The sequence below is a fragment of the Ruegeria sp. AP7 genome, from assembly GCF_056539905.1.
On record NZ_JBQFVT010000006.1, the window covers coordinates 164670 to 222340 of the forward strand.

The window sequence follows — 57671 nt, forward strand, 5'->3', positions numbered from 1 at the left end:
ATGACTATCGGGCAGCCACCGGCGCTTACGGAGACCCGGCTTAGGAGCCTCTCGAATGTGCGGAGCGTCGATGCGGGTCGCGTTCATGAAAGATCGGGCAAATACAGTCAGCATGGCTTGCCTCCTATGTGGCGTTGTTTCTGTTGAATAGATTGACCTTTGATGCCGAAAATGCGACTCAATAACCTTTCCAACATGTAAGTATGGATTACATATGGATTGGCTCAAACTTCCTCCACTAGCCGCGTTGCGCGCCTTTGCTGCCTTTGCTGAGAAGCGCAATGTTGTCGAAGCCGGCGCCGCGCTGAACGTCAGTCATGCCGCCATTAGCCAGCAGTTGCGCGTGCTGGAAAAGTATCTTGGCGCAGCCCTGTTGGATCGCAGCGGCAAAGCCTTGACGCTGACAGCGGACGGAGAGCATCTGGCCCGCGCCTTGCAACTTGGCTTTGGTGCGATCGAGGCTGCGGTCGGCGATCTGGCCAGATCCGGCCTGGATCGCCCAGTTCATGTATCACTGACATCCTCTTTCGCGGCCTCATGGCTTATGCCACGCCTTCCGGTGTTTCGCGAATCCCACCCCGAGGTGAATCTGATCCTCGACCCGTCCGCCGAAGTGGTTGATTTGCGCCCAGGCGGAGTGGACATTGCGATCCGCTACGGCCCCGGAGGTTGGTCGGGGGTTCATTCAGAAATGCTGTTGCAATCGCCGGTGGTGATTGTCGCCGCGCCGAAACTTCTGGGAGGCAAGACGTCATTGACCCCGTCAGAGCTGGCCCAGCTGCCGTGGTTGGAAGAGGTCGGCACCACCGAGGCAACGTCTTGGCTTGCCGAGCACGGCGTCGGTCCAGAACGCGGTGCAGGTCGAACTCAGCTGCCTGGCAATCTGGTTCTGGAAGGATTGCGCGCCGGACAGGGGGTCACGGTCACTGTGCGACATTTCGTCGAGCAAGACATCAAAGCTGGGCGCATTGTGGAACTCTACGCTGAGCCCGATGCGCGCGGATACCATATTGTGACGGCAAATTCGGCACTTAGGCCTGCTGTCAGAACTTTTGCTGGCTGGCTTAGACGTCAGGCACGTGAAACGTGATAAAAGGTATCTGTACGATGCGCGTTTTGACCCATGTCAAAGTCCCTATGCTTGTGATCTGGAAGAACGCACACTCAGAAGAGCCAGTCCCGGAGCCAGCCTGTGAGCGATTCCAACCCGACCCCTAGCCTTTACGCCGCCAGAGAACCAATTTTCCCAAGACGGGTATCCGGTCCATTCCGGAACCTTAAGTGGATCATTATGGCGGTGACACTGGGCATCTACTATGTAACGCCGTGGATCAGATGGGATCGAGGGCCAAGCCTTCCTGATCAGGCTGTTTTACTGGATCTGGCGAACCGACGTTTTTATTTCTTCTGGATCGAAATCTGGCCGCACGAATTCTATTTCGTTGCGGGGCTTTTGATCATGGCAGGATTGGGGTTGTTTCTTTTTACCTCAGCGCTGGGCCGGGTTTGGTGCGGATATGCTTGCCCTCAGACTGTGTGGACCGACCTCTATATTCTTGTTGAACGTTGGATCGAAGGCGACCGCAATGCGCGTCTGCGCCTGCATCGCCAAAAGAAGCTGGATTTCCGCAAAGCGCGCCTGCGACTGACCAAATGGGTAGTTTGGTTCTTTATCGGGCTGGCAACCGGTGGCGCGTGGGTGTTCTATTTTGCGGATGCGCCAACGCTGGCGCGTGATCTGGTCACCGGCAATGCGCATCCCGTCGCTTACACGACAATGCTGATCCTGACAGGTACAACCTTCTTCTTTGGAGGCTTCGCGCGCGAACAAATCTGTATCTATGCCTGCCCATGGCCACGCATTCAGGCCGCGATGATGGACGAGGATACCCTGGTCGTCGGCTACCGTGAATGGCGGGGTGAACCGCGTGGCAAGGGCAAACGCACTGCTGACAGCGAGCTGGGCGATTGCATCGATTGTATGGCTTGCGTCAATGTCTGTCCGGTAGGGATCGATATCCGCGACGGTCAGCAGCTGGAATGCATCACCTGCGCGCTTTGCATCGATGCCTGCGACGATATGATGGCCAAGATCGGCAAGCCTCGTGGCCTGATCGATTACATGGCGCTGAGTGACGAAACGCGTGAACGCGAAGGTCATCCGCCCAAGAATGTTTGGAAACACATCCTGCGTCCGCGCACGATCCTTTATACTTCTTTGTGGTCGCTGGTCGGTTTCGCCTTGCTCTTTGCCCTGTTCATCCGGTCGGACATCGACTTGACTGTGGCTCCGGTACGGAACCCGACTTTCGTAACCCTTTCCGATGGTACGATCCGCAATACCTATGACGTACGCCTGCGTAACAAGCATGGCGAGGAACGGGCTTTTAAATTGTCGCTTGCCGGTGATCCGTCGCTGCAGATCGAAATTGAGGGCGTCGAAGGTGACACTGTAAATGTCACGGCAGATACGGCACAATTAGCGCGCGTTTATATTACAGCAGCGAAAGACACCGGGCCCGCAGCGGTTGACAGCACATCGGTTCGCATCTGGGTCGAAGATCTGGAAAGTGGTGAGCGCGCATACAAAGACACCACGTTCAATGGGCGAGGAAACTGACAATGGCAGAGCGTCAATTCACTGGCAAACACGCACTGGCGGTATTTGTCGCGGCCTTTGGCGTGATCATCGCGGTAAACCTCGTCCTCGCCTATAGCGCGGTAAAGACGTTCCCGGGTTTGGAAGTCAAGAACTCCTACGTTGCCAGCCAGGAGTTCAACGAACGCTTGCAGGAACAGCAGGCGCTGGGCTGGGATATCAAGGCTGAGTTGACCGGTGGTTTGCTGGTATTGCGCATCACCGATCAGACTGGTTCACCAGTTGAGGTGGCAGAATTGCAAGCCGTCGTCGGGCGCGCCACCCACGTCAAAGATGACTTCTCACCTGACTTCACCTTTGACGGCATCACCTATGCCGCCCCAGCTGCGCTGGGTAAAGGTAACTGGAACATTCGCCTTGTGGCCAAAGCGAAAGATGGTGCCGAGTTTGCGCAACGCGTGCCGCTTTATGTGAAGGGTTAGAGCGATGACAGCGCAAGTCACCCCAGCTCGGGCAGCTTGTCCCGGTTGTGTCGCGACCGCGGCGGAACCGGCCCGGCCAGTCCCCGAGGACGTGCAAATCGCGCTGTCGCTGCCGGGTATCCATTGCTCGGCCTGTATCTCCACTGTCGAGCGCGAGTTGAATGCTCATCCCGGTGTGGAGGGTGCGAGGGTCAATCTGACGCTGAAACGCGCGATGATTAAAGCGAAACCCGATACACGTGCGGTTGATCTGATACCAGTGCTGGAACGTGCCGGTTTTGAAGCACACGAACTGGATCCGGGTGCACTGTCGGCTACGCAATCGGATAAAGCCTGGCGCGATCTTCTGATGCGGCTCGCGGTTGCGGGTTTTGCCTCGATGAATGTGATGCTGTTGTCGGTTTCGGTCTGGTCTGGTGCCACCGATGCGACGCGCGACATGTTCCACTGGATATCGGCAGCGATTGCCTTGCCTGCGATTGCATTTTCGGCCCAACCATTCTTTGCCAACGCCTGGAGCGCGCTGCGCGTGCGCCGGTTGAATATGGATGTGCCCATTGTTTTGGCGATCCTGCTGGCGCTGGTCACCTCACTTTGGGAAACCGCGCTCAGCGGTGAACATGCCTATTTTGATGCGGCCTTGACGCTGACATTCTTCCTGCTGGCGGGCCGGTATCTTGATTATCGCACGCGCGCCGCTGCGCGATCGGCTGCCGAAGAGCTTACAGCGCTGGAAGTCCCCCGCGCCATTCGTCTGGTGGATGGTTCAGAACAGGAGGTAGCCGTCGCTAACCTGCGCGTGGGTGATCTGATCTTGGTTCGTCCCGGCGGGCGTATGCCGGTGGATGGCGAAATTACCTCTGGCCGGTCCGAGCTGGACCGATCGCTGCTGACCGGGGAAACCCTTCCTGTCTTTGCCGAAGCTGGGCTGCGTATCAGCGCAGGCGAGGTCAACCTGACAGGCCCCTTGACCATCCGTGCGACCGCGGTCGGCGAGGATACTTCGCTGCACCGTATGGCTGATCTGGTTGCCATCGCAGAGTCGGGCCGGTCACGCTATACCTCGCTGGCAGACAAGGCGGCCAAGCTTTATGCGCCAGGGGTGCACATCCTTTCGGCGCTCAGCTTTTTAGGATGGTATATCTATTCCGGCGATATTCGCACCGCGCTGAACATCGCAGCGGCGGTTTTGATCATCACGTGCCCCTGCGCATTGGGGCTGGCGGTGCCAGCAGTAACCACAGCGGCCTCGGGCCGGTTATTTCGCAACGGTATGCTGATCAAACACGCCACCGCCCTTGAACGCCTTGCCGAGGTGGACACGGTGGTGTTCGACAAGACCGGTACGCTCACTTCAGGGGCGCCCGAGCTGACCAATCTCGGCGATCATTCCCGCGCTGATCTGGAAGTCGCGCTGGCATTGGCTGAGGCCTCTTCCCATCCGCTGTCGATTGCTCTTGCAAAGGCGGCGCGTGGGGCCGGGATAAAGCCTGCGACATTGCGTGATGTGGTTGAGGTGCCGGGCTATGGCACCGAAGGCATGTATCATGAACAGCGCGTCCGGCTGGGTCGCGCAGCCTGGGTCGGAGGCAAAGATTGTGAGCAGACCGCAGCTTGGCTCGCGATAGGTTCGCAAACCCCTTCGCGCTTTACATTTACGGACAGCCTGCGCGCGGGTGCCGCCGAAGCCATCACCGCGTTTCGGAAGGCGGGAAAAGACGTCATCCTGATATCCGGCGACACGCACCCCGCAGTTCAGGCCTTGGCTGACAAGCTTGGCATCCAGAACTGGATTGCCCAAGCCTTGCCTCAGGACAAAGCCACCAAGGTGCAGGAACTGAGTGATCAGGGTCGACATGTTCTGATGGTCGGCGACGGTTTGAATGATACGGGCGCACTGGCGGCAGCGCATGTATCGATCTCTCCTGCCTGCGCCTTGGATGCCGCGCGGGTGGCGTCGGATATCGTGCTTCTGGGCAACGATCTGTCCCCGATTGCCGAGGCCTGCGAAACTGCCGTCAAGTCGACGCGCCGGATTCGCGAGAACTTCCGCATTGCCACTGTCTATAACGTGATCGCTGTCCCGCTGGCCGTCGCCGGATTGGCAACCCCTCTGATCGCGGCCTTGGCGATGTCGACCTCGTCGATTACGGTGTCACTGAACGCCTTGCGTCTGAGGTAACCCCGATGGAAGTGCTTGCTTATCTGATCCCGATTTCGCTGCTTTTGGGCGCAGTTGGTCTTATCGCCTTTGTCTACACCGTGCGCTCGAACCAGTATGAAGATCCCGAAGGTGATGCGCGTCGCATCCTCAGCGACGAATGGGATGACAAGCCCAAGCCCTGACGCGGTGCCAACAGCCCTTGAAATTACCGCAATGCCCGGCTATGTCCGGCCCATCCGCAAGCAGAGAGATTGTAGCCTCATGGCAACCACAAACCCGATCCAGTTCATTCAGCAGGTCCGAGCCGAAGTTGCAAAGGTCGTCTGGCCGACCCGTCGAGAGGTGCTGTTGACCACGGTCATGGTGTTCATCATGGCAGCGCTGACTGCTGTGTTTTTCGCACTGGTCGATCTGGGCATTCGTGGTGGTCTGCAACTGGTCCTGGGCGCGTTCAGCTAAGCCCGTTCGGGGCGGTTGGAAACGCCATTGCCCCTTGCACAGCGCGCCGTGTCAGAGTAGGTGACACGGAACTATTCGGAATGGGCGTGCGGCGATTCGAGCTGCGCGCCGCTTTTTATTCCGGGTGACGTGATAGAATTTCAATGACGGTGCTTCGCCTGGTTCGAACGCGCCAAAGGCAAACAAGGACGACAGGTTCATGGCGAAACGGTGGTACTCGGTCAGCGTTCTTTCGAATTTCGAAAAGAAGATCGCAGAGCAGATCCGCACGTCGGTGGCTGAACAGGGCCTTGAGGACGATATCGACGAAGTTCTGGTGCCCACCGAAGAGGTGATCGAAGTGCGCCGGGGCAAGAAGGTTACCACCGAACGCCGGTTCATGCCCGGCTACGTGTTGGTGCATATGGAAATGTCGGATCAGGGCTATCATCTGGTCAACTCGATTAACCGTGTCACCGGATTCCTGGGCCCGCAGGGCCGCCCGATGCCGATGCGCGATGCCGAGGTGAACCAGATCCTCAACCGCGTTCAGGAAGGCGAAGAAGCGCCCAAGCTGATGATCACCTTTGAGGTTGGCGAGAAGGTTAAGGTCAACGACGGCCCGTTCGAGGATTTCGACGGCATGGTCGAAGGTGTGGACGACGAAGCCCAAAAGCTGAAAGTCTCGGTCTCGATCTTTGGCCGCGAAACCCCGGTCGAGCTGGACTTCACACAGGTTACCAAGCAGAGCTGATTGGTTTCTTTGAACCACTGGATGGGGTGCCTTATCGGCACCCTTTTTTGCGTTTACAGGCCACTCACCTGCCAAACGGTTTGATCTTCGCCAAACCCCTTAAGTGACACGGTCCCGACCGGTTCGCAGAGTTTCGGCAAAAACGCTGCGGCGGTTTCGGATAGGACGTGATCACAATTCAGTTCTGTCGCCGCCGACACAAGTCTGGCTGTTAAATTGACATCGGGGCCGATGGCCGTGAAGTCCAGCCGATCACCGCCACCTATATTGCCATAGTGGAAACGACCGTGATGGATTGCAGTCCGTACGCCAAGCTTGTGCTGGAAGTCGGCATTGGTCAGCGACGCCAAACCCTCGCGGACTGCTGTAATGGCGGCTGTGATCTGTGTGCTCGGGGTAAGGTCCGAGTTGGTTGGGAAGATGGCAAAAAAGCCGTCGCCCATGAATTTCAGAATCTCTCCTCCGTGATCCATTACCGAAGGAACAAGGCAGTCAAAGCTGTCATTCAGCAGCCTAACCAGTGCATCGCCCGATACAGAATTTGAAAGATGTGTGAATCCCTTGAGGTCAGCAAACAGAATAACGGCATCGATTGTGCTGCCATCACCGCGATGCACCTTGCCATCGAGTATCTGCGCGCCGCTGTTACGGCCAACATAGGTCGACAGCAGGTAAGTCGCGTCGAGCCGCAGCATATATGTCTCGGTCAGGCGCGCGAGCGGACCGCGAACCCGGTTCAGGACTGCCAGATCTCGCTCTGAAAACCCTCCGGGTGTAGCACTTGACCAAGTGCAGACATGGGTATCGCCATTGAGGTAGATCAGCGGCTGCGCCAGGTAGTCCGTGAATCCCTGCTCGCGCAGTTCGCTGACGATAATGTAGTCCTGGGGGCAGTTTGGATCTTCCAGATGGCGACGGATGGATTGCTGGCGCTCGATCACGTGCGGCAAGGGGTTATCGGTATAAATAGCCGTAGTAAACAGTTGTGACGGCGCATCGACTCTGTCGACACCAGCGCCCGCTTTCCACAGGAAACGCCGGCCCATCAGATTGGGGTGCAGCGTCCAAATGAACAAACCGAACCGATCAATGGCCACATCAGCGTCCAGCAAACGCGTGCAGATACCCTCAATAATCTCGACCGCATTTCCAGCTGGTCGGGCTCCGTCAACCATCCACTCGATCAGTGCATCAACTTTGTTCTGTTGCTGGTTCGCTTCGGATGCTGGGGGCGACATAAGCCTCTCGCGATAGAATGCTGGGTCAGGTTCGTTCCGCGTTAGATAAAATTGTGGCGGTCTTAGTCCGAGATCGCAAGTAACACGCGAAAATTGCGCTGTGACTTACGGAATCGACTATCAGGGACTGGTGCGTGATCGAACGGGTCTCAAAATCGATCTTTGACCAAATAACCCAAACATATTGGGGTCTCCTTAGGCTGCCGCGCCTGTTCGGGCTCTGCCTGAGAAAATCAAAAGCGGTGCCCGAGGGCGCCGCCTGTATCTGCTATCGGTTCAGCCATTCGTTCAGACTGGCAAAAAAGGCATCCTGCTCTTCTATGAATGGGTAATGGGCAGATTCTTCGAAAACCACGACAGTGGCGTTGGGCATCAATGCGCCAATTCTTTCGGCCCCAGGACCGGGAGGCGTAATGCCATCATGCTGACCAGCCATCGCAAGAGTAGGCACAGCGACATCAGGCAGTTTATCCAGCATGTTGAATGTGCCCAGAAGAGGGCCAGCGGCATTCCAAGCCTGATATTCATAGACGGTTCGATCATCCACATCCGCGCCAGTATCTTCAGGGTATTGCTTGAAGTAGAGCTTCACGACTTCGCCCCAAGTTGACCGCCAATCGTCGTTGTCGGCCATGGGCTGGCTGAACAACTTCCCAAAAGCCGCCATTTGCTCGTCTGGCCCGGATATCGTTGGCGCATAGTCAAACGCGGGGACCGTATCGATCAATACAAGCCCCTCCAGCCGATCCGCATTTTGAGTGGCAAAGTCCTGGGCGATAAAGCCGCCGTAGGAATGGCCGATCAGCGTGAATTTATCATGCCCCAGGTGATCCATCAGCCCCGCGGCATCTGATACCAGGCGGTCAAAGGTCATTTCAGAATAATCGTCGGGCCTGCCCGAGCGACCATTGCCAAAATGGTCATAGTAAATAACCGTATGCGTATCGGACAAGGTATCGAAATAGGGTCTCAGGTAATCATGGCTCAGACCGAGGCCGCCGTGCATCATCAGAATTGGCGGCCCGTCTCCGACGGTTTCATAATAGATATCAGACCCATTGATCTCGGCGGTTTCTCCGTGCGCGGTGCCGACCGAGGCTGCCAGTACGGCAATTGCCATTGCTCTGCCTGTCGTATTCATCATTGATTTCCCCTTTTCGGGCTGTTGTCGGCTCAGCACTTTGGATGGACAATCGATAGCACAATATTCCACAAAAGACGCTTGGCTATTTAAAAAGCGGGTGAATGTATCAAAACTCCGCCCCAAGGTACTCCGCGTTAAGCGTAGTTGCGGTCACAATAATTGTGGAGAGGCTCTCATCCCAGATTGAAAGGCGCGCGATCACGAGTTGGGCCATGCTACGCGACCGGAATAAACGCCGCAACGCAGCTAGCGACGCGGCGCTTTTTGAGCCCTTCAGGGCCAGATATCGTATTGCATATCGTCTTATTGCGACTGGATCATAGCCGCGCGCAAAAGTTGTGGACGGTCGGTCTGGGACGGCAGGAAGACAGCCTGCGAACCGGCATCCAGTGCCGAAAGGCTCGCATCATACCACTGCATCGCAAGATCGCGACGCTCCTGCACGCCAAAGCCCTCGCGCAAGTGATGGCCCACCAACTCTCCATAGGCGGGTTCACCCATCGCAACCAGCATGAGCGCAGAGCCAACGGCAGTATCCATGTTGTCCTGACGGTAGCCCATCGCCAGACAGACCTTGCTCGTCGCAGCGAGATCTGCGGGGCTCAATCCAGAATCCAGCGCCATTTTGCGAACTTGCGTTTCAGCTTCTGTTTTTGAGCTGATAGACAGAGCGTCAACTTGAGGTGCCAGCATCTCACCATACGAGGCACATTGGGCAGATACCTGATCGGGTGTCAGGCCCTGGATATCCTGCATCAGATCCTCACCGCGCGCCATCGCATAGCTGCGGGCAAGGCAAAATTGCTCGCTGAGTGCAAAATCAGGATCAGACATGTTCGACAGAGTCGTATAGCCGCCATTGGTCGAGGTTTGCAGCATCACTCCGCTGCAGCGATTTGCCAGCGACGGCCCCCCGGTGCCGCCCGAAAACAGGCTCGGCAGGCTCGCAGACGTTGTTTCAGTGGTGTTCGCTGCGGGTTCGGTATCTTGGGGCTTGATAACCGGAATAGCTTGAGCCGGAGACTGAGGTGCCGCAGCCAGAGAAGATCCTGATTGAATCTGTCGGCGGTACTCCATCAACAGCGGTTGACCCGAGAGCTGCGTGGCTGCCTGTCCACCGCTTGTCGCCCAGTAATAAGCCTGCTGCAGGAAGTCATATTGATAAGGCTGAAAGTCATGCCCATTTACGGGATAACCCATTGAGGCCTGATAACGTTCGATGGCGGAGCGCGTGCCACGCCCGACCTGACCGTCAACACGACCGGCATTGTAGCCAAAGTAATTCAGTGCCGTTTGGGTTTGCGCCCCTTGAGTGGTGGATGGGATGCCCTGCCGGTAGGTTCGGGTCGCTGTCGATGACTGTGTCTTCTTTTTTTGCTGATCTTTACCAATAAGATATCCAGCGACCCCTCCGACGACAGCACCGCCGATGAAATCCCCAGCGTCAGCGCGCGCATTCTGAGGGGCTATTGCTGCAATAGATATAGCGATACCCAACGATAGAATAAAACGAACGATCATAATTAACCTCCACTCAAAAATCACTAATTTCGCTGAGTATATCACAGCTAAGCACGCGCGGGTGAAACCGGCGACAATTGGCTGATTGTGCGCGGAGTATCTGGAATTTCTGTCGAGCTATGGGATAGTTAGCTGTTCACGCGACGTTGGTGGCGAGGCCGCTCATCCATGGAACTCACTCTCGATGCTGCGAAGCGCGATTCGATATGGCCCAATTGGTCGTCGGCCACTTGCCAACGTCTTCGTTCCACTGTAAACGCCGCCACTATCGTCTTCGGGCGAGATTCTCTCGTGGGAGGTTACTGAGATCGCGATCTTGGACCGGACCACGCAACATAATCTGGTTGGGACGCGTCCTGCCTAAGTTGAAAGGAAAACCAAATGGCCAAGAAGCTTGCTGGTACAATGAAACTGCAGGTTCCTGCAGGTCAGGCGAACCCGTCGCCGCCAGTTGGTCCGGCGCTGGGTCAGCGCGGCATCAACATCATGGAATTCTGCAAGGCGTTCAACGCCAAGACCGCAGACATGGAGCCCGGCGCTCCGTGCCCGACCGTGATCACATACTATCAGGACAAGTCCTTCACAATGGACATCAAGACGCCGCCCGCGTCTTATTACCTGAAAAAAGCGGCTGGTCTGAAGCCGGTTGGCAAGCGTAACCGCCCCCGCGGTGCGGAAAACCCAGGTCGCGAGACCGTGGCAACCGTGACCACCAAGCAGGTTCGCGAAATCGCCGAAGCCAAAATGAAAGATCTGAACGCCAACGACGTGGAAGGCGCAATGCAGATCATCCTGGGCTCGGCCCGCTCTATGGGCATAGAGGTGAAGTAAGATGGCAAAACTCGGTAAACGTACCCGCGCTGCGCGCGAAGCTGTCGCTGGCAAGGAAAACCTGTCGGTTGAAGAAGCTGTTTCCCTGGTCAAAGGCAACGCAACTTCGAAATTCGATGAGACCATCGAGATCGCTCTGAATCTGGGCGTTGACACCCGTCACGCAGACCAGATGGTTCGCGGCGTTGTCGGCCTGCCGAACGGCACAGGCAAAGCGATGCGCGTTGCTGTATTTGCACGTGGCCCCAAGGCTGACGAAGCAAAAGAAGCAGGCGCAGATATAGTCGGCGCAGAGGACCTGATGGAAACCATTCAAGGCGGCACCATCGAATTCGATCGCTGCATCGCGACCCCCGACATGATGCCGATCGTTGGCCGTCTGGGTAAAGTACTGGGCCCCCGCAACCTGATGCCGAACCCCAAAGTTGGCACCGTGACCATGGATGTGAAAGCGGCCGTGGAAGCAGCCAAAGGTGGTGAAGTTCAGTTCAAGGCTGAAAAAGGCGGAGTTGTGCACGCCGGTGTTGGCAAAGCGTCGTTCGATGAAGCCAAGCTGGTCGAAAACGTTCGTGCCTTCATCTCGGCTGTGGCCAAAGCCAAGCCGTCGGGCGCTAAAGGTACATACATGAAGAAAATCGCACTGAGCTCGACGATGGGCCCGGGTGTAACTTTGGACGTGGCGGCTGCTGCGGGCGAATAAGTTCTTCGAAATACTCTCAGAAAACCCGGCCAACAGGTGTTGGTCGGGTTTTTTTGTTCCGCGCTGCCGCTGCATTGATGTCACAAATAATGCCGACAAGTTGGGAGATGGTTTCGCTATTAGACATTTGCGCTAGAAATGGTCCAAATTTCGGTTCTATCAAGAGCGTTCCATGCGTCCGAGCAAATCTCCAAAAGAATTGCGGCAGTTAAAGCGTCAAATCGTCCAGTATCGGAGGGACATAGGTAACCAACTATTTAAGGAACGTGGTGGATACGTCATGGGCGGCTGCCTTCGCGATTTCCGGTTGCTTGAAGAAAGCAGTTGGGGGCAAGCAGATTTGTTCACGAAATTACTGGGGATCTACGAACAACAAAATCAACCTATTTTCGTGGAAAGCACAAAGCCGATACTCGTCGATCTTGGGGCGGCAGATGGCTATTGGGGCGTTGGTTTGGTGCAAGCGGGCCATTTCGAGCGAAGCCTATGTTTCGAACAAAGACGCAAAGCTCGACAGATCATCCGAAAGACCCTGCACGCGAATGGTGTTCGCGACAGGGTCGAGATTGCTGCCACCGCTACGGACACTTCAATTCGCGAGCTGGTGTCTAGTAGGTATCAGCCTCAGGATTTGTTTTTCTTGATTGATATCGAAGGCGGTGAGTTCGAACTTTTAACCTTCGAATTTCTTAGTGAATTCAAGTCTTCAGAGTTTCTGATAGAGTTGCACTCCAGCGGCGTTTGGTTGGGCAACGAAAAAGAAGAAAGGCTAATTCGCGCCGCACAGGTCTTATTTGATGTCGAATTGGTTGACGATACAAAACGCGATCTTTTGCAGCTTCGGAATGAGTTGCAAATGCCAGACGATTTGACTTGGGTGCTTGCATCCGAGGGACGTAGATACCCAATGCGTTGGCTGCACTTAAAGCCAAAGAGAGAACCAAAGAATGCCGCGTTGCCCAAGAAGCGAAGCGAGCAAAAGAAGGACCAAAAATTTGGGACACTCTGGATAGGGGGAGAGCCGGGAAAGCTGGAACGTGCTTGCCTCAATTCCATGAAGGACTTTGGTTATAATCCTATTGTCTTTTCTTACGAGCCGATCCGAAACCTGCCAGATGGGGTGGAGTATTTTGATGCGAGAGAAATATATGAGCCAGGCAGGGTCATTCGACATGTAAGGCACAAAAGCCCGGCGATACACGCAGACATATTCAGGTATTATTTGGTTAGTAAGACCGGCATGATCTGGCTTGATACCGATATGTACATGGTCGCTTCGGCCGAGAGGCTCATGGCTTCGGCTGAATCTCGTGCAGGTTTTTGTGTTGGCTGTGTTTTGCCGGATCTTCCACGGCATCAAACGTATCATTCACTCGTGAATAATGCGGTTTTTGGGCTTCCGGCGCATAGTAAATCGCTTGCCCTGTTGGGAGAGGTGTTTGAGGAGGATCAGTTGGCCTCTGAGGCCTGGAAGGATTCGCCAGCACTTTTGGGATTGAACGCGGCGGTTGAGGCGCAACGCGATAAACCTTTTGGGCGCTTGCGTTGGGGGTCAACTGGCCCAAGAGCTTTGACGACTGCATTGAATATGTCTGGCGAACGCAAATACGCTCATGACAGCACCGCATTTTACCATATTTCCAGTCGAGAAATACCTGCGTTGTTTCAAGCGGGAACCCGGCTTTCAGATTTTGTGACACCCACCACATTTGGGTTTCATTTGTGGGGTCGAGATTTCCGCTCTGCTTTGGCCGAGCTTGATCCAAATGTTCAACAGTGCGCCGCCCGCGACATACTGGAGCCAGCTGTTTGACGGAACGATTAGCGACCATCCACGCTATTCTAAGAAATGGCGATCTGTCTTTGGCGCTAATTGCGGGATGTTTGTTATGTTCAGATCTTTCGATGTGGAGGTGGGTAGAACCTGATAGTGGTTTTGATTTTGCACCACGATCACAAAAACCATGACAGACACCGGGCAATTGCCTAGAAATGCTAATTAAGTTTACGATTGAAGCCCGGTGACCCCTGTGGAGCAATTGGCATTTACCTATGAGATGGCCGTGGTGTCGGGGCTTTTGGCGTTCACGGTTTTCTTGTTTGTGTCTGAAATCGTCCGGATTGATCTTTCCGCTATTCTCGTTTTGGTCATTGTCGGTCTGCTGAGCTATGCGCCCGGCCTTGAGAATCTGGCGGATGTACCGCATCTGTTTGACGGATTTGCGTCGAATGCGGTCATTTCGATCATTGCAGTGATGATCGTTGGTGCGGGGCTGGACAAGACAGGGCTGATGAACAAAGTCGCCTCGGTCATCCTGAAATATGGTGGCAAGTCGGAAGGACGGGTTTTACCCATCATTTCGGGCACGGTCGGTGTCATTTCGTCATTCATGCAGAATGTCGGTGCTGCGGCTTTGTTCCTTCCTGTGGTTAGCCGGATCTCATCTCGATCAGGGATCCCGCTGTCGCGATTGCTAATGCCGATGGGGTTTTGCGCCATATTGGGTGGCACGATGACCATGGTGGGCTCTTCTCCGCTGATCCTACTGAATGATTTGATTCAAACTGCGAATGAAGGTTTGCCTGAAGCACAGCGTATGGAGCCTTTTGGGTTGTTCTCGGTCACGCCCATAGGTGCGGTGCTGATTTTGACGGGTATCGCGTATTTCCTGTTGCTTGGGCGATGGGTTTTGCCGGGTGATTCAGGTTCTGAAAGCACCGGTACCGGGCGCGGGACGCAGGAATATCTTCAGCGGGTTTATGGGCTGAAAGCCGACGTGTTTGAGGTTGTTGTACCGGCCGACAGCCCTCTGGTTGGGCAAATTCTGGCCGACATCAACTTTGAAAATCACCTCTATATCATCTCGACCTTTTATCGCGGCAAGACCTCGATGGTTCAGGTGCTGACAGCCGAGATCGCCGCGCCATGCCGATTGGCGATTGTGGGGCGGCGTTGGGTTGTCGAAGAATTTGCTGAAAAGTACGGGCTGACCGTTCTGCCGGATCTGGATGTGTTTGTCGAAGAGTTTGCACCCACAAATGCCGGGGTCGCAGAGGTGGTCGTGACGCCCGAGAGCAAGCTGATCGGCAAATGCCCGAGGGAGTTGCTGTTTCGAAAAACTTACGGAATGTCTCTGCTCGCCATCCATCGGGGGGAAGAAACGCTAAGCCATGTCGAAACAGAGACACACGAATCCACGCAAATCGGTCTTGAGAAGTTCAAGGCCGGTGACATGTTGGTTGCCCATACCCGTTGGGACAACCTGATGCGGATCAAGCGTGACCCGGATTTTGTTGTGGTCACGTCTGATTTCCCGCAAGACGAATTACGCCCGCAAAAGGTTGGCTGGGCGCTTTTGTTTTTCGTGATTTCTTTGTCGCTAATTCTATTCACAGATGTGCGGTTGTCGCTTTGCCTGCTGACGGGTGCTGCGGGTATGATGCTGACCCGCGTGTTGAGCGTGGACGAGGCCTACCGCGCGGTCGGGTGGAACACGGTCTTTCTCTTGGCCTGCCTGATCCCATTGGGGCAAGCGGTGCAGAATACGGGAACTGCGGCATGGATTGCGCAACAGATCATGATCATCCTGGACGGATGGCCAATCTGGGCGCTTCAGGCTGGAGTTGCCATTCTGGCGACAGCGTTTTCGCTGGTGATGTCGAATGTCGGGGCCACCGTTCTGCTGGTGCCCCTTGCGGTTTCAATCGCGGTTGCCGCCGGTGGCAACCCCGCTGTCTTTGCGTTAACCGTCGCGATTTCGACCTCGAACAGTTTCATTATCCCGACCCACCAGGTCAACGCGCTGATCATGGGGCCCGCAGGGTACAAGGTTATGGATTTCGTGCGTTCCGGCGGCGTCATGACTATCATATTTCTGATCGTCTCGCTGTTGATGCTGAACGTGATCTTCTAACCCTGATGACTATCCAGACAGGTTGATTGTTTGGCCCTGTTCGGATGCTTGCTGCGCCGCAAGACCGATGCGTACGGCCCAAATCCCATCACCCAGAGAGACCTCGGGTTTGGCGCGCTCACCCCGGATCAACTCCAGAAAACCTTTGTGCTGATAATAAGTCGAGCCATTGTGGTCGCCAGCCGCCAATAACTCGGGATCAACCGGGATCTCTCTCTGGATTGGACCTTTCGGTGCGCGGGGGCTGATGATCAGCTGTGGTACCGGAGCGTCGCCCAGATGTTCGGGCCAGAACCGGCCCGGGCCGGGCACAAGCGCTTCGATCTTGGCTTTGGGTCCAATGGCCGAGATTTCTTCCTGATACCGCGACCCCTCGGCGAACATGCAAAGCTCGAGCATCGCGCGCGCGCCTGAGGCGAAATCGACAATGACGTAACCGTGGTCCAGAATATCCGGCGTATTGCCGTTATAGTCCTCATCCAAATGATTGACAGCTTGGCCGCCGCTCGCCGAAACCCGAACTGGGTCGGATTGCAGGATCAGGCGCATGAGGTCGAAGAAGTGGCAACACTTCTCAACGAACGTACCGCCGGTGTTGCGGTTGAACCGGTTCCAGTTGTCGACCTTTTCAAGAAACGGGAAACGGTGTTCGCGGATCGAGAGCATTTTGATCCCACCACTGGCGGTTGCTGCTTCATCGATCAGCGCCGCAATAGGGGGCATATAGCGATATTCCATCGCAACCCAGATCGGGTGAGGGTAAATGCGTTCCAGTTCCTCAAGCCGGGCAAGATCGGCGGGGTCGGTGAATAACGGTTTCTCGATCAACAGGGGCAGGGGGCGGGTTTCCGCAATCTCGGCCAGTTGATCGACATGCAGGTGGTTGGGGCTGGCGATGACCAGACAGTCTAGGTCACTGACCGCCAGAAGGTCCTGAATGGAAGACAACATCTTCGCATCGGGCGCAATCGCCTGCGCCTTTTGCGCCATCTCCGGGTCAGGTTCGAAGATTGCGGCGACGCGTGTGCCCTCAAGCAGAGCAATGTTGTGCAGGTGTTCCTGCCCCATCATGCCGCATCCGATCAGCCCGTAGTTGGTGGTCCGGGTCATGCGCAGTTCCTTTTACTTCAGGCGTTGAACGTATTTGGCCCGATCCGGATCGAACCATGTTTTTGAAAACTCGACAGGTTCGGCTTTCTCAGACCAGCTGAACCGTTCGATGTAACCGACCGTGTGTCCGGCAGATTTGGTGAAGCCTTCAGGCGTCCAGTCGGGCAATGAACCGATGGAAACGCGATCCTCAGCCCGTGTAATCCAGAAGCCAAGCTGTTGCTGGTAATAGCGATAAAGTGAGTCGGACAGCAGGTTCTGGTCGATGGTCCCAGCCGATTCGTCCAGCCAGATTTCCTCGACCGCGATGATTGTGTCATTCAAATAGCGCATCCGGCGCACCCGCGAACCGTGATCAGACAGGCCGAATTCCGGCAGGTCTGCGGGCTTTTGCAGATGATCAACCGATAGGATATCAGCGCGCGGCAACCCGCCGCCTTCGGGTAATTCCAGCCGGAACATCGCATAGACGCTGTTCTGCGTTCCAGTCTCGCGGATGTAGTTGCCCGAACCCTGAATACGCTCCAACATGCCTTTTTTCTCAAGCTCGGCGAGGGATTTTCGCAAGGTCCCGACCGAGACATTCAGGTTCGAAGCCATGTCTCGTTCGGGCGGAAGACGTTCACCATCAATCAGGCGACCCGCCGCGATATCGCGGATCAGCAGCTCTGAGATCTGGACATAGATCGGCAGGGCATTTGGGTTGCGGCTGTTGGAGGACATTGAGGGCGCTTCACTCGGTCGCAGGAAAAATTGATACACTATTGATCTACATCAATGCGCTTGCTACGCAAGAGGAAAGTCAAAGATGTACGGAGCGTGAATCAAATGACCATCGTCCCCATCACATCCCCCGACCTGGATGCGGCCGAGGTTTCGTGGTTTGCAGCGCTCTGCTCGGATGACTACCAGTTTCTGGGTGTGCCCGATGGTGATCTGCGATCCAGTTGGGAGCATTGCTCGGGCATCGTTAAAGAGGCCGAGGCGCAAGGATTTCGCAACATCCTTTGCCCATCGTCATATCAGGTCGGACAGGACACCCTGAGCTTTGTCGCTGGGTGCGCGCCGATTACCGAAAAAATCAACCTACTGGCCGCCGTGCGCTGTGGTGAGATGCAGCCCATCATGCTGGCCCGCACCATCGCGACGCTGGACCACATGCTTAAGGGGCGGTTGACGGTCAATATCATCTCGTCCGATTTTCCCGGTGAAAAAGCCGATAGCGCTTTCCGATATCAACGCTCGCGCGAAGTGGTGGAAATCCTGAAACAGGCCTGGACGCAGGATGAGATTAACCATGCGGGCGAGGTCTACAATTTTTCGAGCCTGACTACGGACCCGGCCCGGCCTTACCAGGCTGGTGGCCCGCTTCTGTATTTTGGCGGCTACTCCCCGTCTGCTTTGGACCTGTGCGGCGAACATTGCGATGTCTATCTGATGTGGCCGGAAACCAAGGATCAGTTGGCAGAGCGAATGAAAGCCGTTCACGCGGTTGCCGAGAATTACAATCGTACTCTGGATTACGGTCTGCGCGTCCACATGATTGTTCGCGATACCGAGGCTGAGGCACAGGAATACGCCGACTACATCGTTTCGAAACTGGATGACGAATACGGTCGCGCGATCCGCGAGAGGGCGTTGGACGCGACATCGTTGGGTGTGGCGCATCAATCCAAGAACCGTGATCTGGCGGATCAATATGGCTATGTCGAACCCGGCCTGTGGACCGGCGTCGGTCGCGCGCGTTCGGGCTGTGGTGCTGCGCTGGTCGGTTCGACCGATCAAGTTATGTCTAAGATTGAAGAGTATCAGAAGATGGGCATCCGCGCCTTCATCTTCTCGGGCTATCCGCACATGGACGAGGCCAAGCATTTTGGCGCCCGCGTGATGCCCAACCTGAAAACCTGCTCGCTTCCCGAAGCCTACGGACGCGTGCCGGCAACCACCCCGGCGACCCCGCTGGGCAACGGAGTTCGTCGCTAATGCAACGTGTGAAACTATCTGACACGCTGGAAATGAGCCGCCTTGTCTATGGCATGTGGCGCTTGGGTGATGACAGTGACACCTCGACAGCGCATGTCGAGGCCAAGATACAGGCTTGTCTGGATCAAGGGATCACCACCTTCGACCAGGCAGATATCTACGGTGGATACGCAGCCGAAGCTGTTCTGGGCAACGCCTTGCGCGCCAATCCCAACCTGCGCCAGAAGATGGAGATCGTCACCAAATGTGACATCGTCGCGCCAATGGGTCGCTATGCGGATGCCAAGGTCAAATACTACGACACGTCGCGCGCGCATATTTTGAAATCGGTGGATACGTCTCTGTCGGAAATGGCGATTGACCACATCGACCTGCTATTGATCCACCGCCCTGATCCAATGATGGACCACAATGAAACCGGTGCAGTGCTGGACGAGGTGGTTGCCAGTGGCAAGGTCGGGGCTGTAGGCGTGTCAAACTTCCGCCCTTGGGATTGGTCTCTGCTGCAGTCGGCAATGAAAACCCAGTTGGTCACAAATCAGATTGAAATCTCGCTTGGGGAGATCAGCCCGTTTACCAATGGCGATCTGGCGTTCCATCAACAGCATGGACATCCGCTGATGGCGTGGTCCCCGCTTGGCGGGGGCCTTTTGATGGCCGGGAACCCTCCGGTCGGTGTTGTAGCGGATGAGATCGCCGCAGAATTCGGTGTGGACCGAGCCGCAGTGGCCGTTGCCTTCCTGCTCGCGCATCCAGCAAACATCCTGCCGGTTCTAGGCACCAACAATTTGGGCCGCATTAAGCGCGTCTCGGATGCTTTGAAGGTCAAGCTGGATCGTGAAAGCTGGTACCGCCTGTATGAGGCGGCGCTGGGACATGAGGTGCCCTGATGAATGCAATCTCGCGCGATATGAACCATACATTCGTCCCGCATAAAGACGACACGCGAACCCTGCGTGATGCCTTTGGCCGTTTTGCCACGGGTGTTACCGTCGTGACCTGCGACAGCGAAGATGGCCCGATCTGTATTACTGCCAACAGCTTTTCGTCCCTGTCGCTGGACCCAGCCTTGGTGATGTGGGCCGGAGACCGCAACTCGCGCCGGTTCCGCTATTTCCAAGAGGCACGTCATTTCAGCGTGCATGTTCTGTCTGCCGAACAGGCCGAGCTATGCTTTGGGTGTTCGAAAGACGCCCACGCGCTGCGTGATATCGAGCATGACCGGTGTGAAAACGGCACCCCGTTGTTGCCGGGCAGTCTTGCCCGGTTCGAGTGTGAGCAGCACGCTTATCACGATGCGGGCGATCATGTGATCGTGGTGGGCAAAGTTCTGAAGGTCAGCATGGCGGATGGAGACGCGCTGACTTTCTTTGCCGGAAAACTCGGCCAATTTGCGCAGAGCTAAGCGCGATATGACGATTGCGGGGCAAACCCGCAGCTGAACAAGGGAGGATCCGCATGGGCGGACTGGCATCGGCGCTAGCGCCGATTGCATTCGTGAACGAAACCGTGCTGCGATTGGGCCGCGCGGTTGGTGTCGTTGCGATTGCAGTCATGGTAATCGCAATCCTGATCCAAGTGTTCTTTCGATACGTTCTGGGCAACGCCCTGCCGTGGCCGGATGAGGCTGCGCGGTTTTGCATGCTCTGGATGACGGGCCTGATGGCCCCCACCGCTTTCCGCCGCGGAGGGTTCGTTGCCATCGACATGCTTGCGCGTCTCCTGCCGCGTGCGCTTGGCCTTTCGCTCAATCTGTTCCTGCTGCTGATATCGCTGGTCGTGCTTTTGGTTGCTGTCAATATTGGCTGGTCCGAGGTCACAGGTTTTGGCGGCAAGTTTGCCACCGCGGCCCTGTATCTGCCCACGTCTTTTGGATTCGATGAATGGTACCGCATCCCGCGCAGTTGGATGATGGCTTCGCTGCTGGTGGGGATCATCCTGCTGATCTCGGTGAATATCGAACTGATCTTGCGATCCATAGTGACCATGCTGGGCGGAGCGCATCTTCTGCCCGAAATTCCCGAAGCTGCGGTGGGGGCTGAATAGATGCTGATTTGGTTCCTGCCTACATTCCTTGTCTTCCTGCTGATCGGCCTGCCGGTCTTTTTCGCGCTGCTGGCTGCACCCGGTATCTTGCTGTGGCTGAGTGGCCAAACCAACGACATCACGCTGCTCTATCGCAATGTCTATAACGGCATGGACAGCTTCCCGCTGATGGCCATTCCGTTTTTCATGCTTGCCGGAGAGCTGATGAATCGCGGCGGTATCACCATCCGCCTCGTCGAGTTCAGCCAGGCCCTGATGGGCCATCTGCGGGGCGGCCTTGCGCATGTGAATGTGCTTAGCTCGATCCTGTTCGCGGGTCTGTCCGGCTCTGCCGTCGCCGACACATCGGCGCTTGGATCTATGCTGATCCCGGCGATGGAGAAGCAGGGCTATACCCGCAAATTCGCCGCAGCGATCACGGCGGCCAGTTCAGTGATCGGGCCGATCATCCCACCCTCGGGCATCATGATCATCTATGCCTATGTCATGGGCGAAAGCGTGGCGGCCCTGTTCCTAGCAGGTATCGTGCCCGGTGTGATGGTCGGCGTTGGCCTGATGCTTATGATCAAGGTCATGGCCGATCGTTATGACTTCCCTGTCGCGAGTCGTAAATACACTTGGCCCGAACGCCGTCAGGCCAGCCTTAAGGCCTTCTTTCCGCTGATGACACCAGTGATCATTCTGGGTGGTATTCTAGGCGGTATTTTCACCCCCACCGAGGCCGCCGCGGTGGCCGTGGGATACGCTTTCATCATCGGTTTCTTTGTTTTGCGCACCCTTACTTTGAAGGAAGTTCCCGAAATACTTAGCAACGCGGGAATGACCTCGGCGGTCGTCTTGCTGTTGGTGGGCGCGGCAATGGCGTTTAAGACGGTGGTCAGCCTCAGCCATGCGCCGGAACAGTTGGCTTCGCTAATCCTCAGCCTATCGGAAAACCCGCTGATCCTGCTGTTCCTGATCAACCTGCTTTTGTTCATCGTGGGTATGTTTCTGGACGCAGGCCCGGCGATCATCATCCTTGGCCCGATCCTTGGTCCGATCTTCACCAGTCTTGGTGTCGACCCGATCCATTTCGCCATCATCATGAGCGTCAACCTGACCGTTGGTCTGGCCACACCGCCAATGGGCCTGGTTCTGTTCGTAGCCGCCGCAGTGTCGCGGGAGCGGGTAGAAACCATCGCCAAAGCCATCCTGCCGTTTCTGGCAGTCGAAATCATTGTGATCTTCCTGATCACATACATTCCCGCACTATCCATGACGATCCCGAGGATAACGGGATTTGCAAACTAACTGAGACCCATAGGGAGGAAACGCATGCTCAGAAGATTTATCAAAACCGCAGCGGTGGCCACATCGTTGGTGGCTGCATCCGCGATAGCCGCGACAGCCGCCGACTACACGCTACGCGCCACAGCAAACTCGAATGAAAACGACGAAGACTATGACGGTCTGGTCGTTTTCAAGAACTATGTCGAGGCGGCCTCGAACGGTGCGATCGAAGTGGAGCTCTTCATTGGCACGCAGCTCTGCTCAAACGGCGCAGAGTGCCTTCAGGGCGTAGCTGACGGCACAATCGACATCTATATCTCAACGTCAGGCGGGGCTTCGGGAATCTTCCCATATGTGCAGGTTCTGGACCTGCCATACTTGATGGCTGATGACCGCATTGCCGAACACGTGTTGTCAGGCGATTTCACCCGCAAAATGCGCGACATGGCGCTAGAAGATTCTGGTGGCGCGATCCGCTTGATGACCATCGGCAACACCGGTGGCTGGCGCAACTTCGCCAATACGCAGCGTCGTGTGGCCGAGCCTGGCGATATGGAAGGTCTGAAAATCCGCACAGTCGTGGCCGACCTGCCTCAAGAACTGGTTAAGGCTCTTGGTGCCTCGCCGACCCCAATCCCGTGGCCGGAACTGTTCACCAGCTTCCAGACCGGTGTGGTTGAAGGATCCAAAAACGGCATCACCGACATCATGGGCATGAAATTCCCCGATGCGGGTCTGCAATACGTCACGCTTGATGGTCACGCTTACATGGGTGCGCTGTGGTGGATGAACAACGCCAAATTCCAGGAAATGCCCGAAGACATGCGCCGCGTTGTCGTGGATGGTTTTTATGCGCTGCAGCAGGCCACCTTTGCCTCGCCCAAGCGCAAATCGATCCAAGCATACGAAGATTTTGTTGCTGGCGGAGGTGATCTCTACGTACCTACACCCGAGCAGAAAGCCGCGTTCAAAGAGGCTGCAACCCCTGTCTATGCGTGGTTCCAGTCAAACGTGGCACGCGGGGACGAAGTGTTCACTGCGCTGACCGAGGCCGTTGCTGCGGCCGAGGCGAACGTAAACGCCTCGCGTGATGCGGATCTGAACTAAATTGTTGGGTCGGGCCTTTGGGCCCGGCCCCTACCGAAACGGGTACATCCACCCTTTGTAGTCGTTGACCAGAACATGCGCCCTTTCAATTTGCTCCGGCGACATTTTCTTGATCACTTCCTCAAGGCTGATCGCGGCATCGGGATCGCCGCCAATGGCGCTGAGTGTGTACCACATATATGCCCGTACCAGATCAGGCGCAGGCATGCCCAGTCCCAGTTCATAATACCAGCCGATGCCGGATTGTGCCCCCGGATGCCCCTTCATCGAGGCGCGCAGATACCATTCGAACGCGCGTTCATAGTCTTGCTCGACCCCAAGACCCAGCCCGTACATCACACCGATCAACTCTTCGGCTTCGGCATTGCCGGATCGCGCCGCTGGCAACAGTTCTTCGCGCGCGGCCTTAAACTCCCCGGCTTCCATCAAATCACGCGCCTGTTCCAACTCGGCCAGCGCCGGAGTCGCAAGCAGATAAAGGGCAAATACAAACTGACGCATGGGGTTGCTTTCCTCTTGGCCGGGGCCGCGGCGGCTCAGGATTTGCCGCGCCCGCTGACGGATTCTGATTTCATTCCCTTTGATATGGAACAGGCCGCTATCGGTCATCAACTGTTTTACGATCCTATCCTGTCGGGTAACCAAAACATTGCTTGCGCTCATTGCCATCACCCGGATTTTGGCACCTCGGACGGGCTGTCTCTGGGCATCGGCGAAGGCGGGCAAGGGCTAGGCCCGGACCGCACGCCCGGCATCGGGGCGGATAAGATCCGCAAGCGAATTCCGCGGAACTCGCCGGGCTTGTGGAATCTGGGGGCCAAGGAGATCCATACGGTCTTTCACGACGGCCGCCTGAGTATCTCGGACGTTTACGGCAACGGCTTCAATTCACCTGCACAGGAGTGGCTGCCGGAAGGATTGAATTCCCTATTGGCCGCACAAGCATTGTTCCCGCTGACCTCGCAGTTCGAGATGGCTGGCAATGTCGCCGAAAATCAGGTGACGGGCGCGGTGCATGACCGCATCGACAAAGGTTGGCCGATCCTCGCGAAGCGCGTCCGCACCGACCCTCTCTATGGCCCAGCCATGGTCAGTGCGTTTGATGAAATCGACACGACCGAAGACATCACGATTACCCAGATCGCCAACGCGCTGGCCGCGTTTATGGCGCTGGAGTGGCGCAGCACAGACAGTCCGTTTGATCAATTTCTGGCCGGCGATCGGTTGGCCCTGACGCCACAACAAAAAGAAGGGATGTCCCTGTTCTTTGGCGACGCGGGCTGTTCTTCCTGCCACTCTGGCCCATTACTTTCGGATCAAAGTTTCCATGCATTGGGGTTGCCTCCGTTTGGTCCGGGGAAAACCCGTCTGTGGGATCCTTATGCGCGCGACGTGGGCCGTGTGGGTGAAAGCAATCGCCTGGAAGACGCCTATCGGTTCCGCACGCCAATGCTGCGGAACGTCGCCAAAACGGCGCCGTACGGTCACAACGGTGCGTTTCCCGATCTTGAAGGTATTGTACGCCATCACCTGAACCCGCAGGAAAGCCTTGCGACATGGACCTCAGATATGGCAGCCCTTCCCGAAGTGCCGTGGCTGGAACGTGTCGACTTCATCGTCTGGGAAGACAGCTTAGAGATGGCTCGCCTGCGCCGCAAAATCGATATTACCCGGCAAAATCTGACGGATGATCAGATCGCCGACCTAGTTGCCTTTCTTCATGCTCTGACGGGAACGACGCTTGATACGCCGCTCTTTGGTGTGCCCGAGGGCTTTGAACCCTAGAAGAGCTTGGCCATGTCATTGGACATTTGCTTGAAATCTCATAATGCTCCGGTCAAACCCACCGCCGAGAGATTCAATGCATTGCCACTACAAACCAAATGATCCGTTACAGAATTGCGATATTGCAGATCTGACGCGGTGCTTCACAAAAATACAGGATGCAGCTGCCTTGGATGCGACTCTGCAACGGGAATGGATGTCGGGTAAAATCTGATGGACCATATCATTACTCTGAATTCGGGTTCGTCTTCGCTCAAGTTTGGGTTGTTCACAACCACCGGAGATGATCCGGCGCTGATCTGCTCGGGTGAAGTTGAAAGTATTGGCAGTGCGGCGGCACAGATCAGCGCAAAGACCACGGATGGTCGGGTACTTGTCGATACCACGTCCGAGGCTCTGCACGATCAGGCCAGCGCACTGGATTACATTCTGGATTTTCTAGAGCGAGAGTCCCCGGCTGCACGTGTGGCAGCCGTTGGGCACCGCATTGTGCATGGCGGGCCGGACAATGATCGACCGATATCGCTGACCCCCGATAGTTTGCAGGTGCTCGAAAAGCTCGAGCCTTTTGCGCCGTTGCACCAGCCTTACAATCTGCACGGTGCACGCGCGGCGATGGAAAGGTTCCCAGATGCCAAGCAGATTGCCTGTTTCGATACGGCCTTTCACCGCCATCACCCCTGGGTCAATGACACATTCGCACTGCCGACCGAGTATTACGACATGGGCGTTCGGCGTTATGGATTTCACGGGTTGAGCTATGATTACATCTCGGACCATTTGGCCAACACCGCCCCACTAATTCACGGCGGGCGTGTGGTTGTAGCCCATCTTGGGAACGGTGCTTCGATGTGCGCCATGATCGCAGGCCGCTCGGTCGGGTCGAGCATGGGATTTTCGGCCATGGATGGTTTGCCTATGGGCACGCGCTGCGGTCAGTTGGATCCTGGGGTTGTGCTGTATCTCATGGATCAACAGGGCATGAATGCGGACGAGATATCGGATCTTCTTTATCGCAAATCCGGTTTGCTGGGACTTTCGGGTATGACCAATGACATGCGCACACTCGAGGCGTCGAATACGCCGGGTGCGCGTAATGCAATCAACTATTACACCTTCCGGATACGCCGCGAACTAGGTGCATTGGCCGCCGTTCTGGGTGGGCTGGACGCGGTCGTGTTTACCGGTGGGATCGGAGAGAACTCGACCTACATCCGTGATCGCATCTGCACTGATATGGGATGGTTGGGCATCGAGCTGGACCATGATGCAAACGCTGATAACAGGCGGGTTATTTCCACCGATTTGTCGCGCGTGAAATTGATGGTCATTCCGACAAATGAGGAATTGGTAATAGCGCGGGCGGCGGCTGCGCAGATCGGCTGAATCTTCCCTTTCGAAGCGCGCTGGTTTGAAGTTTTTTTCTGGGATCAGACAAAAATGTTTCGACACTACGGGAATCCCCCAATTTCGCGATTCCCATGGAGGCGTTAACTTTTCCTTAACTACCGGGCCAGTGCGCCCAACCACTTTCACTAATTTCCCCCGATGAGGGGCTGGCTTCCTACCCCCTTGGCCGGCCCCTCAACTTTTTTGGGACTAGGCTTACACCGTATCGTTTTGAAGGATTTGCCGAACGAGTGCAGGCAGCTTGGCGCTGTCTTGATAGCTGAGCGTGTGCGGCAGGTCCGAAATAGGTGATTTGCGATAGCCTTGTTCAAATAGCAAAAACGGTACCCCTGCACGCTGGGCTGTTTCGGCATCAACCTCGCTGTCACCGACAAAGATGTGCGGGCCGGCAGCCTGCAGTGCCTCAAAGCTGGCGTTCAGATGCGCTGGGTCGGGCTTGCGGATATCCAAGGTGTCGCCGCCAAACACCGTGTCGAAATAAGGCTGCAGCTTCAATTCGCTCAATACATGCCTGGCCGGCGCTTCGGGTTTATTGGTACAGACCCCAAGAGCACAACCCATTTCACGCAGTTCTTCCAATGCCTCAAAGACTCCGGGGTAAACGACGGTCTGGTCGCACGCGCCCGCATTGTAGTGCTTTAAGGTAAGCTGCGTCAGTTCCGCGTGCCGATCCGGCTCTATCCCGCAATGGGTCATTACACACTCGACCAATTTAGGCAGACCGTTTCCGACGAATCTACGGATTGTGTCATTAGGCAAGGCCGGATGCCTTTGATCATCAAGCATTCGATTTGCTGCAGTAGCGATGTCGGCAAGGCTGTCTACCAAGGTGCCGTCCAGGTCAAATACAACGACTGCCGTCATCTGCGAATCCACCTTTAACTATTGATGATTAGTGCCTAGGTCGCAATTCGTGACGACGCAATGGAGAGCCGAATAATTGGCTTCAAAACTGTGGCTTGACAAACCTTACTATTTTTATCAGATTAATCTTACGAACAGATAGCCAACCCTATTCAGGGTCAGCCAGATCAAGCGAAACAAACCGACAGGCCACGTGCCAAAGACGCTCTGGAGATGCCCCGATGAACATGCAAACCCCCTCCTCGACTCAAAGTTATGCTGTTTCAATGCTGCCGGCTCATAAAGCAGAAGACCTGACAAACGGTGGCAATCTGGCCCATATCGAGCTGGGCGATCAGCTTTATACACTACGCATCACCCGCGCGGGCAAACTGATCCTGACCAAATGAGCGCACCTTCTTCGCGCGGCGGGGCGGCCGTCGGTCGTCTGACCGACCTGAGCCCCATTGAGGCCGGTGCCGTCATATACCTGCGCCTCTGGGGTGATGGTGACAAAGGCCGCGCCAACGCTGCTAGTGACTTCGACATCGCGCTGGGCGCAGATCAGGGCCATGCCACGATGCTGACTTTGGATCGGCTGTGTTCACTGTGTACGCATCATGGTCGCCGCCCGCTGGTGCGCCATGGCTTGGGATGCGCCTGTCTGGGGGCTGATGAGAACTGCTTTGCCCAGATGATCGGCGCCGCGTCCGAGGGCGCGCGCGAGGACGCGATGATGATGGCCTCGCTGATTGTGCGACCTGACTTTGCCCCAGCATTGGCCTCATTGTCCGAGGAACTGGGGCTGGCTCTACGCCGGATGATTTTAGCGGCACCTTTGCCGACGAAAGGGCACCAACCCCCAAATGCGATGCTCCACTGATCGCTGGTAGCAAAACCCCGGCCATTTTGCCGGGGTTTTGCTTTACTCAGCAACAGCTACAGCCTGCATGGTGATGGTCGTGATCGCAATCGAGGGCGGGGCTATAGTCCCCAACCTCCGCAAGTACTTCCCGCAACGCCCAAAGGATCATGTCCACATCTTCCGCTTCGATGGTTAGCGGCGGCCGTATTTTCAGGATATTGTCCTTCGGCCCCTCGCTGCCAATCAGGATGCGGTGATCGCGCATCCGGTTTTTAACGTAGCTACAGATCTCGCCACTTTCCGAGCCATCTGGGTTGATCAGTTCTACGCCCAGAAAAAGGCCCATACCGCGCACATCGCCAACGCAGGAAAAGTCTGCTTCAATCTGCCTGAGGCCGTCCATCAGGCGAGCCCCCATGACGCGGGCATTTTCTTGCAATCCTTCGTCGTCGACAATGTCCAGCACTTCTTTCCCGATCCTGCAGGACAGGGTTGAGCCGCCAAAAGTAGAAAAGAACTCGATCCCGTTGTCGAAGCTTTCGGCGATCTCTTTGGTGGTGACCAGCACACCCAGCGGGTGGCCGTTGCCGATGGGCTTCCCCATCACCACGATGTCAGGCAGCGCGCCCTGATGTTCAAAGCCGAAGTAATAGTCGCCGAGCCTCCCAAGCCCGGTCTGGACCTCGTCGGCAATGCAGACCCCTCCGGCAGCACGGATTTTTTCATAGACCGCAGGCAGATAGCCCTTCGGCGGGATGATCTGACCACCGACCGAGGGGAAGGTTTCTGCGATAAAGCCCGCAAGCCCATGACCTTTCTGTTGCAACGCGGCAATCGCAGGCTCCACAAAATCTGCGAATTTTGTGGCGCGGTCCGGATCGCCGCGCCGGAACGACCCGCGATAGTCATCTGCGACCTCAACCAGTTCCACCCAATCGGCTTGCCCAACCCCTCGGGGTTTGTTGAACTTGTAGGCCGAGATCGCCACCGCTGCGTTTGTGTTTCCGTGATAGCCGTGATCCGGCGTCACGATACCCTTCGCCCCGGTATGCGCGCGCGCCAGCCGCAAGGCCAATTCGTTGGCTTCGGTCCCCGAGTTGACAAAGAAACAAACCTCAAGGTGATCTGGCAGTTTCGACAAAATCTTGTCGGCAAAGGCGGTATGCGTTGGATGAAGATAGCGGGTGTTGGAGTTCATCCTCTTCAGCTGATCCGCCGCGACCGCTTGAATGCGCGGATGTGCATGGCCCACATGTGGCACGTTATTGTACGCGTCCAGATAGGGGCGCCCCCATTCGTCGAAGAGGTGATGCTTCCAACCGCGCACCAGCATGACCGGATCGTCATAGGTCAGGCTGAGGTTGCCACCGAAGTGATCGCGTCGGTCTTGCAGGATAGCTTGCTTGTCGGTTGGGCGATATAAAACCTTCTCATCCGACAGATTCAACAAAGCCGCCGGGTTGGGGCACACCGCGTTCCACAGTTCCATCTCATCCGGGTCGGCAACTCCGGGCCAGTCGGCCTGCATCCCGTCGGTCGTCAGTGCCAGTTGGAAATGCACATGCGGGGCCCAGCCGCCATTTTGGCTGGCATTGCCCAGCCGGGCAAAGGCCGCACCCTGAGCTACCGGATCACCGGGTTTCAAACGCTCGCTAACCTCGGGGTCCAGATGACCGTAAAGCGTATAAAACGCGTCACCCTCGGGTGTTTCGTGGTGCAGGATCACCACCCCACCGTAATCGAGATGAGCGTCCCGGTTCTCAACCACCTCGACCCGACCACTCAGCGGCGCATGAAGCACCGTTCCGGCGGGTGCAAACACATCCACCGCCAGATGCACGGTGCGCCGATCCGAGGCCTTCCACGGACCCTTGCGGAACCCTGGCTCCGCATAGATCAGGCGGGGTTCATTGTAATAGCCAAGCCAGAGGCCCTCTCCGAATTCCTCTCCGACTCGTGCCGCCTCAGCAAGCGGCATGTGGAAGGGATTTTGTGGCCATGTTGAATTTTCAACAGACAACGAGCCCATCGGCGCATCGCTTAAATCCTGCCCGAACATCTGTGCAAAATGCCCGCGATGGCTGGATAGGTAGGTGTGGACACGCTCGGCTCCGTCAACTACCGGAAGGCCACAAGCGGCCCGCAGGCGGGCTGGCATGAGCGCGCCATTGATCTTCGCGTCCTCCAGGAATCGCCAAGCCGGAGCCTGGCTGATTGTCACATAAGGGTCGTCAGGGTTCTCGGCCGCCATCAGAGTCGAGTTCACCACCGACACTGCCAGCCGCATCTGCAGAAGGGGCCAGATCAGATCGATTTCATCAGGTCGCAAACGGTTGGCGGCGTGATAGCCACGCACCAAAGCGGCCAATGCGCGTTCGGGTTTTGGGTGGTCCAGAACGACATAGGCCCCGGCAATGGCCAGTTCGCATACACGCGGTGCTGCGCACATATCACCAAGGTCGATCAGGCCCGAGACGCTTCGACGTTCGCTCAACTCACCTTCAACAAGGATATTGTAGTCATTGGCATCATTGTGGATCGCCTGTTTAGGTAAGCCGTTCAGCTGATCACCGATGGCATCAAATTCTAGGGCTATCTGTCGCAGTCGCGCGCGCCGTCGCGGATCAGAAATTGCCTCCAGTTGATCAACAATCCAACCAGCTTGGGTCAGGTCCCATTTGAAATCTGCACGACTTAAGCCCTTGTGCTTGAACGCCTCCAGCGCCCGGTCTGTTGCGCCCAGAACACGCCCCAGCTTGAGGATCAGGTCCTCGTTTTTTGGCACACTGCGGGCAAAGCACTGCCCTGGCAGTCGTTCAAGCAGCCAGACCAGCCGCGGCTGCCCGTCCGCGTCAGCAATTTCAGGCAACATGGTTCCGTTCAAATCAGAAACAACGTCAGGAAACGGCAAGCCCGGAGCCTCGGCATCGAGATGCTTTAATGTTTTGATCTGCAAATCCACCAGATCGGCGTCACATCCGGCCCGCATTACTTTGAGCACATAGTCCTGCCCATTCGTGGCCTCGACTAGAAAGTTGAGGTCATATTCCCCATCCAACCGCGTTAGACGGGCTTCCAGCCCCCAGTTCTGACGCAGCTTTCCAGCCCAATATGCATTCAGATCGCCCATGCATTACCCCATGCCATTCCCAACTTGATCCCCTTCATCTGGCCAATAATACTCTCGGGGGGATCGCGCCCCGGTGCGATGGGGGGCAGATAGCCCCCCTGCCGTCAGCTCAAAGCACGCAGGCGTTTGAACAGCGAGGACGTATCCCACCGGCCGCCGCCCAGTTTCTGCACATCCTTGTAGAACTGATCGACTAGCGCGGTAACGGGCAGCGATGCGCCGGTCTCATTTGCTGTATTCAGGCAGATCCCCAAATCCTTGCGCATCCAATCCACGGCGAAGCCATGTTCGAAGTGGTCATCCAACATGGTCTCGTACCGGTTTGCCATTTGCCAACTGCCCGCAGCGCCCTGGCTGATTACCTCGACGACAGCACGGCCATCTAGACCGGCCTTCTCAGCAAAATGCAGCGCTTCGCTGAGGCCTTGAACCAGCCCGGCAATAGCGATCTGATTGCACATCTTGGTCATCTGGCCTGCACCGTTGTCGCCAATGCGGCGGCAGATCTTGGAATAGACCTGCATCACCGGTTCAGCTGCGTCATAGGCCTCCTGATCGCCACCACACATGATCGATAATACACCATTCTCGGCCCCGGCCTGACCGCCCGAGATCGGGGCATCCACAAAAGCGATCCCATCAGCTTTGCCAGCTTCGTACAACTCGCGCGTCACTTTGGCGGATACCGTAGTGTGGTCCACAAAGATTGAACCTTTGGCCATTCCGTGAAAGGCCCCATCCTCACCTGTGCACACCATGCGCAGATCGTCGTCGTTGCCGACACAGGCCATCACGAATTCTGCCCCTGCCGCGGCTTCACGCGGAGTAAGCGCCATGGTTCCGCCATGCTGGGCAACCCAGGCCTCTGCTTTGGATGCGGTGCGGTTATAGACTGTGACGTCGTGACCGGCGGCCTGAAGGTGCCCGGCCATCGGGTAGCCCATGACGCCCAGACCAAGGAAAGCGATTTTTGCCATGTGATGATCCTCTTTGTAATCCGTCCCAGGCCTCGACGGCACAACAGGGCGAGATGTTCAGCAGAGACAAATCAAAGGTTGGGCTAAAGGGCAACCCTGCGTCACAGTTTGCCGCCCAAGTCTTTCAGAATCGGGCAATCAGGACGGTCGTCCCCGGCACACGCGTCGATGAGATGGCTAAGCGTTTCGCGCATACCTCTGAGATCGGCAATTTTGGCGTCAATCTGCGCCAGATGATCCCGCGCAACGCGTTTTACGTCAGAGCTGGCCCGGGTCTCATCCTCGTAAAGGGCCAGCAATGTGCGGCAGTCTTCGATGGTGAACCCGAGCGTTCGGGCGCGACCCAGGAAATTCAGTTTGTGAATGTCCTGATCGCGGAACCGACGATACCCATTGTTGTCGCGCAGCGGTTTGATCAGGTTGATATCTTCATAATAGCGGATGGTTTTGACGGGCAGGCCCGTATGGGTCGAGACCTCTCCGATGTTCATGCTACAGCCTCCCGCTGAAGTGAATTGTCACTGGCCCCCGGTATGCTGGTCCGGATGCGCCGCAGCCGCAGAGCATTGGATACGACAAAGACGCTGGACAAGGCCATGGCCCCGGCGGCTAGAGCGGGTGACAGTAGATAACCGCCAAACGGATATAGCGCTCCGGCTGCGACCGGGATCAGCAGCGTGTTGTATCCGAAAGCCCAACCGAGATTCTGGCGAATATTGCGCATCGTGCGCTGGCTGATTTCGACCGCGTTTGCGACACCGCGCAGATCGCCCGACATCAGCACGACATCCGCGGTTTCGATTGCCACGTCAGTGCCGGTTCCGATTGCCACACCTATATCAGCCCTTGCCAGAGCAGGCGCGTCGTTGATGCCATCACCAACAAAGGCGAGCGTTCCAAACCTGGTTTGCAACTTTTCGATTGCGTCAACCTTCCCCTCCGGCAGTACCTCGGCGGCGACGTGGCCAATGCCCAGCTTATCGGCCAGCGCCTGTGCGGTTTGCGCGTTATCGCCGGTGACCATGGCGAGGGTCACACCCATCTCATGCAGTCGGGTCAGTGCCTCGGGCGTGCCCGGTTTGATTGGGTCTGAAACTGTCAGCGCAGCAGCGGCCTGTCCGTCAATCGCAATATAGATCGGTGTAGCCCCTTGGGCTGCACGTATCTGCGCATCAGGCCGCAGGCTACCAAGGTCGATGCCGGTCTGTACCATAAGGCGGTCAGACCCAATCAATACAGAATGCCCCTCGACCTGCGCGCGCAAGCCCAACCCTGTTAGGGAGCTGAATTCCTTCACGTCAGGCAAAATGTCAGGACCTGCGCGAGTGATTGCGGTAGCTATAGGGTGTTCCGATCGCGCCTCAGCCGCCGCGGCCAGGCGCAGGACTTCGGCGCATTCAAAGCCGTTTGTTGTCGCAATCTCTTCCAGTTCGGGCCGACCCAGAGTCAGCGTGCCTGTTTTATCAAGGGCAATGACTTTGGCTTGTTGTAACTGCTGTAACGCGTCGCCCTTGCGGAACAACACGCCCAATTCAGCTGCACGCCCGGTACCCACCATGATTGAGGTCGGCGTAGCCAGACCCATCGCACAAGGGCAGGCGATGATCAGCACCGAGACCCCGGCTACCAGTGCCAGCGGTAAAGCCGGGGCGGGTCCAAAAATCAGCCACGCAACAACCGTCAATAAGGCCACGCCTATCACCGCAGGTACAAAATAGTAGGTGATTCGATCCACCAACGTTTGAATCGGCAGCTTTGCCCCCTGTGCCTGTTCGACGAGTCTGACAACCTGCGCCAGCACGGTATCCGAACCTACATGCGTGGCCCGAATGCGAAGGGCACCTGTTCCATTCACCGTTCCTCCGACCACCGGATCGTTCTTGGCTTTGCCGATGGGTATGGGCTCACCGGTAATCATGCTCTCATCGACATACGAGGTTCCGTCCAAAACGTTCCCGTCCACGGGAACGCGCTCACCCGGGCGGATCTGAATGATGTCACCCACAATGATCTCGGCGATGGGCTGGTCTTGGGTTGTTCCATCCCTCTCGACCCGTGCAGTTTTGGGTTGGAGTCCGGCCAGTTTGCGAATTGCTGCACCTGTTCGCCCTTTTGCGCGGGCCTCCATCAGACGGCCCAGCAGGATCAGTACAACGATGACTGCCGCAGCCTCGAAATAGACATTGGCTGTGCCTTGCGGCAGAACCTGCGGCGCAAATGTCGCGAGGACCGAGTACAGATATGCCGCGCCTGTCCCCAAAGCGACCAACGCGTTCATATCGGGGGCGCCCCTCAGCAGTGATGGGATACCTTTGGCGTAGAACACCCGGCCAGGACCGACAAGCAGCGCTGAAGCTAGCGCAAACTGGATCAGATAGCTTGCTTGAAGGCCGATAGTAGAATGAACCCAATGGTGAAATGCAGGGATCATATGCCCGCCCATTTCCAAAACAAAAACCGGCAAGGCCAACATGGCCGCAAACACCGTCGCGCGCCGCAGTCCTGCAAACTCATCTATTTTGCAATTATGATCGGCTCCGTCCTCGGCCTCCGGGCGCGCCGGATACCCCGCTTCGGTCAAAGTCTTCGCAAGCATTGCCGCTTCGGTTACACCCTCGGCAAAGGTCACTGTGGCGCTTTTCGTGGCAAGATTGACTGCCACATCTGACACACCCAGGCTTGCCTGCAAAATACGCTTGATCCGCTTCACGCACGAGGCGCAGGTCATGCCATCGATGTCCAGTCGTATCTGTCTTGTCGCCGCGGGATAGCCCGCTGTGTTGAGCGCGTCTAGAATCTCGTCGAATGAGGTCTCATAGGTGATATCGGCCGTCTTGGTCGCGAAGTTGACTTCGGCGGAGCACACCCCGGGCGTCGCACGCAATGCGCCCTCGACCCGGCCAACGCACGAAGCGCATCCCATGCCCGTAATCCTGATCTGTGTATGCAGTAACTCGGCCATTCGTGGCGTCCTGGTAATGTACTTTGGTCTCGATATAGAGGCTCCAGTCACTGGAAGGTCAAGACACTGTTCTCAACTGCGCGCCACCGTCGCACCTGGATTGAAGTTGATCTACGCGCCGGAAGCCTTGAGCTCGGCCAACTCGCGTTGCAGCCGTTGATTTTCTGTCTGTAAATCAGCCAGTTGCTTGCCCAGAGTGTTTAGGTGGGGCCGTAGCTCGGCCTCGGTGAAGCGAGGCGTGATGTGGCGCGGGCAGTTCCAATCGAGCGCCTCAACTTTGATGATGGCAGCACGCTCTGCCTCGGTCTCCGAGCCGTCGAAATAGAGATTGGTTGCGGCCTCAACACCCTCGGAAAATGTCATCCGCCCCAGGATCTTGAGGCGACGCTGGTTCGCGTAATCCATCAGAATCAACGCCACGCGGTCATTTCCATCAAGATTTCCGCGCGAGATGTACTGCTTGTTTCCCGACAGGTCTGCGTAACCGATAGTTTGCGGGTCCAGTACTTTCAGGAACCCGACCGGTCCACCCCGAAACTGAACATAGGGCCACCCTGTTTCTGATACAGTGGCTTGATAAAATCCGTCGCGTGCGTGAATGAATGCCTCTTCTGCCGGTCCGATTTGATGGCCTTGCCGCGGCCCGGATTCGAGGAATTTTGAGTAGGTTTTGGCTGATCCCATCCGTTCTTGATGGGCGCGCACTGCGGGCGTGAAGGTCAGTTCAGAAAAGGCGCGGGGCATTTTTGCTGTCTCCTGAGTCTTTAGCGGACTGTCTTCAATATGGATGACAATTGCCTGGGCCGTCAGATGTGGGAACGCAGAAGTGAACAGGGCCGAAAACTGGACCAAAGACGTTGCGTAGCAACGCTTTTCGACGCCACGTCACATGGATTGGAAGGAATCGCACACGCAGGTAGCCTTGGGTCAAACACCTGATCTGGAGAGCTTATTGATGTCGCTTTTTACCAGCACCGCCGCCTGGGTTACTGACGAACACCGGATGTTTGCAGAGATGGCCGGTCGTTTCATGGACGATGCTTTGGTTCCCAACACAGAGAAATGGGCCGAAAACGGCGTTGTCGATCGGGACTTTTGGCTGCAGGCGGGTCAGACGGGTCTGATGGCTGGTTCGATTGCCGAGGAATATGGCGGTGTTGGCGGTGGAATGGGCTTCGATTCTGTCACCCTGTACGAACAGACCGCACGCGGTGATGCTGGATGGGGATATGGCATTCAGTCCATTGTGACCCATTACATCACCACCTATGGCAGTGAAGATCAGAAACACAAATGGCTGCCAAAGCTTGCCTCGGGCGAGATGATCGGAGCGCTTGCCATGACTGAGCCGGGTACTGGATCGGATGTGCAGGCAGTGAAGACTACGGCTGAGAAGGATGGCAATTCGTATCGGCTTAATGGCTCCAAGATATTTATCACCAACGGGCAATCGGCTGATCTGGTCATCGTGGCGGCGAAGACCGACAAGTCCCTTGGGGCAAAGGGTGTCTCGCTGATCGCCGTCGAAACCGAAGGAACCGAGGGATTCCGCCGGGGACGGAACCTCGAAAAGCTTGGGATGAAGGGCAACGACACGGCAGAGTTGTTCTTTGAGGATGTCAAAGTTCCAATGACTAATCTGCTGGGCCCAGAGGAGGGGCAAGGGTTCTATCAGCTAATGAAACAGCTGCCGTGGGAAAGGCTGACCATCGGGATCATGGCGCTGGGCGCGATCGACTTTGCAATATCTGAGACTGTGAAATATGTGCAGGAACGCAAAGCCTTTGGCCAGCGGGTGATGGATTTCCAGAATACCCGTTTCAAGTTGGCCGAGTGTAAGACCAAGGCCGAAGTCCTGCGCAGTTTCGTCAATGATTGCATCGGCAAGCTAGAGGCCGGTGAACTGGACGCAGCGACAGCCTCGATGGTGAAATACTGGGGTTCAGAGGTGCAGAACGAAATCATGCATGAATGCCTGCAACTGTTCGGCGGCTATGGCTTCATGATGGAGTATCCGATTGCGCGGCTCTACGCGGATGCGCGGGTGCAAATGATCTACGGTGGCACTAACGAAGTGATGAAAGAGCTTATCGCCCGTTCGCTGGACGTCTAACGCGAGGCACTCCCACCCGTCGTCGGCATTCCTTGCAGAACGTCTCCTCCAATTGGGCCAGGCAGGCGCGGGCGCAGTCCGCACCTGCCCGGCCCCTGCTGTCCGCAGGACGCAAGGCCTGAGGCCGCGTAGGTTTGCGGCACTCGTTGCCATTGAAGCACTGCATTCCGCCTGCCATTGTGATTGAGGGATATTCTATCCGAGAGGAACCTCGACATGGTTGCGTCTAACAAAGATCGCATATGCGCCCTGCTCAAGAGTATTGAGACGGGCGATCCGGGCCCGATTTCAGTGGTGAACGAAGCGCGGTATATCCAGCACAATCCACAAACTCATGAAGGCAGTGAGGGCTTGGCGGCGTTGTTCAAGCGGCTGTCTGATACCTCTCCACGCGTGAACATTGTGCGCGCGTTTGAAGATGGAGACTTTGTCTTTGCGCATACCGAATATGATTTCTCGCGCCGAAACATTGGTTTTGAAGTGTTCCGCTTTGAAGACGGGCGAGCGGTCGAGCATTGGGACAATATTCAGAAACGATTGGGTCCAAATGGTTCGGGGCGCAGTATGGTGGATGGCCCCACAGAAAGCCGGGACATCGAGAATACAGAAAAGAACCGGACGCTTGTCCGTTCTTTCGTCGAAAATGCCCTGATCGCAGGAGATCCAGATCAGATAGAAGCTTTTGTTAACACCACTGCCTTTGCGGAACACAGCCCGGGTTTCTCAGACGAGTTAACAGCGTTGCGCGCCGCATTGTCCGACATAGAGGCCATAGACTATCAGCATCTTCACCGGGTTCTGGCGGAAGGCGATTTTGTTTTGACCGTTTGTGAGGGCGAGCGAGCAGGCAAGCATAGCTCTTTCTATGATCTGTTCCGCGTATCTGATGGCAAGATCACTGAACATTGGGATACGGTTGAGACCATTGCACCGCGCAGCGAATGGAAGAATGACAACGGCAAATTCTAAAGGCTGGTATCAGGCTCCAATTGTTCACTGATCCAGCCTTGGAAAGATCGCAGCGGCTCGGGGGTAGACCGGTCATTCGGCCATACGAGATAATAGCTGCCAAGACTCACATACGGACCGTCCCACGCCTTAACAAGTCTCCCTGAGCGCAGATCATCCTGAACCAGATATGAAGGCACCAAAGCTGCGCCTAATCCATGGATCGTGGCTTGGATCATGGTCGAGAACTGATCGAACATCATACCCCGCAGGCCGGTGACTGATTGGCCCTGCATCTCGAACCAGCGCTCCCAGGCATCTGGTCGGGAATCCAGGTGCAACAGCGGCGCGGCGCAGAGGGTATCCAAGGTGTCGAAATTGACGTTGGTAAGTGCAGGGGCACAAACGGGCAGGACCTCTTCCCTCATGATCGGCAGATACTGAACACCCGCCCAATCCTGCTGACCAAAATGGATCGCTGCATCAAATGGTTCAGAGGCAAAATCAAATGGCCTGAGGCGGGTACCCAGATTGACTGTGACCTCAGGATGGCGGCGGGCAAAATCCTGCAGGCGCGGTGCAAGCCAGTGCATCCCGAACGCGGGAAGGATCGACAGGTCAAGCGACCCGCCAGCCGGGTTGGCTTTGAGCTTCAATGCCGCACGCGCCAGTTCCTGCACTGCAGACCTTGCGGTTTGGACATAAACTTTGGCGGCGGGCGTGAGGTGCAGCCGCATTTGGCTGCGTTCGATCAGTTGCACGCCCAACTGGTCTTCCATTGTCTTCAGTTGGCGACTGATTGCGCTTTGGGTCAGGGACAGTTCAGCAGCCGCAGCCGAAGCGCTGCCCAACCTGTCAACAGCCTCGAGCGCGAGCAGAGATGAGATGGAGGGAAGAAACCGCCTGGGCGTAATCATATGACTTATCCTCATACCTTCTGAACGCAATAACACTGGTTTTTTCCAACCACCAGAGCGATGAAAGCTGGAACGCATCGCCAATTGTGATCTTGAAACGCGCGCCCGGGCGCGGGAAAATCGAGAGGCTGGGCGAACCCGCGCCGAGATCGGTCAAAGCCGATGATACAGACCAAACAAAAGCGAGAACCATGGACCGCGCCCAGATCGTACATGAGAATTTTCTGACCCGCGTTGCAGATCGCGATTTTCCCGACGGTGTGCCGCCGTGCTCCGGGTTGAGCGATGCAGATGCGGTTTCGCTGTTCCGGTCACAGGTTCTGAGCCGTGCATTGGACAGGACCAGCCGAGCGATGCAAAAGGCTGGGCAGGGGTTCTATACGATTGGCTCGTCCGGGCATGAGGGGATGGCAGCCGTTGCGCATGCCCTGCGCCCGACCGATATTGCGTTCCTCCATTATCGGGACGCGGCCTTCCAGATCGCGCGGGCGGAACAGGTACCGGGTCAACAGATCACATGGGACATGCTGCTCAGCTTTGCGTGCTCAAGTGATGACCCGATCTCGGGCGGACGGCATAAGGTTCTGGGGTCAAAAGCACTGATGATCCCGCCACAAACCTCGACCATCGCCAGCCATTTACCCAAAGCTGTCGGTGCCGCTTATGCGCTGGGGGCTGCGCGCCGAAACACGCCTGAACATCGCGTGCTGCCGGAAGACGGAATTGCAATGTGTTCTTTTGGGGATGCTTCAGCCAATCACTCGACGGCTCAGGGGGCGATCAACACTGCAGGATGGACAAGCGTGCAGTCGACGCCGCTGCCCTTGCTGTTCGTGTGTGAAGACAACGGAATCGGGATTTCCGTCAAAACGCCCAAAGGCTGGATTCAGGCGTCGATGGAGCACCGTCCGGGGATCAGGTATTTTCAGGCAAACGGGTTGGATATCTATGAAACTCACGCTGTCGCAAAAGACGCCGCCGACTATGTCCGCAGGCGTAGGAAACCAGCTTTCCTGCATCTGAAAACAGTGCGCCTGTATGGCCACGCTGGTGCGGATGTGCCGACAACTTATCTGCCAAAGTCTGAAGTTGAAGCAGATGAGACAAACGACCCGTTGTTGCACACCGTACGGCTGCTGGATCAGGCAGGTGCGTTGTCGCCGGACCAGGCGCTGAGTATTTACCGCGACACTTGCGCAAGAACCGACCGCGTGTCGACCGAGGCTGCCAGTCGTCCTCATCTGGCGAATGCGGCCGAGGTTATGGCAAGCCTGATCCCGCCCAAACGTCCCTGCAAGCCGACAAATGGCCCGAGTGCCAAAGCGCGGACTGAAACTTTTGGCGGCGATACGCGTGCGATGGATGAGCCCCAGCCGATGAGTCGGCTGATCAACTGGGCGCTGACCGATCTGATGCTGGCGCATGATGAGATCGTGTGTATGGGCGAAGATGTAGGACGCAAAGGTGGCATTTATGGCGTGACACAGAAGCTACAGCAGCGTTTTGGCCCGGACCGGGTGATTGATACACTTCTGGACGAGCAATCTATTTTGGGGCTCGCTATCGGCATGGGTCATAACGGCTTCGTGCCGATCCCCGAAGTCCAGTTTCTGGCCTATCTGCACAATGCCGAGGATCAGATCAGGGGGGAGGCAGCAACTTTGCCGTTCTTCTCGAGTGGACAATTCACTAATCCGATGGTCCTGCGGATCGCTGGTCTGGGGTATCAGAAGGGATTCGGCGGGCATTTTCACAACGACAATTCTCTGGCCGTTTTGCGAGACATACCGGGGGTAATCATCGCCTGCCCCTCTACTGGTACGGATGCGGCAAAAATGCTGCGCGAGTGCGTGCGGTTGGCGCGAGAGGAGCAACGGGTTGTGGTGTTTCTTGAACCGATCGCGCTCTATCCCATGCGCGATCTGCACGGGGCGCAGGATGGAGGGTGGATGACCACATATCCGTCACCGGATCAAAAGATCGCGCTGGGTGAGGTTGGCGTACATGGTGACGGCACAGATTTGGCGATCGTGACCTACGGCAATGGGCACTATCTTTCGAGACAGGCTTTGCCCGAGCTTGAGGCGGCAGGGTTGAAAACCCGGATCATTGATATGCGCTGGCTTGCTCCACTACCCACTGACGCCCTGCGCGAGGCCACCAACTCATGCGCACATGTATTGATCATTGATGAATGCCGCCGCACCGGCAGCCAGTCTGAGGCGTTGATGACTTTCTTCGCGGAAAACAGCCCCGCAATACCAACTGCTCGTGTTGTGGCCGAGGATTGCTTTATCGCGACCGGACCGGCCTATGCTGCTCCACTCCCTTCGAGGGACGGCATTGTTGACGCTGCTTTCGCGCTGACCGGAGGAAAATCATGACCCGCACTGCTGTTGTGATCTGTCCTGGTCGGGGTACTTATAACAAGCCTGAATTAGGCTACCTGCATCAACATCATGCGGGTCGGATGAGCCAATTTCACAGTTTCGATGAGATCCGTGCTGAAGCGGGGCAGGAGACGGTTACGGCGCTGGATGGTGCTGGCCGTTTCAGCGTTGGTAAATATTCGCGTGGCGATGTGGCCTCACCCTTGATCTATGCGGCGTCATTCGCGGATGCGCAGACGCTTGCCAAGGATATTGATGTGGTCGCCGTCACCGGCAATTCGATGGGATGGTATATCGCGCTGGCCGTCGCTGGTGCGTTGACCCCAGAGAACGGCTTTCGTGTGGTCAATACGATGGGTACGCTAATGCAAAAGCAACTGATCGGTGGCCAATTGGTGTACCCGTTCGTCGACGAAGAATGGTCGAATGATGTTGCACGCAAATCAGCGTTGTTAGACGCGGTTGCACGGATCAACACATTGAAAGACCATGCTCTGGCGCTTTCGATTGATCTGGGCGGGATGCTGGTACTTGCAGGGAATGAGGCAGGGCTAAATGCATTTGAAACCGCCAATCCCGTTGTGCAGGATAGGTTTCCTTTGCGACTGGCGAACCATGCTGCCTTCCACACTGCGCTACAGGCACCAGTGGCGACCGAAGGTCGGGCGCTACTGTGCGCTGATCTGTTTGGCCAACCCGTGTACCCGATGATCGACGGCCGTGGCAAAATCTGGTGGCCAGGAGCGACAGATGCCGGGGCACTGTGGGAGTATACACTTGGCCATCAGGTGACCGAGACCTATGATTTCACCCATGCCATCCAGACGGCCGCGCGCGAGTTCGCTCCGGACCTCTTTATTGTGACAGGCCCCGGTGCAACGCTAGGCGGTGCCGTCGCGCAATCTCTGACTTTGGGGAACTGGCGCGGTATGACGGACAAGATGTCGTTCCAGTCGCTGCAGGAAACTGACCCGTTTCTGATTGCCATGGGGCGGGCCGATCAACGCGCCCTTGCAACTGGCTAGATCCGGCCTGATGATCGACGAAAATTTGGCGAGGCTTGGGAATGCCTGACTATGATCAATCGTTATGGCGGCAGACCTGCGGCGAGAGTATCAAAACGCAAAAACTCTCCGGTGACGTAACCGTAGACATTGCAATTATAGGAGGCGGGTACACGGGATGCTCTGCCGCCTTGACCGCAGCAAAGGCTGGGGCTTCTGTTTGCCTACTCGAAGCACATCAGATTGGGCATGGCGGCTCGGGTCGAAATGTTGGGTTGGTCAATGCTGGGCTTTGGCTGCCGCCTGATCAAATTCGATCGCATCTGGGGCAGGTGCCGGGTAGCCGTCTGATCGATCTGCTGGCGAATGCACCGTCTGAAGTCTTTGGGCTGGTCAATGCGCATGAGATCGCCTGCGAGCCGGTGAGGCATGGCACGTTACATTGTGCCCATTCGGCCAAGGGCTTTGAGGATTTGCATACACGCCATAGCCAGTTGAGCGTTTCTGGAGCGCCGGTCGAGCTACTTGATGCAAACACCTCACGCAAGCGCACAGGTAGCCCCGCTGTCCATGGCGCTTTGTTCGACCCCCGTGCTGGCACAATTCAACCGCTGGCCTTTGTAGTCGGCTTGGCACGCGCCGCGCAGGATGTGGGGGCGCTGATCTATACCGAAAGCCCAATCCAATCCCTGCGACAGGAGGCGGGGGTGTGGGTTTTGCACGGAGAAAACGGCACCGTGCGTGCCAAATCGATCATTCAGGCGACCAACGCCTATCATCAAGGCATCGTCGATACCGCGCCCGCCTACGTACCTGTGTACTATTTCCAATACGCCACTGCTCCGCTGTCACATAACCTACGAGCCAGCATACTGCCCGAGGGTGAAGGGTGTTGGGATACAGGGCTGATCATGACATCGTTCCGGCTGGATCAGGAGGGACGATTTATCATCGGCGGAATGGGTGATCTGAACAGCGTCGGAGGCTTTGCGCACAAAGCTTGGGTCAGTCGCAAGTTGGTGGCGGTCTACCCGCAACTGGCGGATCAACCGCTGGTCAAAGGTTGGCACGGACGCATTGCGATGACTTCAGACCACATCCCCAAGATCATTCAGATCGGTCCGCATGCGCTGGCCGCGCATGGGTTTTCGGGGCGTGGGATCGGACCGGGCACCGTGTTCGGTCGCTTGATGGCCGAAAGCCTACTTAACGATGATCCGTCGCTGCTGCCTGTGCCGCCGATAACGGAGTACCGTGAGAGCTGGACGGGTCTGCGCCGTGCTTTTTTCGAAACCGGAGCTGCACTGACGCACCTCGTCAAAACCCGATTTTGAAGTTTAGACAGACCGGGTAATACCGCCGTCCACACGGATATTCTGGCCGGTGATATATCCACCACCTTCGGAAGCCAGCAGCGAGACGACCGAGGCGATCTCATCATAGCTGCGCCCATAACGGCCCATCGGAATGCGTGCGCGGAACTCTTCCTTCTCGGGAAGGCTGTCGATGAACCCCGGCAAGACGTTGTTCATGCGGATATTGTCGATGGCATATTTGTCCGAGAACAGTTTTGCAAAGGCCGCCAGCCCCGCGCGGAATACGCCCGAAGTCGGAAACACAGGGTCAGGTTCGAAGGCGGCAAAGGTCGAGATGTTGATGATCGATCCACCACCCTGCGCCTGCATGATAGGGGTAACCAGACGTGTGGGCCGCACCGCGTTCATGAAATAGACATCCATACCAGTGTGCCAGTCCTCATCCGTAAGCTCGAGCACCGGTGCGCGTGGGCCATGACCAGCCGAGTTGACCAATACATCGATGCGCCCCCAATGGTTCATCGCCGCATCCACAAGTTTTTGCAGGTCATCAGTTGACTGGTTCGAACCCGTAGTACCGACGCCGCCCAATTCATGCGCCAGCGTCTCACCCTTACCCGAAGAGGATAGGATGCCAACCTTGAACCCGTCCGCCGCCAACCGGCGCGCGCTATCCGCGCCCATACCGCTGCCGCCTGCAGTGATCAATGCAACTTTTTCCATCTTCGCGCCCCTCTGCGATGTCTGATGTGAAGATGGCTGACCCGTATCAATTTGACCAATCAGTTCTGTTGCGCAGTAGCAGTAGAAAATCTACAGTCTATGAATGCCTGCTCTTCCACCTCTCAACGCGATGCGCGCCTTCGAGGCCTCGGCGCGTCACTTGAACTTTCGCCTTGCAGCGGAAGAAATTGGGGTCACTCAAGGGGCCGTTGCTCAGCAAGTGCGTGGACTTGAGGCGCGATTGGGGACTGCTCTGTTTGAACGCCTTCCGCGCGGGTTGCGGCTAACCGAAGCGGGACGCAGGCTACAAGCGCCACTACGTCGGGCATTTCGTCTGATCGAAGATGCCTTCGATGACCTATCCAATAATAGGCAGATCGCAATATCGGTCACGCCCAGTTTTGCATCTAAATGGCTGGTGCCGCGTTTGAATGATTTTCTGACCAGCTATCCCGATGTATCAGTTCAGGTTGATGCACGCGAGCGGTTGGCGGATTTCAGATCGGATGGGATCGACATCGCAGTACGTCAAAGCCGTTCGCCGATTGCGCAGGACCTGAATGCCATACCGCTATTCTCGACCGAGTTCGTTGTTGTCAGCTCTCCAAAATTGGCGTCACAAATCTCCAGCCCAGATGATCTGATGGAGTACGTTCTACTCAGCGATTCCCACGGACTTTGGCCTCTGTATCTGGAACGTGCAGGGGTAGAGGGGAAACCCCGGACGATAAGCTTCAGTCAGACAAGCCTGGCGATTGACGCCGCAATCTCAGGTCAGGGGTTTGCGCTGGCCAATGCCCCGCTTGTGTCGGATGAACTGGCCTCGGGGCGCCTATCGCAACCATTATCCGAGGTGCTGGTTGATGATCTGAGCTTTTTTATCGTCACCCCTAAGAAGCCACGTCAACCAGAATTAGTAGGACACATGCGCGACTGGCTTCTATCTCAGGTCTGAAGATTGGCGGCAATGCTCTCGATCCGTGTGCGTAACCAGCGATGCGCGGGATCGTTGGTCGAGCGCTGGTGCCAGACCATGTAGATCGACACTGGGTCACACCCAAATGGTAAGGGCGCACAGTCCAGTGTCGCCAGCGGGCCGCGTTGCATCAAAGCTGTATCGGTCGAGATCAGGTCGCTGCCTTTCACGAAAGGCGGGATTGCGTTGAAATGCGGCAAGGTAACAACGGGTGGTCTGATCTGGCTTTGGTCCACGCCACGCATTACGGCACGGGCATTTCGTCCGTCGGCGAAACGCACCTCGACATGATCGCTATCGCAATATGCCTGCCAGTCCTTAGGCGGGTCGTGGTGGGCGGCATCGTAGAAAATCATTAGCGGGCTGGTGATCAGCCGTTTCTGAAAGATATCCGGCCCATCTGGCGGCAATGGGGTCAGCATCAACTGGCACCGGTCACTGCGTAGTAGGTCCGGGTCCGGAACCCCCGAAGGGATGAATTCCAGTCGCAACCGGACGCCTTCCTTGCGCGTTTTACGCAGCAATTCGGGAAAGATCAGCTCGCGCGGCATATCATTGGTGGCGATCTGGATGCCCATCTGTTCAGACACAGGATCAAATGGACGGCCGACGGTCAGGGCGCGCATGTTGTCCAACACCTGTTGCACCGGCTCTTTGAGGGCAAGCGCGCGTTCAGTCGGGGTCAGCCCTTGACCGGATCGAACGAACAGCGGATCACCAAGCACTTGCCGCAACTTTCCCAGCGTATGGCTGACGGCCGATTGCGTCACCCCGAGCCGGTCGGCTGCCTTCGAGACTGAACTTTCTTCGAGTATAGTCAGAAATACCCGAAGGACTTTGCCATCAAGATCAGTGAAATCAATTTTATTCATACTGTATATGATTATTCATGAATGGATTTGGTGTCCATGCCGGGATAGGGGGAAGGGCAGCAAGCAGGAGGCACACGATGGGGATCCGCTTTTTCTCGGACAAGAACCGACCCGTTCATATGGGCTCGTACCCGTTGGAACGGCTGGCACGGCAAAACCGGATGCCTGACTTGACACAAGTCCCACCAATGCGCGCGCTCAGCTTTCACCGTTCTGATCGGCCCGAAAGCATCGTCAATGCAATGGGAGAATTCCAGGCAATGCTGGATGCGATCCGGGACGGTTTCGTGAATCCAGTCGCGTCTGAAATTCCAGCCGATCCCGTTGATCGCGTCAACCACCTGAAAGCGTTCGGCTATTTTAACGACGCGTCGATGATGGGCTGCGGACCTCTGCTGCCGGATGCAATGTTGGCCGAACCCCGGCGCAACCCGGATATCGATCGGTTGGCCCATGCCCTTCGAACCCGCCAGACAAAGACGCTGGCCTCGGGCATCGATGTGATCATGGCTGATCTGAAAGAAAGTATGGAGGCCGCACCCAAGCCCATCGACAGCCATCGCCATGCACTTGTGTTTCTTTACGAATTCAACCGTGATCCTGACCCTTTGGAACTAGGGTCCGAATGGATTGCGGATGCGCAGGACCACCGCGCCTGCCTGTTGGCGACCGAGAACGCTGTTGTGATTGCCAATTACATTCGACTGCTGGGTTTTGATGCGCGGGCGCACTCGGCAATGTCATCCGAGGTTGATCTGGGTAAACTCGCCGTGGCCGCAGGCCTGGCTTCACTGGAGGACGGCGAAGTCGTAGTGCCGTGGCTTGGCAAACGCTTTGGTCTGGCTGCGGTAACCACCGAAATGGAAATTGCTCATGACCTCCCGCTTTGCCCCATGGCGGATCAACCCTGGTTCCGGACCCAGGGTCCGGCTTGGTGGTTGGGTACGGGCTTTGCGAAGAACGCCATGAACCGTGATCCGTATGCTAAGCGTCGATATGTCGATGGTGCGCATCCATTCGAAAACCTCAAACGCGTGGACAATCCGACCACATATATCGACGAGGAGAATGTCGCCCGTGTGCCCAAACGGGCGGATATGTTCGCGCGCGCGCAGTTTGGTGATATGGGCAAAAACCTGCAGGACGCAGCCAAAGGCGGCTATTATGTACGCAAAGCGGCCCCAAGCTTTGCACAGCGCCGTGCGCTGGGCGCGTTTGTTCTGCTGCAGGATGGCGACAGCGCCAAGGTCGAAGGACCTACAGATGCCGACCGGAATGCAGCGAACATCAAGGCTGCGACTTACTTCCTTGGGGTCGACGCAGTGGGCCTCAGCCGGTGTCCGGAATGGAGCTGGTATTCTCACGACGCCACCGGAGAAGAGATAAATCCGGTACATGATCAGGCGATCAGCATGATCATCGATCAGGGTTACGAGACGATGGAAGGTGCCAGCGGTGATGACTGGATCAGCGTGGCCCAGTCGATGCGCGCATATCTGCGGTTCTCGCTTTTGGGCGGCGTAATCGCGCAGCAAATCCGCAACCTCGGCTACAAAGCCAAGGCCCATACGGTGATGGATGGAGAGGTGCTGCAGCCCCCTCTATTGCTACTGTCGGGGTTGGGCGAGGTCAGTCGGATCGGCGAGGTGATCCTGAACCCATATCTCGGCCCCCGATTGAAATCGGGTGTCGTGACAACCGACATGCCGATGACGCAAGACAAGCCGATCGATTTTGGCCTGCAGACTTTTTGTGAGAACTGCAACAAATGCGCGCGTGAGTGCCCATCGGGTGCGATCACCGCCGGGCCGAAGCTGATGTTCAATGGCTACGAAATCTGGAAGTCCGATAGTCAGAAATGCGCGACCTACCGGGTCACCACTCCGGGCGGCGCCATGTGTGGGCGTTGCATGAAAACCTGCCCCTGGAATCTGGAAGGCATATTTAAGGAACGCCCTTTCCGATGGGCCGCGATGAATATCCCTCAGGCCGCGCCTGCCTTGGCAAGGCTGGACGATGCCGTCGGCAATGGCGGTTTGAATGACACCAAGAAATGGTGGTGGGATATAGAGCTGGAAGCTGACGGTGCCTATCGCCCAACGCAACATCCCCTGAACCGGCGCGATCTGCAAAAGGACCTCGACCTGAAATACGAGGATCAGACGCTTGCGGTTTATCCGGCCTATCTTGCGCCGCATCCGTGGCCCTATCCGTTTGCGATGGACCGCGAGGCCGGGATCGCAGCGTATGAAGCGATGCTGACTGCCGATGAATACAAAGCCCGCAAGGCTGCAGGCGATATGTCGGTCATTCATCGTTATCAGATCGCAGGCGATGCTCCGGTCATGAGGGTGGAGCTGACTAAGGTCGACAAGATGACGGCGGATGTCACGAAGTATGAATTCTCGACGCTCAATGGTGCCCCGCTGCCCGAATGGACCGCTGGTGCGCATCTGGACGTGCTGGTCGCACCTGAATTTTTGCGGCAATACTCCATGTCCGGCGACCCGTCAGATTGCTCGACCTATCAGATCGGCGTTCTGCGTGAAGACGAGGGGCGGGGTGGATCAGCCCTCTTGCATCGGATTTTCAATGAAGGTCGTAAGGTTTTCATTTCCAAACCGATCAACCACTTTGAGCTGAAAGAAGATGCATCAAAAACCTTCCTGATGGGGGGCGGCATCGGGATTACTCCGATGATTGCCTTCGCGCATCGATTGCATGCGTTAGGCAGGCCATTTGAACTGCACTACTCCGCCAGCACGCGCGCCGGGGCGGGATATCTGGACGACTTGGCCACGATGCCCTGGGCGGATCACGTCCACTATCATTTCTCAGATGAGGGCACGCGTGCCGACCTAGATGCGATCCTTGGCGGTTATCAGGAGGGTTGGCATGTCTACACCTGCGGTCCGGATCGTTTCATGGATGGCGTCATGCAAGCCGCCGAAGCGCAGGGTTTCCCAGAAGAAGCGCGGCATCTGGAGTACTTTTCGGTCCCTGAACAGCCGGAATACGAAAACCACGAATTCACCCTCAAGCTGGCAAAATCCGGTCGGGAACTGAAAGTGCCAGAGGACAAAGATGCTGCTCAGGTCCTGAATGAAGCGGGAATACACGTTGATGTGAAATGCGCCGATGGCATCTGTGGTGTCTGCAAATGCGGAGTGATTTCGGGCGAAATCGAACATCGTGATTTTGTGTTATCGAACAAACAACGAGAAGGGGCGATCATACTCTGCCAAAGCCGTGCGGCGCAAAAAGACGGTGTGATCGAAATCGATCTCTGAGCGCAGTCTGAATGCGACATATTTAGATCAAAAAATAGGTCGCACAGGCCATGGACGAACAGGGGTCGCTGCACTAACGTCCCTCGCAAAACCCAGTGAACCCTGATCAACAGGTGCGAGGTACTTTCATGGACTATCACAGCCCCGCCAGTTTTGCCGAAGCTTCGGCGCTGGCACAAAATGCAACGGGCATCACGCGGTTTCTGGCGGGGGGCACCGACGTTCTGGTGCAACTGCGCTCGGAACTGGTGACACCGGATACGCTGATCGATATCAAGAAGATCAACGGCGTACATGACATCACCCGTAATTCCGACGGCAGTTGGACATTGGGTGTAGCCACAACCGGCGCAGAGATGAGCGAGCACCCTGAGCTTGGCCACGACTGGCCCGGCGTGGTCGAGGCAATGGACCTGATCGGATCGACTCAGGTACAGGCGCGCGCGACGTTGACCGGCAACCTTTGCAATGGCTCTCCGGCGGCTGATTCCGTTCCCGCCATGGTCGCGGCAGGTGTAACGGTCACAGTCACTGGCCCAGAGGGTGTGCGGGACGTGGCGGTTGAAAACATCCCGACCGGCCCCGGTAGAACTTCACTGGCTAAGGGTGAGGTAATCTCGTCTGTCAACATTCCGGCGCGTGGCGAAAACGGTGGGGATGCCTATCTGCGTTTCATCCCGCGTACCGAAATGGATATCGCCGTGGTCGGAGTGGGTGTAAACCTGCGACTGGACGGCGACATCATCACCGAGGCGCGCGTATCACTTGGGGCTGTCGCTCCGACCGTTCTTCTGGTCGAAGAAGCAGCCCGCGCCATCATTGGCACCACTTTGGATGACTCCGCGCTCGATGCCCTCGCCGCTGCCGCATCGGCCGCGTGCAACCCAATTGATGACAAACGTGGCACCATCGCATTTCGGATCGAAGTTGCCGGAGTTCTTGCCAAGCGTACCGCCAAGATCGCCTATGCCCGCGCCAAGGGAGAGCAAGCATGAGTAAGCTGCACGTAACGACCACCGTAAACGGTGATGAAGTTGAATATCTCTGCGATCCGCGTGAAACGCTGCTGGATTGTTTGCGCGACAAGCTGAACTTGACCGGCGCGAAAGAAGGCTGCGGCACGGGTGATTGTGGCGCTTGCTCTGTGACCGTCGATGGTCGTCTGGTGTGTTCGTGCCTGATGCTGGGCGTCGAGGCTGAGGGCAAGCAGATCGAAACCGTTGAAGGGATCGCAGATGGCGATGTCCTTCATCCGTTGCAGAAGAAGTTCATTGAATACGCCGCTCTGCAGTGCGGTGTTTGTACGCCGGGCATATTGGTTGCGGCCAAATCCCTGTTGGAAAAGAACCCGAATCCAACCGAGGAAGAGGCGCGCTATTGGCTGGCCGGCAATCTGTGCCGCTGCACCGGTTATGACAAGATCATCCGCGCCGTGATGGATACGGCTGCTGAGCTGCGGGAGGCTTCGTAATGGCACTCGACGATCGTAAGTCCATCTTCAACTTCGTAGGCACGCGCCCCGACCGCCCTGATGGGCTCGACAAAGTGACAGGTCGTGCCAGGTTCGGGGCTGATGCCTACGCGCCGGGTATGTTGCACGGGGCAATCCTGCGCTCACCGCACGCACATGCGCGGATCGTCAGGATCGACACCTCAAAGGCCGAGGCGCTCAAGGACGTCAAGGCTATCGTCACTCGCGCAGATTTTGCCGTACTCCCGTTCAAGCCGGGTCTGGAAGGCGAGTTCTGGAATGTCCTGGAAAACGTCATGGCGGGCGAGAAGGCGCTGTATGACGGCCATGCGATTGCTGCGGTTGCCGCGACTTCAGCGTTGGCTGCACGTGATGCGCTGAAACTGATCGAGGTGGAATATGAAGTGTTGCCTCATGTCACCGATGTAGACAAGGCGATGGCTGCGGATGCACCGGTGATCCGCGAAGGTGCGGCCGACTATTCGGTGCCTGAAGGCATGCATCCAAATGTCGTACGCTATCATGAAAGCGGTCACGGAGATGTAGAGGCCGGGTTCGCCGAGGCTGATCTGGTCATCGAAGATAGCTTTGTGACCGAGGCGACCCATCAGGGCTATATCGAGCCTCATGCCTGTCTTGCGTCGTTGGGCGCGGACGGTAAGGGGGAATTGTGGTGCACCACTCAGGGTCATTGGTACGCTCAGAAATACTGTGCCACGTTGCTAGGCATCGAAACCGCGCAGTTGCGCGTGACAGCTTCCGAAATCGGAGGAGGTTTCGGCGGCAAGACCACTGTTTTCATTGAACCGGTGGCTTTGGCGTTAAGCCGCAAAGCCAACCGCCCGGTCAAGCTGGTGATGAACCGATCCGAGGTATTCCGGTCCACTGGCCCCACTTCATCCGCGTCGATGGATATTAAGATCGGGATGAAGAAAGACGGCACGATCACAGCGGCCCAAGGTATTTTTCGTCTGCAGGGCGGCGCGTTTCCCGGTGCACCTGGCGATTTGACTGCGATGTGTGCTTTTGCGCCCTATGACCTGACCAACGTGCGGCAGGTGGGGTATGACGTCATAGCTAACCGCCCCAAACAGGCCGCCTATCGCGCGCCGGGCGCACCAATGGGTGCTTTTGCGGTTGAATCCGTGCTGGATGAGCTGTGTAATCAACTGGGTCTCGACCCTGTGGATGTGCGCCTCAAGAACGCGGCGGCTGAAGGTTCAAAAGCCAGCTATGGACCCACATATGAGCGCATCGGCCTTGTCGAAACACTTGAAGCCGCCAAGGCGCATCCGCATTATTCGGCGCCGCTGAAACCGGGGCAGGGGCGCGGAATTTCCTGTGGCTTCTGGTTCAACCATGGTGGCGAGACCTCTGTTTCTTTGGCCTTGTCCGAGGATGGCTCGGCGCAAGTTATGGTTGGAACGCCTGACATAGGCGGTTCGCGTGCATCAATGGCCCTGATGGCAGCCGAGGTTCTGGGTATTCCCTATGAAAACATTCGGGTGACCGTCGCGGACACCGCTTCACTTGGTTACAATGATGTCTCTCACGGCAGCCGCGTGACCTATGCCAGTGGTCTGGCGACGATCAAAGCCGCAAACCACGCGGTTGAGAAACTGTGCGAACGCGCAGCAGCCAAATGGGGCATTCCGGTTGATGCGGTGAAATGGGAGGATGGTTGCGCAGTACCGTCGGGCCCGAATGCGGGCGATTTCGACCCGCTGCCGTTGGCTGACATCACCGCAGATATGGGCGCGACCGGAGGTCCGATCTCAGGTCATTTCGAAGCCACCCCGGAAGGCGCGGGTGTGTCCTTTGGCACTCATATTGTGGATGCCGAGGTGGATTCGGAAACCGGCAAAACAAGCATCGTCCGCTACACGGTCATTCAGGATGCCGGCAAGGCGATCCACCCGACCTATGTGGAAGGCCAATACCAAGGCGGCGCCGCGCAGGGCATCGGCTGGGCGCTGAACGAGGAATATATCTATGGCGAGGATGGTCGATTGCAGAACTCGATCTTCCTTGACTACCGCATCCCGGTCGCAAGCGATTTGCCGATGATTGATACGGTGATTGTCGAAGTGCCCAACCCCGGCCATCCCTTTGGCGTGCGCGGCGTGGGTGAAACCGGGATCGTGCCGCCTCTGGCCGCCATCGCCAACGCGGTATCCAACGCAGCTGGTGTGCGGATGAAGCAACTGCCAATGTCACCGCCGCGCATTCTGGCGGCGCTTAAGGAAAAATGATCCAGGTTCACCTCTGGTCCAGCCTCGGGTCTCTGACCGGAGGCCAGCAGGTGGTCGAAGTTGAGGCGGCTACCACGGGGGAGTTGTTGAAAGAACTGGTGCGCCATTATCCCAGATTACAGGCCCCAATTGACGCGGGCGTATCGGTTGCTGTTGACGGTCGCATCATCGCGACGGGTCTGTCCGAGCCGATCCCGGAAGGTGCCGAAGTTTATCTGATGCAGCGCCTGCGCGGAGGCTGAATTTGGGAATCCTATTTCTTGGCGAAATCGCATGACAATATGAAAGTGCTGCACTGTTCGGTCAGGTTCTGAAACCGCGACCGTTCGCGGACATACAGATAAACCTGCCTCTTGTCGTCAAGATCCACGATAGGGCGGAAAGCGACCGCCTCTGGCAGGAATTCCGCCACGGTTTGGGGCAAAACAGTGATCCAATTACCGGATCGAACCAGAGTGATCAGTGAATGTGTATTGTGGATTGTGATCGCGGCATTTTCGGTGGCTGACAGGAACGCTGGCGATTGAATGAGATCGCAAAGCCTATTTCGCACAAATGGCGCGGTTGGGATATCAGCGATGCTCAGCGGTTTTGCACTTGTGATCAGGTCATGATCTGAGGCGGCGACAAGTCCAAATGGATCCTGAAAAAGTGGAAGAGCGCGAACACCATTCAATGGATGATATCCCGATGCAATGCCGATATCGGCCTGATCCTGCGCAATCGCATCCAACACCTGTTGCGTATCCGAGTCGCGTAGTTCGATCTTAACACCTGGGAACTGGCTGGTCATGTATTCAAGCAGAGGTGGAAATATCAACGCCCCGACCGAAGGGACAGATACGATCCGGATCAGACCTTGTTGAGCCTGTGCCGCCGCATCGATGTTCTGGACTGCCTGGTCAAATTGGCGAATCTGCTTCAGGGCAAGTTCGAACACCTGCTCACCCAGCGGCGATAGCTGGTTTTTTCGCTCGCCTTCAAACAGTTTCTTACCCAGATGGTCTTCGAGCTGTTTCAGCGTCATTGAGATGGCTGATTGCGTTCGGCCAAGGCGATCGGCTGCCTCGACCAGATTGCCGGTCTGCGCGACGGTGCAAAAGCATCGCAACATTTCGATTTTGATGGCCAAGCTTCAGTTTCCTTGAAGTTTGTTTAAGTTATTTGAGTTTGACTGATGCGCCCCCGAAAATCCATCCTGTGACAAACGAATTCTGACTCTGGGGCGCATTGTGACCAAACTGAACCTAATCGCCGGCGAATGGCTGGCAGGCGAAAGCGAAATCGAAAACCGCAATCCTTCTGACCTGACCGATCTGGTTGGCATGTTCGCGCAGGCCAGCGGCGACCAGCTTGAGGCGACACTGGATAAGGCACGCGTGGCACAGGCAGAATGGGCCGCCTACGGGCTGGAGCGCAAGCAAGCAGTTCTTAACGCAATCGGCAATGAATTGATGGCGCGCGCCGAGGAACTGGGCACGCTGCTCAGCCGGGAAGAGGGCAAACCACTGGCCGAAGGCAAGGGCGAAGTTTATCGCGCCGGTCAGTTCTTCACCTACTACGCTGCAGAATGCCTGCGTCAGATCGGTGAGAACGCAGATTCTGTGCGCCCGGATATCGAAGTGGATGTGCGTCGCGAAGCCGTTGGCGTTGTTGCGATCATCAGCCCGTGGAACTTCCCCACCGCGACGGCCTCGTGGAAGATCGCCCCGGCGCTGTGCTATGGCAACGCTGTCGTCTGGAAGCCTGCCAACATCACCCCGGCCTCGGCAGTGGCCTTGACCGAGATCATCGAGCGTCAGGATGTTCCCAAAGGATTGTTCAGCCTCGTTATGGGGTCTGGCCGCTCAATCGGGCAGCGTCTTGTTGAAAGCCCCAAGGTCAATGCAATCTCGTTCACCGGATCGGTCCCGGTGGGCAAGGGCATCGCCGCAGCGGCCATACAGAATCTGACGAAGGTTCAGATGGAAATGGGGTCCAAGAACGCTCTGGCGGTCATGGACGATGCCGATCTGGATCTGGCGGTCTCGCTGGCCTTGGGCGGCGCGTTCGGTGGCACCGGTCAGAAATGCACCGCCTCGTCGCGGCTGGTGGTTCATGCAGGCATTCACGATGCATTTGTCGAGAAATTGGTTGCAGGTGCGCAGGCGATGAAGGTCGGCCATGCACTGGAAGAGGGCGTTCAGATGGGCCCCGTCGTCAGCCAACAACAACTAGGCGAGAACCTCGCTTATGTTGATCTGGGCAAATCCGAAGGCGCGGAACTGGCCTGCGGTGGTCAGCGCCTTGAGATGCCGCACGATGGCTTCTACATGTCGCCAGGCGTTTTCCTGAACACCAATAATGACATGCGTATCAACCGCGAGGAAATGTTCGCGCCTTTGACCAGCGTCATCAAGGTCAGCAGCTATGACGAGGCGCTGAGCGTGGTCAATGACACCAATTTCGGTCTGACTTCGGGCATCGTTACTAAATCTCTGGCACGTGCCACTCACTTCCGCCGCAATGCCCGCACGGGTGTTGTTACTGTCAACCTGCCCACCGCAGGCACCGATTACCATGTGCCTTTCGGTGGGCGGGGTGACAGTTCTTACGGTCCGCGTGAACAGGGCAAGGCAGCGGCGGAGTTCTATACCACCGTCAAAACCGCCTATATCAGCGCAGGCCCTGTCTGATGCTGATCGATGGCCTGCAATATGCAAACTGGTCGGAGAAGATCTTCCGGCAACTGCGTGAAGGAGGCGTGGACGCGATCCACGTCACCATCGCCTACCATGAGAATTTCCGCGAAACCGTTCTTAACTTTGAAAAGTGGAATCGTTGGTTCGAACAATACCCGGATCTGATCATGAAAGGCCGCTGGGCCAGCGATATCGACACAGCCCGCGAATCCGGGCGGACGGCAGTGTTCTTCGGTTTCCAGAACCCCAGCCCCATCGAAGACGATATCGGGCTGGTCGAAATCCTGCACGATCTGGGCGCGCGGTTCATGCAATTGACCTACAACAATCAGTCCCTTCTGGCGACTGGGTGTTATGAGGCCGAAGACACCGGCATCACCCGCATGGGCAAGCAGGTGATCAAAGAGATGAACCGTGTGGGGTTGGTGGTTGATATGAGCCATTCGGCGGACCGTTCGACCATCGAAGCGGCAGAACTGTCCGAACGCCCCATCGCGATCACCCACGCAAACCCCCATGAATGGTCTCCAGCGCTTCGCAACAAGCGGGATGACGTGATCCGGGCAGTGACAGAAAAAGGTGGGATGCTGGGCTTTTCGGTCTATCCTCATCACCTGAGAGACAAGTCCGACTGCACATTGGAAAGCTTTTGCGAGATGATCGCCCGCACCGCTGACAAGTACGGGGCTCAGCATCTGGGGATTGGTACCGACCTGTGTCAGGACCAACCCGATAGCGTGGTCGAATGGATGCGGGTTGGGCGCTGGACAAAAGAGATCGACTATGGCGAAGGCTCGGCTTCTAACGCCGGTTTCCCGCCGATGCCAAACTGGTTCCGCGACAATCGGGATTTTGGCAATATCGAATCTGGATTGCGTGCCGTTGGCATGAATGCCGAGGAAGTCGCCGGAATCATGGGCGGCAACTGGTATCGGTTCTTTGCAGAGAACTTTGGACCTTATAAACCATGAATACCGTGAACCCAAATATCGAACGCCGCGATCCCGCTACGGTGATGCGCCTTTCGCGTCTGGGCTCGCTTCATCAATGTCGGCTCAGTTTTATGCGCCAGCTCACCCGTCGCATGGCGGCCGAGCAGTGGGTTTTTAACCGCCCCGTGTTCGATATCGATGACAACGGGGTTGGCCACGCGGTCTATTCCGCACAAGGACCCGATCGCACCTATTCACTGGTCGCATTCGCCCATGACCTGCCGCCCGAGCAACGCTCGGACCGTGTGATCGCCGAGGCCTGGGATGCGACCTTCACCTTGTTTGATGGTGTTCCCACCAAGGACGATATCCAACGTTTGTCTCGGAACGTACCACTGCAAGAGGCCGGGCGTGTCAGTGAAAACGAGTTGTCGCTGTCGCGTGCCAACCGTTCTGTTCGGTTGTGGGCTCATGTGGTCGACCAGTTGGCTGCGGGCCAGCAACCGGATCTCGC

52 protein-coding genes (2 of these 52 cut by a window edge) are annotated in these 57671 nt (G+C 56.7%); 35 read left to right on the forward strand and 17 right to left on the reverse strand.

The annotated features are described in order from the left end of the window. On the reverse strand, window positions 1–114 hold the 5' portion of the coding sequence (locus ACR0KN_RS13320; RefSeq protein WP_480654147.1) for a hypothetical protein. It extends 45 nt beyond the left edge of the window; 114 of the gene's 159 nt are visible here — the first part of the coding sequence; it begins with the start codon at window positions 112–114; its stop codon lies beyond the left edge, outside the window. Between the two features lie 100 nt (window positions 115–214). On the opposite strand from ACR0KN_RS13320, the gene ACR0KN_RS13325 reads away from it, so the two are divergent. The 7 genes from ACR0KN_RS13325 to nusG all read left to right on the forward strand — a co-directional run bounded on the left by ACR0KN_RS13325 (window position 215) and on the right by nusG (window position 6437). Next, window positions 215–1090, forward strand: a complete 876-nt coding sequence (locus tag ACR0KN_RS13325; RefSeq protein ID WP_480654149.1) for a LysR family transcriptional regulator — start codon at window positions 215–217, stop codon at window positions 1088–1090. A gap of 102 nt (window positions 1091–1192) precedes the next feature. Continuing rightward, the gene (gene ccoG, locus ACR0KN_RS13330) at window positions 1193–2620 is read left to right on the forward strand and encodes a cytochrome c oxidase accessory protein CcoG (protein WP_480654151.1); all 1428 of its coding nucleotides are present in this window, start codon (window positions 1193–1195) and stop codon (window positions 2618–2620) included. A gap of 2 nt (window positions 2621–2622) precedes the next feature. Next, the gene (locus ACR0KN_RS13335; RefSeq protein WP_170476102.1) at window positions 2623–3081 is read left to right on the forward strand and encodes a FixH family protein; all 459 of its coding nucleotides are present in this window, start codon (window positions 2623–2625) and stop codon (window positions 3079–3081) included. Window positions 3082–3085: 4 nt separating this feature from the next. Further along, window positions 3086–5263, forward strand: a complete 2178-nt coding sequence (locus ACR0KN_RS13340; RefSeq protein WP_480654153.1) for a heavy metal translocating P-type ATPase — start codon at window positions 3086–3088, stop codon at window positions 5261–5263. Window positions 5264–5268: 5 nt separating this feature from the next. Then, entirely contained in the window at window positions 5269–5427 is a 159-nt protein-coding gene (gene ccoS / locus ACR0KN_RS13345; protein WP_170476097.1) for a cbb3-type cytochrome oxidase assembly protein CcoS, read from the forward strand. A 79-nt stretch (window positions 5428–5506) separates the two neighbouring features. Then, complete coding sequence (gene secE, locus ACR0KN_RS13350) at window positions 5507–5704, forward strand: preprotein translocase subunit SecE (RefSeq protein WP_010440974.1); 198 nt, start codon at window positions 5507–5509, stop codon at window positions 5702–5704. A 199-nt stretch (window positions 5705–5903) separates the two neighbouring features. Then, window positions 5904–6437 (forward strand): transcription termination/antitermination protein NusG, encoded by a 534-nt coding sequence (nusG, locus tag ACR0KN_RS13355; RefSeq protein WP_010440977.1) that lies wholly within the window; start codon window positions 5904–5906, stop codon window positions 6435–6437. 53 nt (window positions 6438–6490) lie between these two features. Here nusG and ACR0KN_RS13360 read toward each other — a convergent pair whose 3' ends face one another. The 3 genes from ACR0KN_RS13360 to ACR0KN_RS13370 all read right to left on the reverse strand — a co-directional run bounded on the left by ACR0KN_RS13360 (window position 6491) and on the right by ACR0KN_RS13370 (window position 10340). Continuing rightward, entirely contained in the window at window positions 6491–7675 is a 1185-nt protein-coding gene (locus tag ACR0KN_RS13360) for an adenylate/guanylate cyclase domain-containing protein (protein ID WP_480654155.1), read from the reverse strand. Between the two features lie 268 nt (window positions 7676–7943). Next, window positions 7944–8819: an alpha/beta fold hydrolase gene (locus ACR0KN_RS13365; protein ID WP_480654157.1), complete on the reverse strand. Its 876-nt coding sequence runs from the start codon at window positions 8817–8819 to the stop codon at window positions 7944–7946. A 303-nt stretch (window positions 8820–9122) separates the two neighbouring features. Then, window positions 9123–10340 (reverse strand): peptidoglycan-binding domain-containing protein, encoded by a 1218-nt coding sequence (locus ACR0KN_RS13370; protein WP_480654159.1) that lies wholly within the window; start codon window positions 10338–10340, stop codon window positions 9123–9125. 381 nt (window positions 10341–10721) lie between these two features. On the opposite strand from ACR0KN_RS13370, the gene rplK reads away from it, so the two are divergent. The 4 genes from rplK (at window position 10722) to ACR0KN_RS13390 (ending at window position 15785) form a co-directional block, all read left to right on the forward strand. After that, complete coding sequence (gene rplK, locus ACR0KN_RS13375) at window positions 10722–11171, forward strand: 50S ribosomal protein L11 (RefSeq protein WP_480654161.1); 450 nt, start codon at window positions 10722–10724, stop codon at window positions 11169–11171. A gap of 1 nt (window position 11172) precedes the next feature. Continuing rightward, window positions 11173–11871 carry a 50S ribosomal protein L1 gene (rplA, locus tag ACR0KN_RS13380; RefSeq protein ID WP_010440987.1) on the forward strand — a complete coding sequence of 233 codons (699 nt, stop codon included), beginning with the start codon at window positions 11173–11175 and terminating at the stop codon, window positions 11869–11871. A 172-nt stretch (window positions 11872–12043) separates the two neighbouring features. Beyond that, window positions 12044–13684: a glycosyltransferase family 32 protein gene (locus ACR0KN_RS13385; RefSeq protein WP_480654163.1), complete on the forward strand. Its 1641-nt coding sequence runs from the start codon at window positions 12044–12046 to the stop codon at window positions 13682–13684. Between the two features lie 244 nt (window positions 13685–13928). After that, on the forward strand, window positions 13929–15785 hold the full coding sequence (locus ACR0KN_RS13390) for an SLC13 family permease (protein ID WP_037321196.1): 1857 nt from the start codon (window positions 13929–13931) through the stop codon (window positions 15783–15785). A gap of 9 nt (window positions 15786–15794) precedes the next feature. On the opposite strand, the gene ACR0KN_RS13395 is transcribed toward ACR0KN_RS13390, so the two are convergent. Beyond that, window positions 15795–16895 carry a Gfo/Idh/MocA family protein gene (locus tag ACR0KN_RS13395; RefSeq protein WP_480654165.1) on the reverse strand — a complete coding sequence of 367 codons (1101 nt, stop codon included), beginning with the start codon at window positions 16893–16895 and terminating at the stop codon, window positions 15795–15797. Between the two features lie 12 nt (window positions 16896–16907). Beyond that, window positions 16908–17618, reverse strand: a complete 711-nt coding sequence (locus ACR0KN_RS13400; protein ID WP_010440994.1) for a GntR family transcriptional regulator — start codon at window positions 17616–17618, stop codon at window positions 16908–16910. 105 nt (window positions 17619–17723) lie between these two features. Between ACR0KN_RS13400 and ACR0KN_RS13405 the strand changes: the two genes are divergently transcribed. Genes ACR0KN_RS13405 through ACR0KN_RS13430 form a run of 6 tightly spaced genes read left to right on the forward strand, consistent with a single transcriptional unit; the run spans window position 17724 to window position 23300 of the window. Next, window positions 17724–18878: an LLM class flavin-dependent oxidoreductase gene (locus ACR0KN_RS13405; protein ID WP_480654166.1), complete on the forward strand. Its 1155-nt coding sequence runs from the start codon at window positions 17724–17726 to the stop codon at window positions 18876–18878. Beyond that, on the forward strand, window positions 18878–19768 hold the full coding sequence (locus ACR0KN_RS13410; RefSeq protein ID WP_480654168.1) for an aldo/keto reductase: 891 nt from the start codon (window positions 18878–18880) through the stop codon (window positions 19766–19768). Before ACR0KN_RS13405 ends, ACR0KN_RS13410 begins: the two co-directional genes overlap by 1 nt. Next, on the forward strand, window positions 19768–20283 hold the full coding sequence (locus ACR0KN_RS13415) for a flavin reductase family protein (protein WP_170780773.1): 516 nt from the start codon (window positions 19768–19770) through the stop codon (window positions 20281–20283). Before ACR0KN_RS13410 ends, ACR0KN_RS13415 begins: the two co-directional genes overlap by 1 nt. 53 nt (window positions 20284–20336) lie before the next feature. Continuing rightward, a complete protein-coding gene (locus ACR0KN_RS13420; RefSeq protein WP_170545026.1) occupies window positions 20337–20924 on the forward strand; it encodes a TRAP transporter small permease in 588 nt (195 codons plus the stop codon). Then, a complete protein-coding gene (locus ACR0KN_RS13425; RefSeq protein ID WP_170476074.1) occupies window positions 20925–22214 on the forward strand; it encodes a TRAP transporter large permease in 1290 nt (429 codons plus the stop codon). 24 nt (window positions 22215–22238) lie between these two features. Then, window positions 22239–23300: a TRAP transporter substrate-binding protein gene (locus ACR0KN_RS13430; protein ID WP_480654171.1), complete on the forward strand. Its 1062-nt coding sequence runs from the start codon at window positions 22239–22241 to the stop codon at window positions 23298–23300. A 30-nt stretch (window positions 23301–23330) separates the two neighbouring features. Here the strand turns inward: ACR0KN_RS13430 and ACR0KN_RS13435 are convergent, their stop codons facing one another. Then, complete coding sequence (locus ACR0KN_RS13435; protein WP_480654172.1) at window positions 23331–23801, reverse strand: tetratricopeptide repeat protein; 471 nt, start codon at window positions 23799–23801, stop codon at window positions 23331–23333. 15 nt (window positions 23802–23816) lie between these two features. On the opposite strand from ACR0KN_RS13435, the gene ACR0KN_RS13440 reads away from it, so the two are divergent. Further along, the gene (locus tag ACR0KN_RS13440) at window positions 23817–25085 is read left to right on the forward strand and encodes a cytochrome-c peroxidase (protein ID WP_480654174.1); all 1269 of its coding nucleotides are present in this window, start codon (window positions 23817–23819) and stop codon (window positions 25083–25085) included. A 213-nt stretch (window positions 25086–25298) separates the two neighbouring features. Next, a complete protein-coding gene (locus ACR0KN_RS13445; protein WP_480654176.1) occupies window positions 25299–26471 on the forward strand; it encodes an acetate/propionate family kinase in 1173 nt (390 codons plus the stop codon). Between the two features lie 219 nt (window positions 26472–26690). Here ACR0KN_RS13445 and gph read toward each other — a convergent pair whose 3' ends face one another. Beyond that, a complete protein-coding gene (gph, locus tag ACR0KN_RS13450; RefSeq protein ID WP_480654177.1) occupies window positions 26691–27359 on the reverse strand; it encodes a phosphoglycolate phosphatase in 669 nt (222 codons plus the stop codon). 221 nt (window positions 27360–27580) lie between these two features. Between gph and hemP the strand changes: the two genes are divergently transcribed. Further along, window positions 27581–27748: a hemin uptake protein HemP gene (hemP, locus tag ACR0KN_RS13455; protein ID WP_010441016.1), complete on the forward strand. Its 168-nt coding sequence runs from the start codon at window positions 27581–27583 to the stop codon at window positions 27746–27748. After that, complete coding sequence (locus tag ACR0KN_RS13460) at window positions 27745–28221, forward strand: hypothetical protein (protein ID WP_480654179.1); 477 nt, start codon at window positions 27745–27747, stop codon at window positions 28219–28221. Before hemP ends, ACR0KN_RS13460 begins: the two co-directional genes overlap by 4 nt. Window positions 28222–28267: 46 nt before the next feature. On the opposite strand, the gene ACR0KN_RS13465 is transcribed toward ACR0KN_RS13460, so the two are convergent. The 5 genes from ACR0KN_RS13465 to ACR0KN_RS13485 form a co-directional block, all read right to left on the reverse strand. Then, window positions 28268–31333, reverse strand: coding sequence for an aminotransferase class III-fold pyridoxal phosphate-dependent enzyme (locus ACR0KN_RS13465; protein WP_480654181.1), 3066 nt, complete (start codon window positions 31331–31333; stop codon window positions 28268–28270). Between the two features lie 104 nt (window positions 31334–31437). After that, a complete protein-coding gene (locus ACR0KN_RS13470; protein ID WP_170771418.1) occupies window positions 31438–32310 on the reverse strand; it encodes an NAD(P)-dependent oxidoreductase in 873 nt (290 codons plus the stop codon). A gap of 101 nt (window positions 32311–32411) precedes the next feature. Next, entirely contained in the window at window positions 32412–32801 is a 390-nt protein-coding gene (cueR, locus tag ACR0KN_RS13475; RefSeq protein ID WP_170780765.1) for a Cu(I)-responsive transcriptional regulator, read from the reverse strand. Further along, a complete protein-coding gene (locus ACR0KN_RS13480) occupies window positions 32798–35272 on the reverse strand; it encodes a heavy metal translocating P-type ATPase (RefSeq protein ID WP_480654184.1) in 2475 nt (824 codons plus the stop codon). Before ACR0KN_RS13480 ends, cueR begins: the two co-directional genes overlap by 4 nt. Window positions 35273–35383: 111 nt before the next feature. Then, a complete protein-coding gene (locus tag ACR0KN_RS13485; protein WP_480654186.1) occupies window positions 35384–36016 on the reverse strand; it encodes a pyridoxamine 5'-phosphate oxidase family protein in 633 nt (210 codons plus the stop codon). A gap of 211 nt (window positions 36017–36227) precedes the next feature. On the opposite strand from ACR0KN_RS13485, the gene ACR0KN_RS13490 reads away from it, so the two are divergent. Further along, window positions 36228–37385, forward strand: coding sequence for an acyl-CoA dehydrogenase family protein (locus ACR0KN_RS13490; protein ID WP_170544993.1), 1158 nt, complete (start codon window positions 36228–36230; stop codon window positions 37383–37385). Window positions 37386–37601: 216 nt separating this feature from the next. Then, window positions 37602–38354: a nuclear transport factor 2 family protein gene (locus ACR0KN_RS13495; RefSeq protein ID WP_480456689.1), complete on the forward strand. Its 753-nt coding sequence runs from the start codon at window positions 37602–37604 to the stop codon at window positions 38352–38354. Here the strand turns inward: ACR0KN_RS13495 and ACR0KN_RS13500 are convergent. Continuing rightward, window positions 38351–39250: a LysR substrate-binding domain-containing protein gene (locus tag ACR0KN_RS13500; RefSeq protein ID WP_480654188.1), complete on the reverse strand. Its 900-nt coding sequence runs from the start codon at window positions 39248–39250 to the stop codon at window positions 38351–38353. The genes ACR0KN_RS13495 and ACR0KN_RS13500 overlap by 4 nt on opposite strands. A gap of 191 nt (window positions 39251–39441) precedes the next feature. Here ACR0KN_RS13500 and ACR0KN_RS13505 point away from each other — a divergent pair, with 191 nt between their 5' ends. The 3 genes from ACR0KN_RS13505 to ACR0KN_RS13515 are packed head-to-tail and all read left to right on the forward strand — an operon-like array spanning window position 39442 to window position 43978. Next, entirely contained in the window at window positions 39442–41634 is a 2193-nt protein-coding gene (locus ACR0KN_RS13505) for a dehydrogenase E1 component subunit alpha/beta (protein WP_480654190.1), read from the forward strand. Beyond that, the gene (locus ACR0KN_RS13510) at window positions 41631–42665 is read left to right on the forward strand and encodes an ACP S-malonyltransferase (RefSeq protein WP_480654192.1); all 1035 of its coding nucleotides are present in this window, start codon (window positions 41631–41633) and stop codon (window positions 42663–42665) included. Before ACR0KN_RS13505 ends, ACR0KN_RS13510 begins: the two co-directional genes overlap by 4 nt. Before the next feature lie 41 nt (window positions 42666–42706). Continuing rightward, window positions 42707–43978 (forward strand): NAD(P)/FAD-dependent oxidoreductase, encoded by a 1272-nt coding sequence (locus tag ACR0KN_RS13515; RefSeq protein ID WP_480654194.1) that lies wholly within the window; start codon window positions 42707–42709, stop codon window positions 43976–43978. Between the two features lie 3 nt (window positions 43979–43981). On the opposite strand, the gene ACR0KN_RS13520 is transcribed toward ACR0KN_RS13515, so the two are convergent. Beyond that, window positions 43982–44683 carry an SDR family oxidoreductase gene (locus ACR0KN_RS13520; RefSeq protein WP_480654196.1) on the reverse strand — a complete coding sequence of 234 codons (702 nt, stop codon included), beginning with the start codon at window positions 44681–44683 and terminating at the stop codon, window positions 43982–43984. A 103-nt stretch (window positions 44684–44786) separates the two neighbouring features. Between ACR0KN_RS13520 and ACR0KN_RS13525 the strand changes: the two genes are divergently transcribed. After that, window positions 44787–45638 (forward strand): LysR substrate-binding domain-containing protein, encoded by an 852-nt coding sequence (locus ACR0KN_RS13525; RefSeq protein ID WP_480654198.1) that lies wholly within the window; start codon window positions 44787–44789, stop codon window positions 45636–45638. On the opposite strand, the gene ACR0KN_RS13530 is transcribed toward ACR0KN_RS13525, so the two are convergent. Then, on the reverse strand, window positions 45629–46531 hold the full coding sequence (locus ACR0KN_RS13530; RefSeq protein ID WP_480654200.1) for a LysR family transcriptional regulator: 903 nt from the start codon (window positions 46529–46531) through the stop codon (window positions 45629–45631). The two genes, ACR0KN_RS13525 and ACR0KN_RS13530, sit on opposite strands and share 10 nt — an antisense overlap. 77 nt (window positions 46532–46608) lie before the next feature. On the opposite strand from ACR0KN_RS13530, the gene ACR0KN_RS13535 reads away from it, so the two are divergent. The 5 genes from ACR0KN_RS13535 to ACR0KN_RS13555 all read left to right on the forward strand — a co-directional run bounded on the left by ACR0KN_RS13535 (window position 46609) and on the right by ACR0KN_RS13555 (window position 53786). Beyond that, on the forward strand, window positions 46609–49821 hold the full coding sequence (locus ACR0KN_RS13535) for a reductive dehalogenase (protein WP_480654202.1): 3213 nt from the start codon (window positions 46609–46611) through the stop codon (window positions 49819–49821). A 128-nt stretch (window positions 49822–49949) separates the two neighbouring features. Continuing rightward, the gene (locus tag ACR0KN_RS13540) at window positions 49950–50816 is read left to right on the forward strand and encodes an FAD binding domain-containing protein (RefSeq protein WP_480654204.1); all 867 of its coding nucleotides are present in this window, start codon (window positions 49950–49952) and stop codon (window positions 50814–50816) included. Beyond that, window positions 50813–51292 (forward strand): (2Fe-2S)-binding protein, encoded by a 480-nt coding sequence (locus tag ACR0KN_RS13545; RefSeq protein ID WP_170476030.1) that lies wholly within the window; start codon window positions 50813–50815, stop codon window positions 51290–51292. Before ACR0KN_RS13540 ends, ACR0KN_RS13545 begins: the two co-directional genes overlap by 4 nt. Further along, window positions 51292–53544: a xanthine dehydrogenase family protein molybdopterin-binding subunit gene (locus ACR0KN_RS13550; protein ID WP_480654206.1), complete on the forward strand. Its 2253-nt coding sequence runs from the start codon at window positions 51292–51294 to the stop codon at window positions 53542–53544. The genes ACR0KN_RS13545 and ACR0KN_RS13550 overlap by 1 nt, the downstream gene beginning before the upstream one ends. Next, window positions 53541–53786 carry a MoaD/ThiS family protein gene (locus ACR0KN_RS13555; protein ID WP_480654208.1) on the forward strand — a complete coding sequence of 82 codons (246 nt, stop codon included), beginning with the start codon at window positions 53541–53543 and terminating at the stop codon, window positions 53784–53786. Before ACR0KN_RS13550 ends, ACR0KN_RS13555 begins: the two co-directional genes overlap by 4 nt. Before the next feature lie 11 nt (window positions 53787–53797). Here the strand turns inward: ACR0KN_RS13555 and ACR0KN_RS13560 are convergent, their stop codons facing one another. Beyond that, entirely contained in the window at window positions 53798–54676 is an 879-nt protein-coding gene (locus ACR0KN_RS13560) for a LysR family transcriptional regulator (RefSeq protein ID WP_480654210.1), read from the reverse strand. A gap of 100 nt (window positions 54677–54776) precedes the next feature. Here ACR0KN_RS13560 and ACR0KN_RS13565 point away from each other — a divergent pair, with 100 nt between their 5' ends. The 3 genes in view from ACR0KN_RS13565 to ACR0KN_RS13575 are tightly spaced (each overlapping or abutting the next) and all read left to right on the forward strand, a layout consistent with a single transcriptional unit that may run on beyond the window. After that, window positions 54777–56219 (forward strand): aldehyde dehydrogenase family protein, encoded by a 1443-nt coding sequence (locus tag ACR0KN_RS13565; protein WP_480654212.1) that lies wholly within the window; start codon window positions 54777–54779, stop codon window positions 56217–56219. After that, complete coding sequence (locus ACR0KN_RS13570; RefSeq protein WP_480654214.1) at window positions 56219–57196, forward strand: membrane dipeptidase; 978 nt, start codon at window positions 56219–56221, stop codon at window positions 57194–57196. Before ACR0KN_RS13565 ends, ACR0KN_RS13570 begins: the two co-directional genes overlap by 1 nt. Then, on the forward strand, window positions 57193–57671 hold the start of the coding sequence (locus ACR0KN_RS13575; RefSeq protein ID WP_480654215.1) for a hypothetical protein. The gene runs 1207 nt beyond the window's last position; 479 of the gene's 1686 nt are visible here — the first part of the coding sequence; the start codon lies at window positions 57193–57195; its stop codon lies off the right edge, out of view. Before ACR0KN_RS13570 ends, ACR0KN_RS13575 begins: the two co-directional genes overlap by 4 nt.

Coding starts and splice junctions, on each gene's coding strand:
- ACR0KN_RS13325 (WP_480654149.1), top strand. CDS start 215: ATGGATTGGCTCAAACTTCCTCCACTAGCCGCGTTGCGCGCCTTTGCT.
- ACR0KN_RS13335 (WP_170476102.1), top strand. CDS start 2,623: ATGGCAGAGCGTCAATTCACTGGCAAACACGCACTGGCGGTATTTGTC.
- ACR0KN_RS13340 (WP_480654153.1), top strand. CDS start 3,086: ATGACAGCGCAAGTCACCCCAGCTCGGGCAGCTTGTCCCGGTTGTGTC.
- ccoS (WP_170476097.1), top strand. CDS start 5,269: ATGGAAGTGCTTGCTTATCTGATCCCGATTTCGCTGCTTTTGGGCGCA.
- secE (WP_010440974.1), top strand. CDS start 5,507: ATGGCAACCACAAACCCGATCCAGTTCATTCAGCAGGTCCGAGCCGAA.
- nusG (WP_010440977.1), top strand. CDS start 5,904: ATGGCGAAACGGTGGTACTCGGTCAGCGTTCTTTCGAATTTCGAAAAG.
- ACR0KN_RS13360 (WP_480654155.1), bottom strand. CDS start 7,675: ATGTCGCCCCCAGCATCCGAAGCGAACCAGCAACAGAACAAAGTTGAT.
- ACR0KN_RS13365 (WP_480654157.1), bottom strand. CDS start 8,819: ATGATGAATACGACAGGCAGAGCAATGGCAATTGCCGTACTGGCAGCC.
- ACR0KN_RS13370 (WP_480654159.1), bottom strand. CDS start 10,340: ATGATCGTTCGTTTTATTCTATCGTTGGGTATCGCTATATCTATTGCA.
- rplK (WP_480654161.1), top strand. CDS start 10,722: ATGGCCAAGAAGCTTGCTGGTACAATGAAACTGCAGGTTCCTGCAGGT.
- rplA (WP_010440987.1), top strand. CDS start 11,173: ATGGCAAAACTCGGTAAACGTACCCGCGCTGCGCGCGAAGCTGTCGCT.
- ACR0KN_RS13385 (WP_480654163.1), top strand. CDS start 12,044: ATGCGTCCGAGCAAATCTCCAAAAGAATTGCGGCAGTTAAAGCGTCAA.
- ACR0KN_RS13390 (WP_037321196.1), top strand. CDS start 13,929: ATGGCCGTGGTGTCGGGGCTTTTGGCGTTCACGGTTTTCTTGTTTGTG.
- ACR0KN_RS13395 (WP_480654165.1), bottom strand. CDS start 16,895: ATGACCCGGACCACCAACTACGGGCTGATCGGATGCGGCATGATGGGG.
- ACR0KN_RS13400 (WP_010440994.1), bottom strand. CDS start 17,618: ATGTCCTCCAACAGCCGCAACCCAAATGCCCTGCCGATCTATGTCCAG.
- ACR0KN_RS13405 (WP_480654166.1), top strand. CDS start 17,724: ATGACCATCGTCCCCATCACATCCCCCGACCTGGATGCGGCCGAGGTT.
- ACR0KN_RS13410 (WP_480654168.1), top strand. CDS start 18,878: ATGCAACGTGTGAAACTATCTGACACGCTGGAAATGAGCCGCCTTGTC.
- ACR0KN_RS13415 (WP_170780773.1), top strand. CDS start 19,768: ATGAATGCAATCTCGCGCGATATGAACCATACATTCGTCCCGCATAAA.
- ACR0KN_RS13420 (WP_170545026.1), top strand. CDS start 20,337: ATGGGCGGACTGGCATCGGCGCTAGCGCCGATTGCATTCGTGAACGAA.
- ACR0KN_RS13425 (WP_170476074.1), top strand. CDS start 20,925: ATGCTGATTTGGTTCCTGCCTACATTCCTTGTCTTCCTGCTGATCGGC.
- ACR0KN_RS13430 (WP_480654171.1), top strand. CDS start 22,239: ATGCTCAGAAGATTTATCAAAACCGCAGCGGTGGCCACATCGTTGGTG.
- ACR0KN_RS13435 (WP_480654172.1), bottom strand. CDS start 23,801: ATGCGTCAGTTTGTATTTGCCCTTTATCTGCTTGCGACTCCGGCGCTG.
- ACR0KN_RS13445 (WP_480654176.1), top strand. CDS start 25,299: ATGGACCATATCATTACTCTGAATTCGGGTTCGTCTTCGCTCAAGTTT.
- gph (WP_480654177.1), bottom strand. CDS start 27,359: ATGACGGCAGTCGTTGTATTTGACCTGGACGGCACCTTGGTAGACAGC.
- hemP (WP_010441016.1), top strand. CDS start 27,581: ATGAACATGCAAACCCCCTCCTCGACTCAAAGTTATGCTGTTTCAATG.
- ACR0KN_RS13460 (WP_480654179.1), top strand. CDS start 27,745: ATGAGCGCACCTTCTTCGCGCGGCGGGGCGGCCGTCGGTCGTCTGACC.
- ACR0KN_RS13465 (WP_480654181.1), bottom strand. CDS start 31,333: ATGGGCGATCTGAATGCATATTGGGCTGGAAAGCTGCGTCAGAACTGG.
- ACR0KN_RS13470 (WP_170771418.1), bottom strand. CDS start 32,310: ATGGCAAAAATCGCTTTCCTTGGTCTGGGCGTCATGGGCTACCCGATG.
- cueR (WP_170780765.1), bottom strand. CDS start 32,801: ATGAACATCGGAGAGGTCTCGACCCATACGGGCCTGCCCGTCAAAACC.
- ACR0KN_RS13480 (WP_480654184.1), bottom strand. CDS start 35,272: ATGGCCGAGTTACTGCATACACAGATCAGGATTACGGGCATGGGATGC.
- ACR0KN_RS13485 (WP_480654186.1), bottom strand. CDS start 36,016: ATGCCCCGCGCCTTTTCTGAACTGACCTTCACGCCCGCAGTGCGCGCC.
- ACR0KN_RS13490 (WP_170544993.1), top strand. CDS start 36,228: ATGTCGCTTTTTACCAGCACCGCCGCCTGGGTTACTGACGAACACCGG.
- ACR0KN_RS13495 (WP_480456689.1), top strand. CDS start 37,602: ATGGTTGCGTCTAACAAAGATCGCATATGCGCCCTGCTCAAGAGTATT.
- ACR0KN_RS13500 (WP_480654188.1), bottom strand. CDS start 39,250: ATGATTACGCCCAGGCGGTTTCTTCCCTCCATCTCATCTCTGCTCGCG.
- ACR0KN_RS13505 (WP_480654190.1), top strand. CDS start 39,442: ATGGACCGCGCCCAGATCGTACATGAGAATTTTCTGACCCGCGTTGCA.
- ACR0KN_RS13510 (WP_480654192.1), top strand. CDS start 41,631: ATGACCCGCACTGCTGTTGTGATCTGTCCTGGTCGGGGTACTTATAAC.
- ACR0KN_RS13515 (WP_480654194.1), top strand. CDS start 42,707: ATGCCTGACTATGATCAATCGTTATGGCGGCAGACCTGCGGCGAGAGT.
- ACR0KN_RS13520 (WP_480654196.1), bottom strand. CDS start 44,683: ATGGAAAAAGTTGCATTGATCACTGCAGGCGGCAGCGGTATGGGCGCG.
- ACR0KN_RS13525 (WP_480654198.1), top strand. CDS start 44,787: ATGCCTGCTCTTCCACCTCTCAACGCGATGCGCGCCTTCGAGGCCTCG.
- ACR0KN_RS13530 (WP_480654200.1), bottom strand. CDS start 46,531: ATGAATAAAATTGATTTCACTGATCTTGATGGCAAAGTCCTTCGGGTA.
- ACR0KN_RS13535 (WP_480654202.1), top strand. CDS start 46,609: ATGGGGATCCGCTTTTTCTCGGACAAGAACCGACCCGTTCATATGGGC.
- ACR0KN_RS13540 (WP_480654204.1), top strand. CDS start 49,950: ATGGACTATCACAGCCCCGCCAGTTTTGCCGAAGCTTCGGCGCTGGCA.
- ACR0KN_RS13545 (WP_170476030.1), top strand. CDS start 50,813: ATGAGTAAGCTGCACGTAACGACCACCGTAAACGGTGATGAAGTTGAA.
- ACR0KN_RS13550 (WP_480654206.1), top strand. CDS start 51,292: ATGGCACTCGACGATCGTAAGTCCATCTTCAACTTCGTAGGCACGCGC.
- ACR0KN_RS13555 (WP_480654208.1), top strand. CDS start 53,541: ATGATCCAGGTTCACCTCTGGTCCAGCCTCGGGTCTCTGACCGGAGGC.
- ACR0KN_RS13570 (WP_480654214.1), top strand. CDS start 56,219: ATGCTGATCGATGGCCTGCAATATGCAAACTGGTCGGAGAAGATCTTC.